Annotated in this window: 52 protein-coding genes, 1 pseudogene and 1 riboswitch (1 of these 54 only partly in view); of the genes and pseudogenes, 19 read left to right on the forward strand and 34 right to left on the reverse strand. The window is 64.3% G+C overall.

The features are described from left to right. The first annotated feature begins 2 nt into the window (after positions 1-2). Positions 3-740 carry a carbon-nitrogen hydrolase family protein gene (locus N430_RS17360; protein WP_110638030.1) on the forward strand — a complete coding sequence of 246 codons (738 nt, stop codon included), beginning with the start codon at positions 3-5 and terminating at the stop codon, positions 738-740. Between the two features lie 121 nt (positions 741-861). Here the strand turns inward: N430_RS17360 and N430_RS17370 are convergent, their stop codons facing one another. From N430_RS17370 to N430_RS17405, 8 genes are all read right to left on the reverse strand, one after another. After that, positions 862-1,362, reverse strand: a complete 501-nt coding sequence (locus tag N430_RS17370; RefSeq protein WP_110638032.1) for a methylated-DNA--[protein]-cysteine S-methyltransferase — start codon at positions 1,360-1,362, stop codon at positions 862-864. 78 nt (positions 1,363-1,440) lie between these two features. Further along, a complete protein-coding gene (locus N430_RS17375; RefSeq protein WP_110638033.1) occupies positions 1,441-3,087 on the reverse strand; it encodes a fatty acid--CoA ligase in 1,647 nt (548 codons plus the stop codon). An 11-nt stretch (positions 3,088-3,098) separates the two neighbouring features. Further along, complete coding sequence (locus N430_RS17380) at positions 3,099-4,868, reverse strand: acyl-CoA dehydrogenase C-terminal domain-containing protein (protein WP_110638034.1); 1,770 nt, start codon at positions 4,866-4,868, stop codon at positions 3,099-3,101. Further along, positions 4,861-7,326: an RND family transporter gene (locus N430_RS17385; protein WP_110638035.1), complete on the reverse strand. Its 2,466-nt coding sequence runs from the start codon at positions 7,324-7,326 to the stop codon at positions 4,861-4,863. The genes N430_RS17380 and N430_RS17385 overlap by 8 nt, the downstream gene beginning before the upstream one ends. Further along, the gene (locus N430_RS17390) at positions 7,326-8,303 is read right to left on the reverse strand and encodes a YCF48-related protein (protein ID WP_110638036.1); all 978 of its coding nucleotides are present in this window, start codon (positions 8,301-8,303) and stop codon (positions 7,326-7,328) included. The genes N430_RS17385 and N430_RS17390 overlap by 1 nt, the downstream gene beginning before the upstream one ends. A 22-nt stretch (positions 8,304-8,325) precedes the next feature. Next, complete coding sequence (locus N430_RS17395) at positions 8,326-9,684, reverse strand: DUF1329 domain-containing protein (protein ID WP_110638037.1); 1,359 nt, start codon at positions 9,682-9,684, stop codon at positions 8,326-8,328. Positions 9,685-9,722: 38 nt separating this feature from the next. Continuing rightward, positions 9,723-11,678, reverse strand: coding sequence for a DUF1302 domain-containing protein (locus tag N430_RS17400; protein WP_110638038.1), 1,956 nt, complete (start codon positions 11,676-11,678; stop codon positions 9,723-9,725). Between the two features lie 86 nt (positions 11,679-11,764). Further along, positions 11,765-12,331: an alpha/beta hydrolase gene (locus N430_RS17405; RefSeq protein ID WP_110638039.1), complete on the reverse strand. Its 567-nt coding sequence runs from the start codon at positions 12,329-12,331 to the stop codon at positions 11,765-11,767. 179 nt (positions 12,332-12,510) lie between these two features. Between N430_RS17405 and N430_RS17410 the strand changes: the two genes are divergently transcribed. Next, positions 12,511-13,521 (forward strand): AraC family transcriptional regulator, encoded by a 1,011-nt coding sequence (locus N430_RS17410; protein ID WP_110638040.1) that lies wholly within the window; start codon positions 12,511-12,513, stop codon positions 13,519-13,521. 7 nt (positions 13,522-13,528) lie between these two features. Here N430_RS17410 and N430_RS17415 read toward each other — a convergent pair whose 3' ends face one another. The 7 genes from N430_RS17415 to N430_RS17445 form a co-directional block, all read right to left on the reverse strand. Then, a complete protein-coding gene (locus tag N430_RS17415; protein ID WP_110638041.1) occupies positions 13,529-13,846 on the reverse strand; it encodes a Rieske 2Fe-2S domain-containing protein in 318 nt (105 codons plus the stop codon). Beyond that, positions 13,843-14,496 carry a DsbA family protein gene (locus N430_RS17420; protein WP_110638042.1) on the reverse strand — a complete coding sequence of 218 codons (654 nt, stop codon included), beginning with the start codon at positions 14,494-14,496 and terminating at the stop codon, positions 13,843-13,845. Before N430_RS17420 ends, N430_RS17415 begins: the two co-directional genes overlap by 4 nt. Then, entirely contained in the window at positions 14,493-15,797 is a 1,305-nt protein-coding gene (locus N430_RS17425) for an MFS transporter (protein ID WP_110638043.1), read from the reverse strand. The genes N430_RS17420 and N430_RS17425 overlap by 4 nt, the downstream gene beginning before the upstream one ends. Positions 15,798-16,005: 208 nt before the next feature. Then, entirely contained in the window at positions 16,006-17,058 is a 1,053-nt protein-coding gene (locus tag N430_RS17430) for a 3-keto-5-aminohexanoate cleavage protein (protein ID WP_110638044.1), read from the reverse strand. A gap of 60 nt (positions 17,059-17,118) precedes the next feature. Beyond that, the gene (locus tag N430_RS17435; protein ID WP_110638045.1) at positions 17,119-17,967 is read right to left on the reverse strand and encodes a TauD/TfdA family dioxygenase; all 849 of its coding nucleotides are present in this window, start codon (positions 17,965-17,967) and stop codon (positions 17,119-17,121) included. A gap of 13 nt (positions 17,968-17,980) precedes the next feature. After that, the gene (locus N430_RS17440; protein ID WP_110638046.1) at positions 17,981-18,961 is read right to left on the reverse strand and encodes a quinone oxidoreductase; all 981 of its coding nucleotides are present in this window, start codon (positions 18,959-18,961) and stop codon (positions 17,981-17,983) included. A gap of 105 nt (positions 18,962-19,066) precedes the next feature. Next, positions 19,067-19,366, reverse strand: a complete 300-nt coding sequence (locus N430_RS17445; RefSeq protein WP_110638047.1) for a MerR family DNA-binding protein — start codon at positions 19,364-19,366, stop codon at positions 19,067-19,069. A gap of 243 nt (positions 19,367-19,609) precedes the next feature. On the opposite strand from N430_RS17445, the gene N430_RS30010 reads away from it, so the two are divergent. Both N430_RS30010 and osmE read left to right on the forward strand, forming a co-directional pair. Continuing rightward, entirely contained in the window at positions 19,610-19,966 is a 357-nt protein-coding gene (locus N430_RS30010) for a hypothetical protein (protein ID WP_371922781.1), read from the forward strand. Between the two features lie 39 nt (positions 19,967-20,005). Continuing rightward, positions 20,006-20,371, forward strand: a complete 366-nt coding sequence (gene osmE / locus N430_RS17455; protein ID WP_110638048.1) for an osmotically-inducible lipoprotein OsmE — start codon at positions 20,006-20,008, stop codon at positions 20,369-20,371. A 16-nt stretch (positions 20,372-20,387) separates the two neighbouring features. On the opposite strand, the gene N430_RS17460 is transcribed toward osmE, so the two are convergent. Then, complete coding sequence (locus N430_RS17460; protein WP_110638049.1) at positions 20,388-20,717, reverse strand: hypothetical protein; 330 nt, start codon at positions 20,715-20,717, stop codon at positions 20,388-20,390. A gap of 221 nt (positions 20,718-20,938) precedes the next feature. After that, entirely contained in the window at positions 20,939-21,307 is a 369-nt protein-coding gene (locus N430_RS17465; RefSeq protein ID WP_110638050.1) for a hypothetical protein, read from the reverse strand. Between the two features lie 248 nt (positions 21,308-21,555). Between N430_RS17465 and N430_RS17470 the strand changes: the two genes are divergently transcribed. Then, complete coding sequence (locus N430_RS17470; RefSeq protein WP_110638051.1) at positions 21,556-21,870, forward strand: hypothetical protein; 315 nt, start codon at positions 21,556-21,558, stop codon at positions 21,868-21,870. A 63-nt stretch (positions 21,871-21,933) separates the two neighbouring features. Here N430_RS17470 and N430_RS29470 read toward each other — a convergent pair whose 3' ends face one another. Continuing rightward, entirely contained in the window at positions 21,934-22,089 is a 156-nt protein-coding gene (locus N430_RS29470; protein WP_165837362.1) for a hypothetical protein, read from the reverse strand. 445 nt (positions 22,090-22,534) lie between these two features. Continuing rightward, positions 22,535-22,759: riboswitch (cobalamin riboswitch) on the forward strand. Positions 22,760-22,855: 96 nt separating this feature from the next. On the opposite strand from N430_RS29470, the gene N430_RS17475 reads away from it, so the two are divergent. From N430_RS17475 to N430_RS17505, 7 genes are all read left to right on the forward strand, one after another. After that, positions 22,856-23,041, forward strand: a complete 186-nt coding sequence (locus tag N430_RS17475; protein WP_110638052.1) for a CbtB domain-containing protein — start codon at positions 22,856-22,858, stop codon at positions 23,039-23,041. Positions 23,042-23,048: 7 nt separating this feature from the next. Further along, the gene (locus tag N430_RS17480) at positions 23,049-23,741 is read left to right on the forward strand and encodes a CbtA family protein (RefSeq protein WP_110638053.1); all 693 of its coding nucleotides are present in this window, start codon (positions 23,049-23,051) and stop codon (positions 23,739-23,741) included. Between the two features lie 17 nt (positions 23,742-23,758). Next, positions 23,759-24,151 carry a cobalamin biosynthesis protein gene (locus tag N430_RS17485; RefSeq protein ID WP_110638135.1) on the forward strand — a complete coding sequence of 131 codons (393 nt, stop codon included), beginning with the start codon at positions 23,759-23,761 and terminating at the stop codon, positions 24,149-24,151. Between the two features lie 30 nt (positions 24,152-24,181). Continuing rightward, positions 24,182-24,934 (forward strand): precorrin-4 C(11)-methyltransferase, encoded by a 753-nt coding sequence (gene cobM, locus N430_RS17490; RefSeq protein WP_110638054.1) that lies wholly within the window; start codon positions 24,182-24,184, stop codon positions 24,932-24,934. Between the two features lie 61 nt (positions 24,935-24,995). Beyond that, positions 24,996-25,238, forward strand: a complete 243-nt coding sequence (locus N430_RS17495) for a DUF1272 domain-containing protein (protein WP_110638055.1) — start codon at positions 24,996-24,998, stop codon at positions 25,236-25,238. Positions 25,239-25,453: 215 nt separating this feature from the next. Continuing rightward, a complete protein-coding gene (locus tag N430_RS17500; protein WP_110638056.1) occupies positions 25,454-26,068 on the forward strand; it encodes a response regulator transcription factor in 615 nt (204 codons plus the stop codon). Positions 26,069-26,081: 13 nt separating this feature from the next. After that, positions 26,082-29,357: a transporter substrate-binding domain-containing protein gene (locus N430_RS17505; RefSeq protein WP_110638057.1), complete on the forward strand. Its 3,276-nt coding sequence runs from the start codon at positions 26,082-26,084 to the stop codon at positions 29,355-29,357. Here N430_RS17505 and N430_RS30015 read toward each other — a convergent pair. From N430_RS30015 to N430_RS17515, 3 genes and pseudogenes are all read right to left on the reverse strand, one after another. Beyond that, positions 29,332-29,826, reverse strand: a complete 495-nt coding sequence (locus N430_RS30015) for a methyl-accepting chemotaxis protein (protein ID WP_256592145.1) — start codon at positions 29,824-29,826, stop codon at positions 29,332-29,334. The two genes, N430_RS17505 and N430_RS30015, sit on opposite strands and share 26 nt — an antisense overlap. 42 nt (positions 29,827-29,868) lie before the next feature. Further along, positions 29,869-30,651 (reverse strand): annotated as a pseudogene (locus N430_RS30020) (PAS domain-containing protein); the annotation flags it as partial. 114 nt (positions 30,652-30,765) lie between these two features. Next, positions 30,766-31,785 (reverse strand): LacI family DNA-binding transcriptional regulator, encoded by a 1,020-nt coding sequence (locus N430_RS17515; RefSeq protein ID WP_110638059.1) that lies wholly within the window; start codon positions 31,783-31,785, stop codon positions 30,766-30,768. 206 nt (positions 31,786-31,991) lie between these two features. Here N430_RS17515 and N430_RS17520 point away from each other — a divergent pair, with 206 nt between their 5' ends. The 3 genes from N430_RS17520 (at position 31,992) to N430_RS17530 (ending at position 34,377) form a co-directional block, all read left to right on the forward strand. Next, a complete protein-coding gene (locus N430_RS17520; protein ID WP_110638060.1) occupies positions 31,992-32,531 on the forward strand; it encodes a gluconokinase in 540 nt (179 codons plus the stop codon). 112 nt (positions 32,532-32,643) lie between these two features. After that, the gene (locus N430_RS17525) at positions 32,644-33,996 is read left to right on the forward strand and encodes a GntP family permease (RefSeq protein WP_110638061.1); all 1,353 of its coding nucleotides are present in this window, start codon (positions 32,644-32,646) and stop codon (positions 33,994-33,996) included. 84 nt (positions 33,997-34,080) lie between these two features. Beyond that, the gene (locus N430_RS17530; protein WP_110638062.1) at positions 34,081-34,377 is read left to right on the forward strand and encodes a hypothetical protein; all 297 of its coding nucleotides are present in this window, start codon (positions 34,081-34,083) and stop codon (positions 34,375-34,377) included. Between the two features lie 29 nt (positions 34,378-34,406). Here N430_RS17530 and N430_RS17535 read toward each other — a convergent pair whose 3' ends face one another. The 4 genes from N430_RS17535 to N430_RS17550 form a co-directional block, all read right to left on the reverse strand. Beyond that, a complete protein-coding gene (locus N430_RS17535; RefSeq protein ID WP_110638063.1) occupies positions 34,407-35,834 on the reverse strand; it encodes a sigma-54 dependent transcriptional regulator in 1,428 nt (475 codons plus the stop codon). Further along, positions 35,809-37,302, reverse strand: a complete 1,494-nt coding sequence (locus tag N430_RS17540; RefSeq protein WP_110638064.1) for a sensor histidine kinase — start codon at positions 37,300-37,302, stop codon at positions 35,809-35,811. Before N430_RS17540 ends, N430_RS17535 begins: the two co-directional genes overlap by 26 nt. 302 nt (positions 37,303-37,604) lie before the next feature. Beyond that, complete coding sequence (locus tag N430_RS17545; protein ID WP_110638065.1) at positions 37,605-39,062, reverse strand: HAMP domain-containing sensor histidine kinase; 1,458 nt, start codon at positions 39,060-39,062, stop codon at positions 37,605-37,607. Between the two features lie 106 nt (positions 39,063-39,168). Next, entirely contained in the window at positions 39,169-39,762 is a 594-nt protein-coding gene (locus N430_RS17550) for a lytic transglycosylase domain-containing protein (protein WP_110638066.1), read from the reverse strand. Positions 39,763-39,948: 186 nt separating this feature from the next. On the opposite strand from N430_RS17550, the gene gspG reads away from it, so the two are divergent. Both gspG and N430_RS17560 read left to right on the forward strand, forming a co-directional pair. Beyond that, a complete protein-coding gene (gene gspG / locus N430_RS17555) occupies positions 39,949-40,374 on the forward strand; it encodes a type II secretion system major pseudopilin GspG (RefSeq protein WP_110638067.1) in 426 nt (141 codons plus the stop codon). Between the two features lie 11 nt (positions 40,375-40,385). Further along, entirely contained in the window at positions 40,386-41,576 is a 1,191-nt protein-coding gene (locus N430_RS17560; RefSeq protein ID WP_110638068.1) for a type II secretion system F family protein, read from the forward strand. Positions 41,577-41,602: 26 nt separating this feature from the next. Here the strand turns inward: N430_RS17560 and xerC are convergent, their stop codons facing one another. After that, positions 41,603-42,517: a tyrosine recombinase XerC gene (gene xerC, locus N430_RS17565; RefSeq protein WP_110638069.1), complete on the reverse strand. Its 915-nt coding sequence runs from the start codon at positions 42,515-42,517 to the stop codon at positions 41,603-41,605. A gap of 132 nt (positions 42,518-42,649) precedes the next feature. Here xerC and N430_RS17570 point away from each other — a divergent pair, with 132 nt between their 5' ends. Next, entirely contained in the window at positions 42,650-43,297 is a 648-nt protein-coding gene (locus N430_RS17570; protein WP_110638070.1) for a DUF1345 domain-containing protein, read from the forward strand. On the opposite strand, the gene N430_RS17575 is transcribed toward N430_RS17570, so the two are convergent. Further along, entirely contained in the window at positions 43,223-44,452 is a 1,230-nt protein-coding gene (locus N430_RS17575) for a pyridoxal phosphate-dependent aminotransferase (RefSeq protein ID WP_110638071.1), read from the reverse strand. The genes N430_RS17570 and N430_RS17575 overlap by 75 nt on opposite strands. 295 nt (positions 44,453-44,747) lie before the next feature. Here N430_RS17575 and N430_RS17580 point away from each other — a divergent pair, with 295 nt between their 5' ends. Beyond that, complete coding sequence (locus N430_RS17580; protein WP_110638072.1) at positions 44,748-45,008, forward strand: DUF1652 domain-containing protein; 261 nt, start codon at positions 44,748-44,750, stop codon at positions 45,006-45,008. Here the strand turns inward: N430_RS17580 and N430_RS17585 are convergent. The 7 genes from N430_RS17585 to N430_RS17620 all read right to left on the reverse strand — a co-directional run. Further along, positions 45,005-47,092, reverse strand: coding sequence for a bifunctional diguanylate cyclase/phosphodiesterase (locus N430_RS17585; protein WP_110638073.1), 2,088 nt, complete (start codon positions 47,090-47,092; stop codon positions 45,005-45,007). The two genes, N430_RS17580 and N430_RS17585, sit on opposite strands and share 4 nt — an antisense overlap. Before the next feature lie 334 nt (positions 47,093-47,426). Further along, a complete protein-coding gene (locus N430_RS17595; protein ID WP_110638075.1) occupies positions 47,427-48,914 on the reverse strand; it encodes an efflux transporter outer membrane subunit in 1,488 nt (495 codons plus the stop codon). After that, complete coding sequence (locus N430_RS17600; RefSeq protein ID WP_110638076.1) at positions 48,911-52,018, reverse strand: efflux RND transporter permease subunit; 3,108 nt, start codon at positions 52,016-52,018, stop codon at positions 48,911-48,913. Before N430_RS17600 ends, N430_RS17595 begins: the two co-directional genes overlap by 4 nt. After that, positions 52,015-55,113: an MdtB/MuxB family multidrug efflux RND transporter permease subunit gene (locus N430_RS17605; RefSeq protein ID WP_110638077.1), complete on the reverse strand. Its 3,099-nt coding sequence runs from the start codon at positions 55,111-55,113 to the stop codon at positions 52,015-52,017. Before N430_RS17605 ends, N430_RS17600 begins: the two co-directional genes overlap by 4 nt. After that, complete coding sequence (locus N430_RS17610) at positions 55,110-56,417, reverse strand: MdtA/MuxA family multidrug efflux RND transporter periplasmic adaptor subunit (protein ID WP_110638078.1); 1,308 nt, start codon at positions 56,415-56,417, stop codon at positions 55,110-55,112. Before N430_RS17610 ends, N430_RS17605 begins: the two co-directional genes overlap by 4 nt. Before the next feature lie 224 nt (positions 56,418-56,641). Then, entirely contained in the window at positions 56,642-57,142 is a 501-nt protein-coding gene (gene tpx / locus N430_RS17615) for a thiol peroxidase (RefSeq protein WP_110638079.1), read from the reverse strand. Positions 57,143-57,309: 167 nt separating this feature from the next. Next, on the reverse strand, positions 57,310-57,671 hold the 3' end of the coding sequence (locus tag N430_RS17620) for a serine/threonine transporter (protein WP_110638080.1). 919 nt of this gene lie beyond the right edge of the window; only the last 362 of its 1,281 coding nucleotides appear in the window; its start codon lies off the right edge, out of view — the gene reads right to left on this strand; it ends in the stop codon at positions 57,310-57,312.

The raw sequence follows: 57,671 nt of genomic DNA on the forward strand, positions 1-57,671 counted from the left end.
CCATGAAACTCTGTGCCGTACAACTGGCGTCGCGCAAAGGCGACCTGGCCGGCAACCTCGCCCGCCATCTGCGCTGCATCGAGCAGGCCGCGGCACTGGGCGCCGAACTGGTGGTGTTCCCGGAACTGTCGCTGACCGGTTACGAACCGACCCTGGCGCGCCAGGTGGCCCTGCCGGTGACCTCTGCCCGCCTCGAGCCCTTGCAGGCGCTTTGTGACCAGCTGGCAGTCAGCGTGGCCGTGGGGCTGCCGCTGCCGACCGCAGAAGGCATTCGCATCGGCATGCCCATCCTGCGCCCGGGCCTGCCGCCCCTGGGGTATGCCAAGCAGCGCCTGCATGACGATGAGCTGCCGTTCTTCACGCGTGGTGACCAACCCCTGGTGTTCGAATCGGGGGCGCTGCAGATTGCCCCGGCCATCTGCTATGAATCGATGTTCATCGAACATGCCGCCCAGGCCCATGGGATGGGGGCCGAGCTTTATCTGGTCAGCGTGGCCAAGACCGCCAAAGGCATACGTGAAGGCAACGAGCATTACCCGGAGGTGGCGCGCACCTTGGGCATTCCGGTGCTGCTGGCCAACTGCGTCGGGCCGGCCGACAAATTCATCGGTGCCGGCGGCTCGGCAGCCTGGGACAGCCAGGGCAACCTGCTGGCGGCGCTGGATGACAAGGCTGAAGGCCTGATCCTGCTGGATACCGTCAGCAACCTCGCAATCGGAGTGCCGCTAACTGCTGCATGAAGTGATTGCCTGTACTGGCCTCTTCGCGGGCACGCCCGCTCCCACAGGATCTCCACAGATCTGAGGCTTGCACAATACCTGTGGGAGCGGGCGTGCCCGCGAAGAGGCCAGTACAGGTTGTTCAGAGATCCAGGGCCAGGCTCTGCCGCCCTTCCAATGCCAGCAGATACTGCTTGGCGGGCAAGCCCCCGGCAAACCCGGTCAGGCTCCCGGACGCGCCGATCACCCGGTGGCAAGGAGCAATGATCGAGATCGGATTGCGCCCGTTGGCTGCGCCCACCGCCCGCACCGCACTGGGGTTGCCGATCTGCCGGGCGATGTCGCTGTAGCTGCGGGTCTCGCCAAAGGGAATGGTCAGCAAGGCCGCCCACACCTGGCGCTGGAATTCGGTGCCGGCAAAGTCCAGCGCCAGCTCGAAGCGCTGGCGCGTGCCGGCGAAGTACTCGCCCAGCTGGCGCGCCGTTTCGCGCAGCGTCGGGTGAAGATCATCGCGGTGCAGCGGGCCAAGCCGCACGCGGTTCTCGCGCTCCTCCTCCCACAGCACGGCGGCGAGTTGCTCGCCGCGCGCCACCAGGGTCAGGGTGCCGACCGGAGACGGCATCAACGTAAAGGCGCTGGACATGTGAGTTTCCTACGGCAAACCAGTTTCAGCGCACTTTAACGTCGCCCGCCCTGCGCTGCATCCGCTTTCTTGCGCAGGTTATCCGGTAAGCAGCGACTGGCGGATCAGCTTCTTGTCGAGCTTGCCCACGCTGGTTTTCGGGATTTGCTCGACACACCGTATTTGCCGCGGAATCGCCCATTTGTTCAGCTGGCCACTGGCGACAAAAGGCTGCAGATGCTCGGCCAATACAGCCGCATCCAGCTGCCGACCCTCGCGGCAAACCAGCAGTGCCAGCGGCTGCTCGCCCCATTGCGGGTCCGGCACGCCGATCACCGCCACCGCCTCGACGGCCGGGTGCTGGCTGATCAGGCTTTCCAGTTCAACTGAGCTGATCCACTCGCCACCGGTCTTGATCACATCCTTGATCCGGTCGCGAATACGCACCACACCCCCTGCATCGACGCAGGCCAGGTCACCGGTGTGCAGCCAGCCACCGCGCCACAATGCGGCGCCCTGCTCCAGCTCCTTCAGGTAGCCCTGGGTCAACCAGGGCGCGCGTACCACCACTTCACCCAGGTGTTCGCCGTCGTGAGGCACGTCATTGCCTGCGTCATCGACGATACGCAAGTCCACCAGCACGATCGGCACGCCGGCATTGATGCGCAGCGGCACCTGCTCGGCCATGGGCAGCGCCAGGTCCTGCGCACTCAGGCGGGTGACACTGAGCAGCGGGCAGCTTTCCGACATGCCATAGCCGCAGTGCACGCGAATGCCGCGGTGGCTGGCGCGCTGTGCCAGCCCCACGGTCAGCGCACTGCCGCCGAGCAGCATCTTCCAGCCGACCAGGTCGGTGCGCCGGCCCTCGTCGCAGTCGAGCATCATCTGCAGCACGGTCGGCACGCAGTGCGAGAAGGTCACGCCCTCCTCGCGGTACAGCCGCACCAGGCGGTTGGGCTCGTAGCGCCCCGGATACACCTGCTTGATGCCCAGCGCCGTGGCCACATAGGGCACGCCCCAGGCATGCACATGGAACATCGGCGTGATCGGCATGTACACATCGCCTTCACGCAACAACGGCTCGCCGCCGCAGGCCGCCAGGGTGGCCTGCTCGGCCAGGGTGTGCAGCACCAGCTGGCGATGGCTGAAATACACCCCCTTGGGCAGGCCGGTGGTACCGGTGGTGTAGAACAGCGTGGCCAGCGAGTGTTCGTCGAAGTCGGGGAAGTCGAAGCGGGTACCCGCCGCGCCGAGCAGCGCTTCGTACTCGCCCAGCGTGGGCAGGGCCGGCTGGTCGCAGGCGCCATCGCTGAGGCGGATGAAGCCTTGCACGGTCGGCAGCGCCTCGCGCAGCTGCTCCATCAGCGGCAGAAAGTCATCATGCACCAGCACCAGCCGGTCTTCGGCATGGTTCATGGTGTAGCGGACCTGCTCGGCGGATAACCGCACGTTGACGGTGTGCAGCACCGCACCGAGCATCGGCACGGCGAAGAAGCACTCCAGGGCGCGGTGGCTGTCCCAATCAAGCAAGGCGACGGTGTCGCCAGGCCTGACCCCGGCCTCGCTGAGCACATTGGCCAGGCGCTGGATGCGCTCGACCAGCGTCGTGTAGCTGTAGCGCAACTTGTCGGCGTAGACGATTTCCTGGTTCGGCTGGTAGCGCACGCCCGACAACAGCAGGCGCTTGATCAGCAGCGGGTAGCCATAGGCCTGTTCGGCGGCCGGCATGATACGGGTGGTGGTCATCGCGGCATCCTTCACAGCAGGTCGGCATCGAGCAGGTACAGGCTGTGGCTACCGGCCTTGACGCTGGCACTCAGCGAGAGGGTGCGCGGCAGCAGGCGCGCGAAGTAGAAGCGCGCGGTGGCCAGCTTGCTCTGGTGGAACGGCTCGGGTTGTTCGGTGTTCAGGGCGACGTCGGCCATGCGTGCCCACAGGTAGGCATACAGCGTGTAGCCGAACGCGTGCAGGTATTCCACCGACGCTGCGCCAATCTCCTGGGGGTTGCCCTGGCCGCGGTCGAGGACCCAGGCCGTCAGGTCATCAAGTTCGTTCACGGCCGCCAGCAGCGGCGTACCGAACTCGGCGGTCAGCGCCTCGGCGAAGGTGCGGATCTCCGTCGACAGCAGGCGGTATGCCTGGCCGCCATCGCCCAGCAGCTTGCGCCCCACCAGGTCGAGGGCCTGGATGCCGTTGGCGCCTTCGTAGATCTGGGTGATGCGGCAATCGCGAATCAGCTGTTCCTGGCCCCATTCACGGATGTAACCGTGGCCACCGAACACCTGCTGGCCATGCACCGTGGTCTCCAGGCCCATGTCGGTGAGGAAGGCCTTGGCCACCGGGGTCAGCAAGGCCACCTTGGCCTCGGCCAGGCGGCGTGCGTCGGCACTTTCGCTGTACTTGGCCAGGTCCAGCTGCAGCGCCACGTAGGTGGAGAACGCCCGCCCGCCTTCGTTCAGCGCTTTCATGGTCAACAGCATGCGCCGCACATCCGGGTGCACGACGATCGGGTCGGCAGCCTGCCCGGGCGCCTCGGCGCCGGTCGGGGCACGGCCCTGCTGGCGGTCGCGGGCATAGGCGATGGCGTTCTGGTAGGAACGCTCGCCCAGGGCCAGGCCCTGGATACCCACGCCCAGGCGCTCGTAGTTCATCATGGTGAACATGGCGTTGAGGCCTTTGTTCGGTTCGCCGACCAGGTAACCGATGGCGCCGTCGAAGTTCATCACGCAGGTGGCCGAGGCCTTGATGCCCATCTTGTGCTCGATCGAGCCGCAACTGACGGCGTTGGCCTCGCCCAGCAAACCATCGTCGTCGACCAGCACTTTTGGCACCAGGAACAGGGAAATGCCCTTCGCACCAGCAGGTGCGTCGGGCAAACGGGCCAGCACCAGATGGATGATGTTCTCGGTCAGGTCCTGCTCACCGCCGGTGATGAAAATCTTGGTGCCGCTGACCCGGTAACGGCCATCGGCCGACGGTTCGGCACGTGTGCGCAGCAGGCCCAGGTCAGTACCGCAGTGCGGCTCGGTCAGGCACATCGAGCCCGTCCAGCGGCCTTCATACATCGGTGGCAGGTAACGGGACTTGAGTGGCTCGCTGGCGTGATTGAGCAGTGACAGGCAGGCCCCTGCGGTGAGCATCGGGTACAGGCCGAACGACAGGTTGGCCGCGTTGAGCATCTCTTCGAGCTGGGCGCCGATCACTTTCGGCATGCCCATGCCGCCATATTCTGGCGCCCCGGCCACACCCACCCAGCCATCTTCGGCGAACGCCCGGTAGGCGTCGGCAAAACCGTCCGGGGTGATTACGCGGCCGTTATCCCAACGGCAACCCTGTTCGTCACCACTGCGGTTGAGCGGCGCCACCACGCCGGCAATCAGCCTGCCGGCCTGTTCGAGCACGGCCCGGGCGGTATCGGCGTCGACCTGCTCTACCAGCGCCGGGGTCTGCGCCCACCAGGCCGGGATATCGAACACTTCGTTAAACAGGAAATCCATGTCGCGCAGTGGCGGAAGGTAATCAGACATGAGGCGAACACTCGGTTGCTTGGGTTGACGAACGTGGCGCGACACGGGCCCGGCGTGCCGCCGGGGCGCCATGGCCACGCAGGAGGAAGTGCGACAGCGCCGGGATCAGCACCAGCGCGCCGAGCATGTTCCAGAGGAACATGAAGGTCAGCAGCAGGCCCATGTCGGCCTGGAACTTGATCGGCGACCAGGCCCAACCGACCACGCCGGCGGCCAGGGTGATGCCCACCAGCCCGACCACGCGCCCGGTAAAGGCCACGGCCCGCTTGTAGGCCTCGGCCAGCGGCAGGCCGGCACGCTGGTGATGCAGCTGCACGCTGAGCAGGTACAACGCATAGTCGACGCCAATGCCCACGCCGAGGGCGATCACCGGCAAGGTGGCGACCTTGACGCCGATGCCCAGGGCCACCATCAGCGCCTCGCACAGCAGCGAAGTGAGCATCAATGGCAGGACGGCCACCACGGTGGCGCGCCAGCTGCGGAAGGTGAACAGGCAGAACAGGGTGACGGCCAGGTACACCAGCAACAGCATGCGGTGGTTGGCCTCGCGCACGACGATATTGGTGGCGGCCTCGATACCGGCACTGCCAGCTGCCAGCAGGAACTGGTGATCCTCGCTACCGTTGGCCTGGGCGAAGCGCTCGGCGCTGGCGGCAACCTGCGCCAAGGTATCGGCGCGGTGGTCCTTGAGGTAGGCGATCACTGGCATCAGTGAGCAATCGTTGTTGAACAGCTCCGGGGTGTTGACCGAGGCCTGTTGGGCCGCGTAGTTGAGCACATCCTGGTTGCGTTGCAGGCTGTTCAGGCGCGGGTTGCCCTCGTAGGTACCGGCGGTGATCTGGCGCACCGCATTGGCCAGCGACAGCGTGGTCTGCACCCCGGGCAACTGTTGCAGCTCCCAGGCCAGGCGGTCGGCCAGCACCAGCGTCTGGTAGCGCAGGCAGCCTTCAGGGGGTGTCTTGACCATCACCGCGAAGGTGTCGCTGCTCAGCGCGTAGTGGCTGGTGATAAAGGCGTTGTCGCGGTTGTAGCGCGAGTCGGCGCGCAGCTCCGGGGCACCGCTGTCGAGGTCGCCGATCTTCAGCTGCAGGCTGCCCCACACGCCGACGACGGCCAGCACCGCTGCCACCAGCAAGGCGCCCGTGGCCCACTTGCGTTCGGTGAAGCGGTCGAGCAGGTCCCACAAGCGGCCAAAGCCACGGTGCTGCGCCGCACGGGCATCGATGTACAAGGCGCGCTCGGCCGCCTTGCGGCCCACGCCGACATACGACAGCGCCACCGGCATCAGCAGCAGCGAGGTGAAGATCAGCACCGCCACGCCGATGCTGGCGGTGATGGCCAGGTCCTGGATCACCGGGATATCGATCAGCATCAGCACGGCAAAGCCTACCGCGTCCGCCAGCAGTGCGGTGACCCCGGCCACGAACAGGCGGCGGAAGGTGTAGCGTGCGGCGATCTGCCGGTGGGTGCCGCGGCCGATGTCCTGGAGGATGCCGTTCATCTTCTGCGCGGCGTGGGACACACCGATGGCGAAGATCAGGAACGGCACCAGGATCGAGTACGGGTCGATGGCATAGCCCAGCCAGGCGACGATGCCCAGCTGCCAGACCACCGCGGTCAGCGAACACAGCACCACCAGCAAGGTGCTGCGCACGCAGCGGGTGTACAGGTAGATGATCACCAGGCTGGTGAGCACGGCCAGGGCAAAGAACGCCATCACCTGGATCAACCCGTCGATCAGGTCGCCCATCAGCTTGGCGAAACCGATCACGTGGATCTGGTACTGGCCGCTGGCCTGGTACTGGTGACGCAGGTGTTCGAGCTTTTGCGAGAAGGCGTGGTAGTCGATGCCTTTGCCGGTGGCCGAGTCCTGGTCCAGCAGCGGCACGATCAGCATGCTCGACTTGAAGTCGCGGGCCACCAGGCTGCCGACGATGTTGGCACGTTCGATGTTCTGCCGCAGCTGCTCGATGTCGGCGGCCGCGCCCTGGTATCCGTCGGGCATCACCGGGCCGCCCTGGAAGCCTTCTTCGGTGACCTCGGTCCAGCGCACAGCCGGGCTCCACAGCGATTTCATCCAGGCACGATCGACACCGTCACTGAGGAACAGCTCGTCGTTGATCTGGCGCAGGGTCTGCAGGTAGTCGGGGTCGAAGATGTCGCCGCGGGTGTTCTCCACCACCACCCGTACCGAGTTGCCCAGGCCGCGCAGTGACTGGCGGTTTGCCAGGTAGTTCTGGATGTAGGGGTGGCTCTGCGGCAGCATTTTCTCGAAGCTGGGGCGCAGCTCCAGGCGGGTCAGTGCCATGTAGCCGAGCACCAGGGTGGTCAGCAGCATGCACAGCACAAAGGCCAGGCGGTGGTTGAACACCAGGCGCTCCAGGCAGTTGCCCGAACGCGGGTCGAAGTCGGCGAGGTTGTGGATCACCGGCAGGGGGTCTTGGCGGATATCGGCCATCAGGGTCTTCTCTCGTCGAAGGTGCGCACGCCCCGCTCGCCCACCAGGACCAGGCCGCTACCGGCGTCGTCGGCAAGCGCGGTCACCGGGCCGCGGGTGGCTTGTGGCTGCAGGCTGAAGCTGGCGCCGCCGTCGCGGCTGAGCAGCAGGTCGCCGGCCTGGCTGGCCAGCCAGACATCGCCACCTGGGCCAAGGCTGGCGGCCGTGAGGCTGGTCTTGACCCCACTGCTGACCGGTTGCCATTGCTGGCCGCCGTCGCTGCTGCGGTAGGCATTGCCGCGCAAGCCATAGATCAACAGCAGCCCGGGTTTGCCGACGGCACCGAACAGGGTGCCGGCATACGGTGTCGGCACCTGGATGAAGCGCTCGCCTGCGGCATCCAGCTTGAGCAACAGGCCCTGCTCGCCGGTGATGTACAGCGCGTCACCCACCGGCGCCAGGCTGGTCAGGTGGAGGCCTTGCGGGTTGTCGCTGTGGTCCTGCCAGGGCAACCAGTGCTGGCCACCGTCCTTGGTGCGCAGCAGCAAGTTGAACAGGCCCACGGCATAGCCATGCTGGTCATCGCTGAACCAGACATCGAGCAAGGTGCTGTCGGTGCCATCGGCCAGCTCACGGCCATCGAGCTGCTTTTGCCAGTGTTGGCCGCCGTCGCGGCTGTGCAACACCACACCGTCGTTGCCCACTGCCCAGCCGTGCTCGGCCGTGGGGAAGCTGACGGCATTGAGGTCGGCGCTCACCGGCACCTGGGCTTGCTGCCAGTGCGCGCCATGGTCGTCGGAGTACAGAATGTGGCCACGCGGGCCCACCGCCACCAGGCGCTCACCGGCCCGGGTCACATCACGCAGCGCGCTGCTGGCGGCCAGTGCACTGGGCACGGCCGGCAAGTCCAGCACATCGGTGAAGGGCGCAGCCTGAGCCGCGCCTTGCAGCGCAACCCAGACCAGCATCGCCACGCTGCATCGTTTGAAAACAGACATTGCGAACCTCTGCGCCATGCGCTCAGCGGATGCCGTTGCCGGCCAGCGATTCAGGCGACCACTGGGCCTTGGACAGCGGGTCGATGTAGCGGATGCCGCCGTAGGCACCGACCACGCCGTTGAGGTTGTAGGTGCCGCCGACCAGGTCGTAGATCATGAACGGCGTGGCATCCGGGGTCTGCTTGTCGTAGCTCTGGGTGAGGAAGGCGAACGAGCCACGGTACAGCTGGCCGCGGGCGTCATACTGGTCGGAGGCCAGGGCAACCCAGCTGTCTTCGTCGAGGTAGAAGCGGCGCTTGTGGTAGATGTGCCGCGCACCGTCCTTGAGCTTGCCTTCCACTACCCACACGCGGTGCTTCTCCCAGCGCACGAACTGCGGGGCCAGGTGGTTGGGGGTAATCAGCTGCTTGACGTCGGTGTTGTAGGTCAGCTGGTAGGTGTTATACGGCACGTACATTTCCTGCTTGCCGACCAGGGTCCAGTCGTAGCGGTCTAGGGCGCCGTTGAAGACGAACACGTCATCGTAGGTGCCAGACCCCGAGGTCCCCGGGTTGGGCGTGTCGTAGGCCAGGTTCGGCGCCAGCTTGACCCGGCGCTGGCCAGGCAGGTACTGCCAGGCGCTGCGTGGCTGCACCAGCGGGTTGGCAGCATCGCGCAGCATCATCGCTTCGCCGGCGCGGCGGGCGGGGCCGGTGTACACCAGTTTCATCTGGTAGTAGGTGTCCTTGGCGCCGATCGGCTTGTTCATGTCTTCGTAGATCGGGTAGCTGATGTTGGCCTGGCCGGTGGTCGACAGCGACGGCTTGCCGGCAGCGTCGACGTTCCACGAATCGTACTTGGCGGTCATGCTCACGCCTTGGTAGCGCAGCAGGAAGTTCCACATTGCCTCGGCGCCGTTCTGCGGGATCGGGAACGGGATGCCCGGCAGCACGTTGTCCACCGCGGTGCCGCCCTCCTGGCTCTTGGCGCCGGTGGCGTTCTTCAGGGTGTTGTCCAGCACCGCCTGGGGCAGTGCCACGCTGCGGTGGGTCGGGTAGACATCGACGCGCATGGTCGGGAAGCGCTTGAGCAGTTCAAGGGTGGTGGCCGTCAGCTGGCCCTTGTACTGCTCGGCGTTCTTGCCATCGATGACCAGCAGCGGTTTCTCGCTGGCGAACGGGTCGGGGCGCATGCTGGCGCCGCTCTGGAAGCTGGCCGGCGGCGTCTGCAGGCCGCCCTGGTAGGCCGGGATCGAGCCATCGGCATTGGCGGCCTTTTCCGCGCCCAGGGTGGTCAGGCTCTTGCCCAGCCTGGCAGCCTGGTCAGGGGATACGGCGGCATGGGCGGCGTTGAGGGCAGCCAGCGACAGGCAGGTGGCCAACAGGGTTTTCACGTAGTTCATGATTGTTGTTTTCCTGTGAAGTCTGTGGGGGACAGGTCTCAGAACGTGGTCTTGAGGGTCAGGTACAGGGCGCCACGGTCTTCGGTGGTGGCACCACCGCCGGAGAAGGAGGCATAGCCGCCGCCGTAGCAGGTGTAGTCCTGTTCGCCGTCGAGGGCGTTCGGCGTGCTGCCGTCGGTCTGGCCATCCTTGCAGGACTGGGTCTTGCCGAAGCTGTCGACGTACTTGAAGTCGACGAAGTACTGGTTGTAGATGGCGGCGCTGACGCCGACCGCATAGTTGCCCGTGTCCTTGGCGCCGCCGCCCTGCACCGGCGACACACCGTCGATGCCGACGTTGACCGACAGCGGCATGCTCAGGTCGATACCGGGCATCACCTGGAACCAGGTGGGGGTGAAGTTGACGGCGATGCCCCAGTTGTCGCGGGTCGGCTGGTCGATGCCGCGGTAGCTGCTCTTGCCCTTGTACAAGGCCTCGTTGTGGCCATCGAGCTTGAGCAGGTTGCTGTAAAACAGCTCGCCAAGCAGGGTTGCCGAATCGAACAGCGGCGTGTCGCCGATGGTCATCAGGCCGTTGAGGGTCCAGTGCAGGGTTTCACCGGTGGCGCTCAGGCTGTCGCCGTCCTTGGGCACGTCGTAGATCACCCCGCTGCTGGCCAGGCGTGGCGGCAGCAGGCCGAAGCCACCACCCAGGCCGGCGGTGCCGGGGGCACTGACGATGGCCGGGATGCTCGCCAGGGGCATGTGGTGGCGAATGTTGAGGTCGCTGCCGACGCTGATGCCGCCGATGTCCTTGGACAGGCTCAGGCCATAGATGTCGATGTCGTCGGAATAGGCGAACTGGTAGGTGGTGCTCTGCAGCGAGTTGTACAGGTTGCCGACCGCGCCCTGGCGGCTGGCCGGCGGCGCGCCGAACGGGCCACGGGCCACGGTCATGCCGCGTGCGTCGAGCCAGGCCTGGGGCAGGATCTCGGAGGTCTTGCGGTAGTAGAAGCCCAGGGTGCCGCCGAGCCATTCGGGCGACCACTTGGCCATGACGCCCCAGTCGCCGCTGTTGCGCGGGGTCAGGTCGTCGCCACGGCGAATGGTGGTGAGCGCACCGCGCACCGGGATCAACCCCGGGGTGCCGGTGTGGCCGAGCAGGAAGCTCTGGGCGCCCTCGCCCACCACGTCGGAACCGCCATAGAAGGTGCCGGCTTCCGGCAAGCGCGCGGCATCCCAGTCGAAGAAGTACTGTGCCCCCAGGGTCAGCTCAGGGTTGACCATGAACGACGTGGACAGCTGGTTGCGCGGCACGAACAGTTCCTTGGCCTCGGTGCCTGGCGAGGCCGCCAGTTTGGCCAGGTCCAGACCGGACTGGCCATAGCTCAGCGAGTGCACCGGGTTAAGCAGGGTTTCACCCCAGAACAGGTTGTGCTGGCCGACTTTGGCGCTGATCTGCGACTCCTCGCCGACGTCGCGGCTGAAGAACACGAAGGCATCCAGCACTTCGCCAGAGGGGCCGCTGTAGTAGCGCTGGGCATAGTTGCTCAGGTGCGGGCTGCCCAGCGGTACGCCTGTACCCGGCAGGCCGTTGAGGCTGGGGTTGATACCGGACTGGTCACCGTTGCCGTTGACGAACGGGTTGCTGTTGGAGCCGGTGTTGTCATAAGCCTTGTCGTACCAGCTGGCGGTGCTGACCCGGAAACCGGTGTTGCCTTGGTAGACCACATCCAGCTCGGTCAACAGGTCGACCCGGTTGGTGACCGTGGTGCCGGCCTTGCGGAAGTTGTAGTCACCGTCGTTGCTGTTGGGGGTGCCGAGCATGCGTTTGTCGGCGCTTTCGGTGCGCACGCCGTAGTTGTACTTGACGGTGTTGTCGAAGCGTACGGCCCAGTCTTCGCTGCCGGTAGTGACTTCGAAGGCTTGCGCGCCGGGCAGGCTGAGCAGGCTGATGGCGCAGGCGAGCAGGCAGCGCTGTGGTTTCACAGCACGGTGAATGCGGTGTTCTGGCATTGCGATGACTCCACTTATTGTTCTTGTTGTTTTGGGCCGCCCGTCATCTGCGGGCTTGGCCTGGGCATCCGTGCGCGGTTGGCAGATCAGTGGTCCAGGCGACGAATCAGGTGTTCCGCCAGCGGCCAGGGGCCGAAGCCGGCTGCCGGGTTGAGGTGGCCGACTGGCCCAAGGGCGACCAGCTCGCTGCCCCAGGCCTGGGCCATGACGCCGGCGGCTTCGAAGCTGGCCAGGTGGTCGTTGCTGCTGGCGGCGACGATGCTGGGGAACGGCAACGGCGCCATCGGCAAGGGCGACCAACCCTGCTCGGCCAGGCTTTGCGGGCTGGGGTAGTGAGCCGGCCACTGGGCGTGCAGGTCTGGTGGAGCTGCCAGCAAGGCGCCTTTGATCGGCCGCTGATAGCGCGCCGCCCAGTGGGCCACCATCAGCACGCCAGCGCTGTGCGCCACCAGCACCACTTCGCCGTCGATCTGCTCAAGTTCACGCTGGATCGCTTCGACACGGGTGTTGCAGGCAAGCCCGTCGACCTGCAACGGCGGCACGCTGCGGACCTTGGCCAGGCGCGCTTCGAGCAGGGTTTGCCAGTGCTCGCTGACATGCTCGCGCAGGCCAGGGATGATCAGCACGGTGGCGGTGGTTTGCAGTCTTTCCACGTCAGAACCTCGGCTTGGATCGGGTACGAGGTTCACAGTAAAGAGGGGGCTCGGCGGGTGCTTCACATTGCGCGTCAGCGACTTTTCATTTGATGACAATCGGGCGTTTCGGACTTGTGCTTCTCAATAGGTGACACTCACGCTATAACTCACAGACCGCCTGACGGAAAACAATAACAATGCCCGCCCTAGTCCGTGCCGCCAGCCTGACCAATTACCTCGAAGTGTCCCGCCACGTGGGCCTGAATCCCAACGCCCTGCTCGCCCAGGTCGGCCTCAGTGCCGCCCTCCTCGAAGACCCCAACCGGCGTATACCGGCCGCCAACGTGATTACCCTGCTGGAAGATTCGGCCCGTATCAGCGGCTGCGAAACCTTTGGCCTGCGCATGGCCGAATCGCGCCAGCTCTCTGATTTTGGCGAAATCAGCCTGCTGCTCAGCCACCAGCGCAACCTGCGCGATGCCCTGGAAGTGATCGTGCAGTATCGCCACCTGCTCAACGACGCCCTGGCCATCCATGTCGAGGAAGCCGGCAAGACGGTCATCATTCGTGAGGAAGTGATCAACGACCGGGCGCCGTGCAGCCGCCAGGCCACGGAGCTGGCCATCGGCGTGATGTTGCGCCTGTGCGCGGCGCTGCTGGGAGCCCAGTGGCACCCGATCAGCGCCAACTTCACCCATGCCGCACCCGCCGACCTGGCCATCCACCGGCGCATCTTCGGCTGCAAGCTGGTGTTCGGCAGCGAGTTCAACGGCATTGTCTGCCCCGCTGCCGACCTCGACAGCGCCAGCCCCCAGGCCAACGAGGCCATGGCGCGCCTGGCGCGGCGCTACCTGGACACCCTGCCGGCCGGCGGCACGCCATCACTGGAGCTGGAGTTGCGCAAGACCATCTACCTGCTGCTGCCCATGGGCCGCGCCACCATCGAGCAGGTGGCGCAAACCCAGGGCATGAATGTGCGCACGCTGCAACGGCGCCTGGAAGAAGACGGGCTGACGTTCAAGGACATGATCAACAACGTGCGCCGCGACCTGGTGATGCGCTATCTGGAAAACCCCGGCTATTCGCTGGGGCGCATCGCCGACATGCTCGGTTACTCGATGCCCAGTTCGTTCACCCGTTGGTTCATCGCCCAGTTCGGCATGCCGCCCGCCACCTGGCGGGCCAGGCTAGCCGAGCAGGCACCTTGAAGCGCGATCAGGCTTGGCAAGCGATCACGATGAACACTTCACCCTCCTGGTGTTCGACCGGGTAGGTCTGAACCTTGAGCGCTGTCGAGTTCAGCAAGTAGCCGCTGGCCAGGTCGAAGCGCAGGCCATGGGCGCAGCACTGGATGACCCGGCCCTCCAGGCGCCCGCCGCACAGCGAGGCGCCCTGGTGCGGGCAGCTGTCGTCAATCGCGTAAAGGGTATCGGCCACATTGAACACGGCCAGGCTCTTGCCGTGGATCTCCACCAGCACGCGTTCGTTGCGCTCAGGCACCTGGTTCGCCGCCAGGGCGATCCGCCGGCTCATGCCGGCACCTGTACTTGCAGGGCTTCAAGCATGGCCGCGAGCAGCACATCGGCAGGTTGTGCGCCGGGGAGCAGGCGGCCCTCATTGACGCGGAAACACGGCACCGCGCTGCCCGCGCGCCCGGCACCGTCGAGGAACGGGCTGCCATCTTCACGCAGGCAATCGACCACTTGCGCCGCCTCCAGCCCGCAAGACTGGGCAATGGCGAGCAATACCCGGCTGTCGCCCAGGTCGCGGCCCTGATGGAAGTAGGCAATGAACAGCTGAGTCAGCAGGGTTTCAAGGCGCCTGGCGCCGAGCAGGCCGGACGCACGTTGCAGCAAGCGGTGGGCATTGGCGGTATTGGGCATGCGGCGGATACGCGTGAAGTCGATGTCTTCACCGACCACTCTGGCCGCCGCTCGCACCTGCGCCTGGCGCTCGCGCACGGCCTGCTCGCTGCCCAGTCGCTCTACATAGAAGGCGTGGAATGGCAGGCCATTGGCAGGCAGGCCGGGCAGTAGCTGCACGCCCCGCCACTGCAAGGTCACCTCTACCTGTGGCTGCTCGCGCTGCAGCAGCAACAGGGCAGCCTGCAATTGCCGCTGACCGATCAGGCACCACGGGCATATGAAATCGAAGAACACTTCGACGGACAACGTCTGTTTCACGAACTCAACTCCTCGGTACGGCTGACCGATGCTTGCAGACGCTCCATGTCGCGGTGGTAATGGCGTTTGGCGATGAAAAACACCGCGGCGGCGGCGATGCTCATCAGCGGCACCAACTGGAACGCAGCGTGCAGGCCGATCAGGTCGGAAACACGGCCGGTGATCAGCGGGCCGGTCGCCAGGCCCAGCAAGTTGTTGGCCAGGGTCAGGGTGGCGAATGCCGTGCCGTGCACAGCGGCGTGGGTCAGGTTGGCAACCATGGCGCTGGACGGGCCATTGGTGCCAACAGCGATCATCATGCCCAGGCAGATCAGCACCAGTTGCGCGGTACCTGCCGGCAGCGCGAAGGCCAGCGACAGCAGCAGGCAGCTGCCCAGGCAATAGCCGATGGCCAGGCTGATCTTGCGGTCCGGGCGCTGACGGCCCAGGCGGTCACAGAACATCGCGCAGAGGATCGTGCCAATACCGCTGCACAGCACGATCACGGCGGCAATCGCCCCGGCGCGGTCGGTGCCCATGGCGTAGTAACGGTTCAGGTAGCTGGGCATCCAGACGATGACCGTGCCGCCGACGAACAGTTGCAGGCCACTGCCGATATACGCGGCGATCACCGAGCGCGACCCATACAGGGTGCGCAGCGGGCGACTCGCCGGGCCCCGGCCTTGTTCGACGCATTTGGCGGTGATGCGGGCTTCCTTGACGATCAGTGGGTACAGCAGCGCCAGCACCAGGCCGAACAGGGCCATGCCGGCGAACGCCCAGCGCCAGCCCAGGTGCTGGGCCAGCACACCGCCCAGGGCCATGCCCAGCACCGAGCCGAACATGCCGCCGGCCATGAAGGCGCCGGCCAGGGTCGAACGCATGTCACGGGGGAACACCGCCACCACCACGGCGATGCCGACGCTGCCATAGGCGGCCTCGCCGACACCCACCAGGAAGCGGGCAATGAACATCTGCGGGTAGTTTTCCGCCAGGGCGCAGCCCAGGGTCGCCAGGCTCCACAGCACGGCCATCAGCACCAGGCTGCGCACGCGGCCGAAGCGGTCAGCGAGCAATGACAGGGGGAAGGTCAGCAGGCCGACCATCAGCGCGACGATGCCACTGAGCAGGCCAAGCTGGCTATCGCTCAGGGCCCACTCGCCCTTGAGCAGGGGGAATACGGCATTGAGCACCTGGCGTGACATGTAGTCGGAGATCAACAGGCCGAAGGTCAGCGCAAAGACAACCCAGGCGTAACGCCGGGGGACGCTGTGCGCGGTGTCGGAGCCAGGTGCTTCGGCACTGGCGAGATAGGTGGCCATGGTGCCTCCTCGGGGTATCTGGCGTGGGTGGTGTTCTTGTTGTTATGGAGCAATGCCAAATTAGCGCCGCTTTTGTGGGAGCGGCCTTGTGTCGCGATAGGGCTGCAGAGCAGCCCCGGCAATCGTTGCGGCGACGCAGGTATCCTGGGGCCGCTCTGCGGCCCTTTCGCGACACAAGGCCGCTCCCACAAGGGCTTTGAATGCTTTGTCAGGCCCGCTGCGGCACGCCCTTCTGCCCCGGCTGGCGATTCGGCGCCATGCCGTTGGCCTTGAGGGTCTGCTCGATGCTGGTGTACTGCTCGCCAATGCGGTAGATGGCCCGGGCCTCTTTGCCGTTGGCCACTTCGCGGCCCAGTTCATGGGCTACGCGCACGGTCTGCTGAATCTGCTGCACCGAGCCGAAGCGCTTGCCGTGCTGATCGATGATGGTGTCTTCGTTGCCGCAGCGTGGATGCAGGCCCATGGCCAGGGCCATGGTGTTGAACGGCAGTACGTTCTTCAGCAGCGATTCGGCGGTCAGCGTGCAGCCATCCGGCGCGCGGTGGATGAAGTTGAAGAAGTTGAACGGATTGGGGCCGTCGAAACCGCCACCGATACCGATCCAGGTCAGGTTCAGCGGGCCCATGTAGTCGCCACGGCGAACCATGCGCTCGAGGGTTTCCAGGGCATGCATGCCGGTCAGCTGGAAGTGCGGCTGGATGCCACTGGCCTGCAAACGGCGCAGGTGTTCGCGGACCCAGGCCGGGCCGGCAGGCACGGTCATTTCGCTGTAGGCAGCGTGGATCGCCGGGTGGGCCAGGGAGGTGCCTTCCAGGTATTCCGGATACAGCAGCTCCATGATGTTCATCTGCGTGGTGTTGATCGCCACGGTTACCTGGTCGGGGCGTGGGGTCAGCTCGGCGAGCATGTGCCGGGTGTCGTCGGACAGCCACTTGGCTGCTTCGCCTTCGCCCTCGGGGGCAAAGGAAATCGAGCCACCGACCTGGATGATCATGTCCGGTACCGCTTCACGCACCCCGGCGATCAGCTCGTTGAACTTGGACAGGCGCTTGGAGCCCTTGCCGTCCAGTTCCCGTACATGCAGGTGCAGCACGGTGGCGCCGGCTTCATAGCAATCGACTGCCTTCTGCACCTGCTCGTCCATGGTCAGCGGGATGTCTTCGGGGAAGTCCTCGGGCATCCACTCCGGGCCATACGGGGCGACGGTGATCACCACCTTTTCCATGTTTTCCGGGTGCAACGAATCGTCGAAGAATTGCATGCAGTAGTCCTCGCTATTGTTATTGTGCTGTGCGCCGCGGTCGTATGTGCGGCGGCTGACTCAGAAGGTGCGGCTGCCCTTGATCCCCGCTCGCTCCATCTTGCGATGGCATGGCGGGTAGTCCATGACCGCGTAATGCTGGGTGCTGCGGTTGTCCCAGATGGCCACGCTGTTGGGCTTCCAGCGCCAGCGCACCTGGTACTCGGGCAAGTAGGCCTGGCTGACCAGGTAGCGCAGCAGGTCGGCTGCGCCGGGGTTGGCGTCCTGGCCGAAACGCACACGCTGGGGCGTGTGGTAGTTGCTGAAGTGGGTGGTGAAGGCGTTGACGAACAGCACCTGTTCACCGGTGTCCGGGTGCGTGCGCACCACCGGGTGCTCGGCATCCGGGAACTGCGCCTTGAGCGCCAGGCGCTTTTCGATCGGCATGGCGGCGCCGAAGCTGGCTTCGATGCTGTGGCGTGCGCGCAGGCCTTCGATTTTCGCCTTCACATCAGCGGGCAGGTTCTCGTAGGCCAGCACCATGTTCGCCCACATCGTGTCACCACCTACCGGTGGGCACTCGACGCAGCGCAGCACGCAGCCCATGGGCGGTGCCTCACGCCAGGTGGCGTCGGTGTGCCAGGCGTTTTCATAACGGTCGTTGGGCTGGTCGGGGCGCTTGTAGATCTGCACCAGGCCTGGGTGCTCCGGGTCGCTGCCGGCCACCGGGTGGTCTTCGAGGTCGCCGAAGCGCCGGGCAAAGGCCACGTGCTCGGCACGGCTGAAGTGCTGGTCACGCAGGAACAGCACACGGTGCTTGAGCAACTGCGCGCGCAGTTGCTCGAACAGGTCGTCATCGTTGATCGCGTCAGCCAGGTTGACGCCGCTGATCTCGGCGCCGATCGCACAGGTCAGTTGTTCGATGTGCATGTGGTTGCCCTCTTCAGATGACGAAGATCGACGAGCCGGTGGTCTTGCGCGCTTCCAGGTCGCGATGGGCCTGGACGGCGTCCTGCAGGGCATAGTGCTGGTTGATTTCGATGCGGATGCGGCCGCTGCTGACATGGTCGAACAGCTCGCCGGCCAGGTCGGCTTTTTCCGCAGGGTCGGCAATGAAGTCGGCCAGTGCCGGGCGGGTCAGTTGTAGCGAACCTTTGATCGCCAGCAACTGTGGGTCGAACGGCGGGATGGTGCCGGAGGCGGTACCGACGCAGACCATCAGGCCACGGCGCTTGAGCGAATCGAGTGAGCCCATGAAAGTGTTCTTGCCGACGCTGTCGAACACCACGTTGACGCCAACGCCATCGGTGAGCTCACGCACGCTGCTGGCCACGTCCTCGACGCTGTAGTTGATGATCTGGTTGCAGCCATGGGCGCGGGCGACCTCGGCCTTGGCCTCGGTGGACACCGTGCCGATCACGTTCAGCCCCAGCAGACGCGCCCACTGCGCGACGATCAGGCCGACGCCACCCGCCGCGGCATGCAGCAGCACGGTGTCGCCGGGCTTGAAGTCGTACAGCCGGCGCATCAGGTAGGCTGCGGTGAGGCCGCGCATGGTCATGGCGGCGGCGGTCTCGAAGGCGATGGTTTCCGGCAGTTTGATCAGCGCTGCGGCGGGGATCAGCCGCTCGGTGCAATAGGCGCCGAGGGTGTTGAGGAAACCGGTGTAGGTCACCCGGTCCCCCACCGCCACCTGGGTCACGCCCTCACCTACCGCCTGCACCACCCCGGAGGCTTCCACGCCAATGCCATTGGGCAGCGGGATCGGGTAAGTGCCATTGCGGAAATAGGTATCGGCATAGTTCAGCCCCACTGCCACCTGACGCAGGCGCACCTGGCCCGGGCCTGGCTCACCGACCTCGGCATCCTCGTAGCGCAGTACCTCGGGGCCACCGGTCTGATGGAAACGTACGACTTTGGACATGCTTGTCTCTCCAATCATCGATCTGGACGCAGGGCGTCAGTTCTGGGTAATTGGAATGTAAGCGCTCGGGGGACGGGGTGCTTCGCATCGGGCGACAGCGGGTTTTCATTTGATGACAGTCGGCAGCTCCCCTTCCTGCCACCCGGCAATCAGGCGCTGGGCATTCTCGTCGCAATCCATGCCCTGTGGCTTGCCCTGCATGCCGGCGATCACCGCCAGCAATTGCGCGCGGTTCTGCGCCAGGCGCAGTTGCATGGCTTCAATTTCGGCCACCTTGCGCTTGAGGCTGGCGAGCAGCAGATCATGCCGTGCTGCGCCGTCACCCGATGCGCTGGTCAGTTTGCGCATTTCCTCCAGGCTGAACCCCGCCTGCTGGCCACAGGTGATGATCTCCAGCGACCTCAGCCCGGCGCTACCTTGGAGAACACCGCATGACCCCTTTCCAGCCCCTGCGCCTGCCCAATGGCAGTGTCATCCCCAACCGCATCGCCAAGGCGGCCATGGAAGAAAACCTCGCCAACCAGGACCAGACCCCCTCCGATCAGTTGTTGCGCCTGTATCAGGCCTGGGCCGAAGGCGGTGCCCAAGGCGCGCAGTTCTGGATGCAGATTCCTCGAGTTCGCCCGCGAAATTGCCGCGATTGCCCGCATGCCCGTGATGGTCACCGGTGGCATTCGCCGCCTGCCAGTGATCGAGCAAGTACTCGCCAGCGGTGTGGCCATGGCAGGCATTGCCACCGCCCTGGCGGTCGACCCCACCCTGCCCCGGCGCTGGCAAGCCGGCGAGACCAAGGCCCTGGCCGAACTGCCGCCGATTCGCTGGAAGCGCAAGGCGTTCGCCGCCTTGGCTTACATGGCACTGGTGAAGCTGCAGATGCGCCGGCTAGCCATGGGCAGCAAACCGAAGGCCAAGGCCTCGCCCCTGCGCGCCCTGCTGCTGGAGCAGTGGTGCACGCTGCGCCGAGTGAAGCAATACAAGCGTATGATGAATAGCCGACTGGATTGATGCTGTTCCGTTACGGCGTTCTCTGACGGGAGCACTGCCATGAACCAATCAACTTGTGCGCTGATGCTGGCAATGGCAGCGCTCACGGGCTGTTCGAGTCACTCATCCCTCTACCATGATCAGCCGTTGGTAGCCAAAGTCGACACCGGCATGAGCAAGGCGCAAGTCCTGCAAATTGGCGGCAAACCGAGCGCCCAGTCCGACCGCACGGTAGTACCGGGTACTTGCTTCGACTACATGCTGAGCAAGCCGGGGCAACAGCAGCAGCCTTACATGGTCAGCTTCGATCAGGCCGATAAGGTCGACAAGACCAGTTTCATCACCTGTGCCGAATGGAGCAATGCGCAGCAGAAGTCCCGGCAGGCATTACCCAGCATGGGCGGCATGGGCGGGGCGGGCTACTGATGCAACCGGCAGCCGGTCACTCAAGGCACTCTCTGGCGGCCAGGCGCAGCTTGTCGCTCGACAGGAAGCTGCCTTTGTAGAAAGTTGCCCGGCTGCCATCGTGATATTCGACGACTTCCAGCACTTCGTCTGAAGTCACCGCGCTCGGTGCGGTCAAGCGGTAACCATGGCTGATGGACTTTTGCGTGGTCTGCGGCGACAGCGCCTGCCACTTTGGCAATACGCAAGCGGCGTACACGTCCGGGGATTTCGAAGTCAGCTTACTGGCAGTAGGCTTGCCTGGGTTTGCGCAAGCAGCAAGGCTTGCAGCGAGTGCGGCACAGAACAGGATGCGAAAGGTTGGCATTTGCAATTAACCAGACTGGAACGTGCGCCATTCTAACCAGATTCGTGCCAATGGAGTAATCCACCAAGGTCGCGAACAGGCTTGATTGCCATGGCGCAAGACTTCCGTCGAATGGGCAGGACCGCTCCATCCCTTAGAATGAAACACGCTGATGGATCAGCACCCATCGCAAAAAGCCCGCTCTCATGTGCGCGGGCTTTTTGCTCTTGCAGATCAACGGTTCAGGCTTTCTTGCACATCAATGCAGCGTCTAGCAATCTGCCATGGTCGTACCAGGCGTCGCGCTGGTAGGCCGTGAACTGACGCTGGGTTCCGGTGCCGCGCAGTTCCACCAAACCTTCGGCCTGGGTGGGGTCGGTACTTTCGACATACAGCTTGACCGAGTTGTCGCCATCGACCTCATAGGTTTTCACGTTACCTTGAAGTTCACCTTTGACACACCCCAGATAAGCGGGCGTGCTTCTGTCGGTAGTGCCGGACGTATAATCATGGCCATCCCGCACATCCCGGTTCTGTGCGCACCCGGCCATGAACAACGTGGTAAGAGTGGTTAACAGTATTGCGCCTGTGACCGATCTTGAACGCTTCACGCGACACGCTCCTGCTGCCCCATCGAGAACTTACGAAAGAGTGGCCAAGCCGAACGCCCTTTTTTGGTTTTCGTGTGCCTATGTTACTGCGCAAAGTGCGCAGCACATTAGGCTTGTTTGCTATATGGGCAAAGTCCCATTACTGGCAACGCCCCCTCTTTCGCACTATTTCTTTAGCCGAACGGAACGATTTCAATCAGCCATGATTCTCATGCGTATCGACCCGGCACATCGTTCAGGAGAAACCCATGGTGTGGTGGCTGGAAGTACTCGCCCAGTTCGTGACCTCTGCGGGTCTCGCCGTGTTCAGCATCTTTGTGTTCTGGGCCTGTACCCTGGCATTCGGCAAGGCGCACAACGTGCTGCTGTCAGCCGCGTTGGCGCTGGCCCTGCTGGGCATTGCCGCCTTTCCCCATGGGGTGAGCTTCGCCATCAGCCAGCAGGCGCTTCTGGGGGATGGCAGCGAATTCCTGTTGCTGGTCGCGGACGCATTGGGAGTGATCTGCGCCGTAATGATTGCATCGTTCTTCTTCAACCCTGGGCGGTTACTCGACGCGTCATGATTGCAATCGGGCTATCCGCTCAGCCCTGGGTCGGCGAGCGAACAGCCGTCTGTATCACTACTGTCAGCGTGGGCCGCCACCGTGCCCGCCGCCCATCATGCCTGGGCCGCCATGCCCCCCACCACCACCGCCTCCTGGCGGCATGAACATCCAGCAACCTGCCAGCGTGGATACCAGTGCAGCCACCACGGCGGCACGCAATACATGCTTCAACTTCATTACAGCGCTCCAAAAGGCGAAAACCGGTGCCCTGCCTTATGGAAGGCAGGGCAGCGCTGCCAGTGTAAATTCCAAACCGGCCAGCCCGGGCGAGCTTTTACATAACTTTACTGTTGCGTGGCACAGGGCTGGTCGCAAGCGCAAGGCATGAAGTCAATGCTGCCTTGCGTCAGTAGCGACGATAGTCCTGGTGCCCCCCACGGTCTCCATCGTAGTAATGCCGATGGTGGTGATCCCCGTCGTGCCAGTAAGGCCAGCAGCCACTGAGCAACAACAACCCTGACAACACGACAACCCATGCAGTCTTGCGTTTCATGTGCGTACCTCCGGCCAGGCGAAGCGAGGCCTTGCTTACGTTGGACTGCGCAAAAAAGGGAGGTTCGGGCCGGTCGCCAGCCGCTGATCGTGTTTCATCTGTATTTGACGCCACCCTCGCCGCGTGCTCTCCTTACGCCTTGCGTCAGGTGCCCCCATCGGGGGTGAAACGGGAAATCGGTGCGTCGCAGGCCCTTGCCAGGGCCGGGCAAATCCGGTGCTGCCCCCGCAACGGTAAGCGAGCGAAGCGTCCAGACCACTGTGCCACGCAGTCCGGCATGGGAAGGTGATGCTTTTCAAGGAGCCCTGCTCCTCCTCGCAAGCCCGGAGACCGGCCTGGCGTTCATGAACACCCCGCGGTGGGCGGGCGCTGTCGCATTCCCTCGGGCGCCTTGCGCCCGGGATTGCCGCGCCTGTCCGTTGCCCTTACAAAAAAGCAGAGGATCGCGTCATGCCCATCACCAGCGCCAAACACAGCATCGCCACTCCCGTCACCCTCAGCCAGCGGGTGGTCATCGCCGTCGGTGCCAGCCTGCTCGGCCTGTGCCTGGTCTACTTTGCCGGGTTCTCGCACATCGAAGCCGTGCACAACGCCGCACACGACACCCGCCATAGCGCCGCCTTCCCTTGCCACTGAGGCTGCCATGATCAAGCGTATTGCCCGCACAGCCGGGTTCAGCGGCCTGCTCGCCGCGCTGTTGCTGACCCTGCTGCAAAGCTTCTGGGTCGCACCGCTGATCCTCGAAGCGGAAACCTATGAGTCGGCCGCCCCCGCTGCCGAGCACCACAGCCACGGCGAACAAGCCGACGCTGGCCACAGCCACAGCGAAGAAGCCTGGTCGCCTGAAGATGGCTGGCAGCGCATCCTGTCGACCACTGGCGGCAACCTGGTGGTAGCCGTCGGCTTCGCCCTGATCCTCGCCGCCCTGTACAGCCTGCGTGAGCCGGGCCGTACCAGCACGGGTGCGCTGTGGGGGTTGGCCGGTTTTGCCGTGTTCTGCCTGGCCCCGACCCTGGGCTTGCCACCGGAACTGCCAGGCACTGCTGCCGCCGACCTCGGTCAGCGCCAGAGCTGGTGGGTCGGCACCGCCGCCGCGACCGCACTGGGCCTGGCGCTGTTGGTGTTCGCGCGTCATGGCTTGCTCAAGGCACTGGGCGCCGTCTTGCTGGTGGTACCCCACGTGATCGGCGCGCCGCAGCCGGAAGTCCACGAAAGCCTGGCCCCGCAAGCCCTGGAGGCTCAGTTCAAGATCGCCTCCTGGCTGACCAACGCGGCCTTCTGGGTAGCGCTGGGCCTGCTCAGCGCCTGGCTGTATCGCCGCTCCAGCCACGCCTGATGGCCATCGAGCAGCCAATGCCGGCGCTGTATGCCGGCTTGGGTTGCCGGCGGGGCTGCCCGGTGGACGTTCTCGAGGCCTTGCTGCAAGACGTGCTGCAGGTTCACGGCCTTGACGCCACGGCACTTCGCGGCTTTGCCAGCATCGCTGGCAAGGCCGACGAGCCAGGCTTGCAACAACTCGCCGCACGTCACGCCCTGCCGCTGGTGGTTTTCACCGCCGAGCAACTGCAGGCATACGCGCCGCAACTCAGCCACCGCTCTGCAGTCGCCTACGCCCACAGCGGCTGCTGGGGCGTTGCCGAGAGCACGGCACTGGCTTTGGCCAGCCTCAGTCACGCCAGCGCCATACTCAAGGTGACCCGCCAGGTGCGCGGCCCCGCTACCCTGGCACTGGCCTGCGTCAGATAATCGCTTCTTTCATCTATTCAAGGATTTGCCATGACGGTCTACTTCATCGGCGCCGGCCCCGGCGACCCGGAACTGATCACGGTCAAGGGCCAACGCCTGATCCGTGAGTGCCCGGTGATCATCTATGCCGGGTCGCTGGTACCTGCGGCGGTGCTCGAAGGGCATCAGGCCGAGACGGTCATCAACAGTGCCGAACTGCACCTCGAGCAAATCATCGACGCCATCGGCGCCGCACATGCCAAAGGCCAGGACGTGGCCCGGGTGCACAGTGGCGACCCCAGCCTGTACGGTGCCATCGGCGAGCAGATCCGCCACCTGCGCGAACTGGGCATCGATTACCAGATTATTCCCGGCGTCACCGCCACCGCCGCCAGCGCGGCGCTGCTCGGCTGTGAACTGACCCTGCCGCAAGTGGCGCAGACGGTCATCCTCACCCGCTACGGCGACAGCTCACCGATGCCCGCAGGCGAACAGCTCGGTGATCTGGCCCGGCATGGCAGCACCTTGGCCATTCACCTCGGGGTCAAGCACCTGCCACGCATCGTCGAAGAATTGCTGCCCCACTACGGCCCCGACTGCCCGGTTGCGGTGGTTCATCGTGCTACCTGGCCGGACCAGGACTGGGTGCGTGGCACGCTGGCCGGTATCGTCGATCAGGTTGCCAGCAAGGGCTTCCGCCGCACCGCGCTGATCCTTGTCGGCCATGTGCTCGGCGATGCGCCGTTCGCCGAGTCGGCGCTGTACCGCGCCGGCCACGCCCACCTGTACCGCCCCGGCGACTAGCATTGCCAAGCTGACGAGGGGCGGAGCAGACTGCGCACTCCACCAGACCGGAGGGATAACCATGCTGGAGCTGCGCCCGAATTGTGAATGCTGCGATGCCGACCTGCCGGGCGATAGCCCTGACGCCTTGATCTGCTCGTTCGAATGTACCTTCTGTCGCGACTGCGCTGACCACCGCCTGCAGGGCCGTTGCCCGAATTGCGGCGGCCAGTTGCTGGCCCGCCCGACGCGGGTGGGCCAGGCCTTGCGCAACAACCCCGCCTCGACCCAGCGTGTCCTCAAGCCTCACCCGACCTGCGCCTGACCCTCCGCCGACACAGGCATCGTCGCTTGCGAGGGTGCCTGTGACGGCCACCTTGTAGGAAATTTCTACAATACCGGCTCGCTTGTTCAACACATCTATACTCGCCATTACCAGGGATCCGGAATGGTCGTATCGTGCCGCACAGCAGAAAAAGCTTGCAGACGTATTCCTGATTGCTTCGGGAAACCGACCACATTCCGACAGGAGTTAGTGACATGACAACCGTGCTGATCGTTGATGATCATGCCATCGTCCGTTTTTCCTTGCGCATACTGCTCGAGCGAGAGCGCTTCCGTATCGTCGGCGAACTCGACAATGGCAGTGAAGTGGCGCAGAAAGTGCGCGAATTACGCCCCGACGTGGTACTGCTGGACATCGGGCTCCCCGGCCTGGATGGCATGGAAGTCATCAAGCGCCTGCAACAACAAGAGCCAGCCCCCAAGATCATGGTGCTGACCGGGCAGGCCACCGATCTTTACGTACGCCGCTGCCTGGATGCCGGCATCGGTGCATTCGTCACCAAAGGCGAAGACCTTGAGGCCGTGGTGTTCGCCCTCAAGGCCCTGATCAAGGGCTACTCGACCTTCCCCCAGATGGCGGTGAACAGCAATACCCTGGAGAGCGAACCAGAGCGCCTGGGCAGCCTGTCCAACCGCGAGATGGAAGTGCTGCGGCGCCTGACTCGTGGCGAAAACAACAAGAACATCGGCGCTTGCATGAACCTGAGTGCCAAGACCATCAGCACCTACCGCGGCCGCATCATGGAAAAGCTCAAGACCGAGTCACTGGTGGAAATGGTCGACCTGGCCAAGCGCAACCACGTCAATTGAGCGTGCGGGTAGCATGAAACCTGTCCTGGCTGGCCTGACCCTGCTCATCGCCCTGCTCTGCTGCCCACTCATGGCGCTCGCCGACGGTGAGCCACGGCATTTGCTGGCACGCGCCACCAGCGCCGCAAAACCTTTGCAACTGGATGACGCTGACCGACAGTGGCTACAACGGCGCGGCGTGTTGCTAATGGGGACTTCACAGCCAGATTATCCACCCTTCGAGATCAACGTCAGCCTGGCCGATTACGAAGGCCTCAGCGCCGACTACGCCGGGCTGATAGCAGAGCAACTTGGCGTGCCGATCGAGGTCAGGCGCTTCGCCAGCCGCCATGAAGCGATCGCCGCGTTGCGTGCTGGCACCATCGACCTGCTGGGCAGCTCCAATGGCTTCGAAGCTGCCGATGCCCAGCTCAGCCTCAGCCTGCCCTATGCCGACGACCTGCCCGTAATCGTTACGCGCGAGGACGCCTCCCTGAAACAGGCCAAGGACCTGGCTGGCTTGCGCCTGGCGATGGTCGACCACTACTTGCCAGGCGAGACCGTCCGCGCCCTCTACCCCAAGGCGCAACTGAGTCTTTATCGCTCGACCCTGGCAGGCCTGGCAGCGGTCGAAATGGGTGAGGCCGACGCCTATCTGGGCGATGCCATCAGTACCGATTTCCTGATTGGCAAGAGTTACCAGGGCACGGTGAAGATCGATCACTTCTGCCAGGTGGCGCCCGGTACCTTTGCTTTCGCTTTCGCCAATGACAACCCGCGGCTGCGCCGCCTGGTCGACGCAGCCATGGCCAGGATCACCGAAAGCGAGCGCCTGAACATTCTGCGGCGCTGGAGCAGCGGCAATACCAGCCTGTTGCTGGAGCGTCACCTGTCAGTTCTGACGGAAGAAGAAAAGGACTGGATAGCCCGGAATCCGACGGTCAGCGTGCTGGTCGACACGGCCTTGGCCCCATTGACGTTCAACGACGCCCAGCAGCATCTCAGCGGTATCACCGTCGACCTGCTCAAGCAGATCACCTTGCGTACCGGCTTGCAGTTCAGGTTCATCGAGCAAGGCACCGTGCAGCAGATGGTTGAAAAGGTCGCACACGGCGAAGCACAGATGATCGGGGCGCTGGGCTATGGCACGGAACGCGCCGCGCAACTGCGCTACACCCGTCCCTATCTGGTCAGCCCCAGGGTGCTGGTGACTCGCAGCCAGGCACCGACGCCGCTGCACGCCAGGAACCTGGATGGGCAGCGCATTGCCCTGTTGCAGGGCTCGCACCTTCGCGCCGAAGTACTGCGCCGCTTTCCGCAGGCGAAACTGGTCATGGTCAACAACCCGCTTGGCCTGATGGAGACGGTGGCCAACGGCGATGCTGATGCCGCCTACAGCAGCTATATCAATGCCTCGTACTACATCAACCAGGTCTTCAAGGGTCGCCTGCGTATCGCCGGTATCCTGGGAGACGAACTGGCCGTCGCCGCCTTTGCCGTGGCGCCTGACCTGCCGCAACTGCAGGCCATCCTCGACAAGGCGCTGATGAGCATCCCTCCGGAAGAGCTGGAGCAGCTGATAAACCGTTGGCGCACCAGCACCTTGGTCAGCGACAGCCCTTGGCGCAACTACCGCACCCTGGCCCTGCAAGTGTTGGTGCTATCAGCCTTGCTGCTGGCGGGCGTGGTGTTCTGGAACAGCTACTTGCGCAAACTGATCCACCAGCGCACCGAAGCCCAGCGCGCACTGCAGGCGCAGCTGGCCTTCAGTCGCGGGCTGCTGGAGCAACTGCGCCAGGCCAAGGACGAAGCGGAGCAAGCCAGCAAGACCAAAAGTGCATTCCTGGCGACCATGAGTCACGAGATCCGCACCCCCATGAACGCGGTCATAGGCCTGCTGGAACTGGCGCTGCAAGACAACCGCTCAGGCCACTGCGATACCCAGACCTTGCAGACCGCTCACGACTCTGCCATCGGCCTGCTCGGGTTGATCGGCGATATCCTGGACATTTCCCGCATCGAGTCCGGGCACATGACCTTGCAGCCAGTTGCCACCGACCTGGTCGAACTGCTGCGCAGCACCCTGCGCGTGTTCGAAGGCAATGCTCGGATAAAGGGCTTGCACCTGCAAGGCGAGCTGCCAGACACTCCGCTCTGGGTGCTGGCTGACCCGTTGCGAGTCAAGCAAATCCTCTCCAATCTGTTGAGCAATGCCATCAAGTTCAGCGATCGTGGCGACGTGCAGGCCCGCCTCACGTTCAAACCCTCGAGCGCAGGCGACACGGCGTGGGTCGAACTGGGTGTGACCGACACCGGTATCGGCATTTCCGCCCAGGATCAGGCCCGGCTGTTCAATACCTTCACCCAGGCCTCAGGGCCACGGGCGAGCCAAGGCGCGGGGCTGGGGCTGGTCATCAGCCGGACCCTGACCGAACTGATGGGAGGCACACTGGACCTGCAAAGCGTAGAAGGCGTCGGCACGCGTGTGCGCGTCCAGTTGCCGCTGCAACTGAGTGCGCCACCTGCACCAGGGGAACAAAACGCGGTCGCCGACAACGAAGACCGCGGGCCGCTGAATGTCCTGGTGGTCGATGACTACCCCGCCAACCTGCTGCTGCTGGAAAAACAGCTGCACAGCCTCGGCCATCAGGTGACGCTGGCCGAGAATGGTGAAGCGGCGCTGGCCTTGTGGCAAGCACAGGCTTTCGACCTGGTCATCACTGACTGCAGCATGCCGGTGATGGACGGCCATGAACTGGCCCGCAGGGTTCGGCAACTCGAACAACAACGCGGGCAGCCCGCCTGCAGCATCCTGGGGGTGACCGCCAATGCCCAGGCCGAAGAGCGTCAACGCTGCCTGGAGAGCGGCATGGACGACTGCCTGTTCAAGCCCATCGGGCTGCAGACACTGAAGGCTCACCTGCCACAGGCACGCTCCGCACCTGCTGCACCCGCGCCAAGCGAAAGTGGGTTCGACCTCAACGAGCTGCAGCACCTGACCCAGAATGACCAGCAGCTGACCAGCCGCCTGCTCGAACAACTGACGCAAAGTGCCCGCGAAGACCTGGCCGCCCTGCAGGCCCTTGATGCGGTGAGCGACCGCGAAGCATTGCGCGCGCTCGCTCACCGCATCAAAGGGGGCGCCAAGATGCTGCGGGTACGCGGGGTGGTCAAGGATTGCGAAGCCATCGAACAGGCCCATGCCCAGGGGCTGCCGACGAGCGCGCTGCACCTGCAGCTGGAAACGAGCCTGCAGGCCTTGCTGCGGGAACTGGGCGATGCCCTCAATGCAATTGCAGCGTCGAGTTGATCTGGCTGATGGCGTCGACCACGTGACGCGAACCCTGCTGGATCTCCATGATCACCGTCCCTGCCTCGTTGGCCAGGGCAACGCCATGCCCGGTGCGTAACAGGCTCGACTGCATGCTGGCCACGGCGGTCAGCGACAGGTCGTGGTTCTGGCGCACCACATCGACGATTTCCAGCGTCGCCTTGCTGGTGCGCGCCGCCAGGCTGCGTACCTCGTCGGCCACCACGGCAAAGCCACGGCCATGCTCACCGGCCCGGGCCGCCTCGATGGCCGCGTTCAAGGCCAGCAGGTTGGTCTGGTCGGCGATGCCGCGAATGGTCAGCACGATCTGCCCGATCACATCCGACTGCTTGCTCACCGCATCGATGCTGCGCGCGGCATCATTGAGCTCCTGGGATATCTGCTCGATGACCGCTACGGTCTGCTGGACGACCTCGGTGCCCTTGCGCGCGCAGGCATCGGTCTGCACCGAACTGGCGTGAGCCGCATCGGCAGCGCTTTGCTGGGTGCTGACCTGCGCAGTGATGTCGCTGGCGAACTTGACCACTTTGTACAAGCGGCCCTTGTTGTCGAAGATCGGGTTGTACGAGGCCTCCAGATACACCGTCTGGCCCTGCTTGTTGATCCGCTCGAAGCGGTGCGAGTGATATTCGCCGCGGTTGAGCGAAGCCCAGAATTCGCGGTATGCGCCGGATTCGCGTTCATGGGGCAGGCAGAACAGCCCATGGTGGCGCCCCACGACTTCCTCCAGGCGATAACCCATGGTCGCCAGGAAGTTCTGGTTGGCCTTGATCACCCGCCCTTGCGGGGTGAACTCGACTACGGCCATGGACCGGCCAATGGCCTTGAGCAGGCTTTCGCTCTCATGTTCGTCCTTGACCCGCTGGCTGATATCGGCCGCCACCTTGATCACGCTGGTAACTTGCTGTTGCGCGTCGAGCACCGGCATGTAGCTGGCCTCCAGCCAGACCTCGCGGCCAGCCTTGTCGACGCGCTCGAACGTGCCGCTGATGGCCTTGCCCTGCCCCAGTTCATGCCACAGTTGCTGGTATTCGGCGCTCTTGGCGTAGCCTGGGTCACAGAACAGCCGGTGGTGCTTGCCGCGCAGCTCGTCGACGCTGTAGCCCATGGCCTGGCAAAACTGGGCATTGGCATCAAGAATGGTACCGTCTGGGGCGAACTCGATCATGGCCATGCAGCGGCTGATCGCGGCAAGCTTGGCCTGGCTCTCGGCCAGGGCCTCACGGGTACGCTGAATCTCGATCAAATCAGACTTACGGTGGAAGTCGAACATGGCGCCAGGATCCTTGATGCCCAGGGTTTTCTGAGCATAGATCGGCTTTGTTGCCGTGCAAGCCAAGTGATATCACTTGGTGATTAACCCGTTAGCGACGTTTCCTGCAAAACCTCATGAACTCTCGCGCACCATCAGCTCAAAGCCCAGATCCTGCTGCTCGGTCGCTACCCGCTTGCCATCGAGCAACGCCAGCAATGCCTGGGCGGCCCCCCGACCAACAGCCGCCCGCGGGGTGCGAATGGAAGTCAGCCGCGGCACCATGTGCGCCGATGCGGGCAGGTCATTGAAGCCGACCATGGCCACCTGGCGTGGCACCTCGATGCCTTGACGCAACGCTTGCAACACCGCGCCCTGGGCAAGGTCGTCGTTGCAGAAGAAGATGCCGTCCACATCAGGCGCCTGCGCCAACAGCTGGCTGAACAGTTCGCTGCCCAGCGCAATGGATGACGGTTGTGGCGCCAGGATCTCCAGCTCGGTGGCCTGCATGCCGGCGTCAGCAAGGGCCTGGCGGAAGCCTTCGGCGCGCTGCATCACCCGTGGGTCGAGCTGCGCGGCAATGAACGCCAGGCGCCGCCGGCCACGCTCGATCAGGTGCGTCGCTGCGGCCCGCCCGGCCTGCTGCTGGGAAAAGCCCACCGACAACGCGCCCGCCTCACCGCCCAGCTCCATCATGTGCACGCAAGGCACGCCGCTGGCGGCCAGCATCTGCCGCGCCGCATCGCTGCGATCGAAGCCGGTGAGCAGCATGCCGCAGGGCTGATAGGCCAGGTAATTGCGGATCAGGTTTTCTTCTTCGTCGAGATCGTAGTGATAGTTGCCAATCAACACTTCGAGCCCACGCGGGCGCATGACCTCGTGGATAGCCTCCAGGGTGTCGATGAACAGCTGGTTGGACAACGACGGAATCAGCACCACCACCGACTGGCTGCGCGCCGACGCCAGCGCCCGGGCCGCCGGGTTGGCGACGTAGCCCAGAGAAGCAGCGGCAGCCACGACCTTTTCCACCAGTTCCGGCGCAACCGTGCTGACCCCGCGCAGCGCGCGCGAAGCGGTAATCGGGGAAACCCCGGAAAGCCTGGCGACTTCAGCCAGCGTGGGACGACCTGTGGTGCGGGAGCCTGTGCGCGACATGGATGTTGTAATTTTACTACTTGCAGGAATGGGGAACGGCCACTAAGGTAGCGCTGTCTCAGGACGCAGGCAATGTAATCTTTGGTAGTGGCCACTGCAGCATGCTGCCAAGCGTCCATACTGCGTAAGGACAAGATCAATAACACCGGGGAGGTGGCGTTTCGTTTGCGACGAGACAGCGCTATCTCACCCCGCAGGAGGTACTGATGAATTCTCCCCTGTCCGCCATCGTGGTGATGGGCGTGGCCGGCTGCGGCAAAAGCTGCGTCGGTGATGCCATTGCCAAGCGAAGCGGCGGTCGCCTGATCGAAGGCGACGCATTCCACCCTGCCGAAAACATCCGCAAGATGAGCGCCGGCATCCCCCTGGACGACGATGACCGTGCCGGCTGGCTGGTGCGCCTGGGCCAGGAGCTGCAAGCAACGGTGCAGGCTGGCGAACGGCCGATCCTCACTTGCTCGGCGCTCAAGCGCCGTTACCGCGACACCCTGCGCGCGGCGATGCCGGAGTTGGTGTTCGTGTTCCTCGAACTCACCCCTGCCGAGGCCGAAAAGCGCGTGCTCGCCCGCCCCGGCCACTTCATGCCGGCGAGCCTGATCGACAGCCAGTTCGCCGCACTCGAATCCCCCCGCGGCGAGCCGCTGACCCTGCCGCTGGACGCCACGCAACCGATTGCGGTGCTCGCCGAAACGGTCGACGCCTGGCTAAAGCCCTGCGGTGAGCGGAACCTGGCGCGGACTGCCTGAACCGGCGGTTTTTCCGGCTCACCAAAGATAGCGCTGTCTCGACGCCGGAAGGCGGCGAAAGTTCAATAAAAAGCTACGCCAAAAACAACGATAAGACCGAGGCATCACAACCATGTTCGGACTGGCTACAGATACCTACCTGCTGCTCGACGCGCTGGTCACCATCGTCGGGCTGATCCTGCTGATCACCCATTTCAAGGTCCACCCCTTCGTCGCCCTGACCCTGGCCGCCGGCTTCCTCGGCCTGACCTCCGGCATGCCGGTGGCCAAGGTGATGAAGTCGTTCCAGGACGGTTTCGGTGGCGTGCTCGGCTTCGTCGGCATCGTCCTCGCCCTGGGCACGATGCTAGGCAAGCTGATGGCCGACTCCGGCGGCGCCGACCAGATCGCGCAAACCCTGATCCGCGCCTTCGGCAAGAAGAACGTGCATTGGGCAATGATGTTCGCTGCCTTCCTGGTCGGCATTCCGCTGTTCTTCGAGATCGGCTTCGTGCTGCTGATTCCGCTGGTGTTCATCGTCGCCCGGCGCTCGGGCGTGTCGCTGGTCAAGATCGGCATCCCGCTGCTGGCCGGCCTTTCGGTGGTGCATGGCCTGGTCCCGCCACACCCGGGCCCGCTGCTGGCGATCGGGATCTTCCACGCCGACATCGGCAAGACCATCTTCTATGGCCTGCTGGTGGCGTTGCCCACGGCGATCATCGCCGGCCCGCTGTTCGGTAACTTCATTTCCCGCTACATCCCCGGCAACCCATCGCAGGAGCTGATGGACCAGATTGCCAAGGAATCGGACCAGAGCAACCTGCCCAGCTTCACCATCACCCTGATCACCGTGCTGCTACCCGTGGCGCTGATGCTGCTCAAGACCTTCGCCGATGTGGTACTGCCGGCCGAGCACATCATCCGCCAGTGGATGGACCTGATCGGCCACCCGATCACCGCGCTGCTCGCCGCCCTGTTGCTGGCCTTCTATACCTTCGGCTCGGCCCGTGGCTTCAGCCGCCAGCAGATCATGAAGATGCTCGACCAGAGCCTGGCACCGACTGCGGCCATCGTACTGATCGTCGGTGCCGGTGGCGGCTTCAAGCAGATGCTGGTGGATACCGGCGTGGGTAACGTGATCGGGCAGATGGCCGTGCAGGCGGAAATTTCACCCATTATGCTGGCCTGGCTGGTAGCGGCGGTGATCCGCATCGCCACAGGTTCGGCGACCGTGGCGACCATTACCGGTGCCGGCATCGTCGCCCCGGTGATCGACCTGGTGCCAGGGGTCAACCGCGAACTGCTGGTGCTGGCCACCGGCGCCGGCTCGCTGATCCTGTCCCACGTCAACGATGCTGGCTTCTGGCTGGTGAAGCAGTACTTCAACATGACCGTGGCCGAAACCTTCAAGACCTGGAGCATGATGGAGACGATCCTGTCGATCGTCGGCATCATCTTCATCATGGCGCTGTCGACGGTAGTGTGACCGCTGATCGGGGTGATGGCACCTGAGCATCGCGGGTAGGGCCCAACGCAAGTATGTGCCCTACCCAATGCAAAGGAGCCTGCCATGCCCCGTTCAACCTTGCTGTTGCTTGCCCTGCTCAGCTCGCCGCTGGCCCTGGCGGTCGGCACCGGGCCCACCTACCCCGATGACCCGCACAACCCGGCGCCGCAGCCGGGTGTCGACAGCACCCTGAACCCCATCGAAAAGCCCATGCCCAGGGATACCGACCCGCGCATCCAGGGCAATGACCCGGAAAGCCCACCGGCCAAGCAGAATGACAACCGCGACCTGCCGGGGATGGATGGCAGCGGCTCGGAAAGGACTGGGCGGCAAGGCGGAAACAGCTCAGAAGGTCAATAAAGCTCAAGGGGCGCTATGCGCCCCCTGCCTCACCACTGACGCTTGTCGGGCCGGGTAAGCCCCAGCTTCTCGATGCGGTAACGCAGCATGTCCCGCGACAGGCCGAGCATCCGCGCCGACTTGGTGACGTTCCAGTCGGTACGGTCCAGGGTCTTGCACACCAGGTCGCGCTCCATGTCCGGCAGGCTGGTGCCCGCCTCCGGCTCATGACGCGGCAGTTCGTACACGGTCGCCGTAGGCTGAGCCACCATCGGCTCGTCGATCAAGGTCATGCACAGGTTCAACTGATGCGCCTGCACCACCTCATTGGGCGCAAGCAACACGGTCTGCTCCAGCATGTTGCGCAGCTCACGCACATTGCCCGGCCAGCTGTAGCTCAACATCAAGGCTTCGGCCTCGGCGCTGAAGCGCAGGTTCGGCTTGCCGTAGCGGCGCCCGTGGTGTGCCAGGAAATGCCGGGCCAGCAGCAGCACATCCTGGCCTCGGGCGTACAGCCGCGGCACTTTCAGGGCAATGATGCGCAGGCGGAAGAACAGGTCACGGCGGAACTTGCCCTGCTGCACCATCTGCTCGAGGTTACAGTTGGTGGCACTGATCACCCGCAGGTCGACCTTGCGCTCCTTGACCGCACCGATACGGCGAATGCTGCGGTCTTCCAGCAGCTTGAGCAGCTTGGCCTGCAGCACCAGGTCCATCTCACCGATCTCGTCAAGGAACAGCGTGCCACCATCGGCCGCCTCCACCAGGCCCACGCGGCGCTCCTTGGCGTCGGTGAACGCGCCCTTCTCATGTCCGAACAGTTCGGCTTCCAGCAAATTGGCCGGGATCGAGGCGCAGTTGAACTCGATGAACGGCCCCTTGCTGCGCGAGCCATCGAAATGCAACGCGCGGGCAACCAGCTCCTTGCCGGTACCGGTCTCGCCTTCGACCAACACCGGCGGCAGGTCGTCCATCGCCATGCGCCGCTCGGCGTCGAGCACCTGCTGCAACGTGTGCTTGAGGGTGAGCATCGCCGGCGACTCGCCGATCAGCGCCTGCAACCCGGACTTCTGCGCCTCGCGCTCCTGGTAGAACGACAAGGTGCGCTCCATGCGTTCGGCCGCGAGGGCCTTTTCCAGGGTCAGCTTGAGCTCGGCCAGTACCACCGGTTTGGTCAGGTAGTGGAACGCGCCCTCCTTCATGGCCTGCACGGCGTCTTCGACATTGCCGTAACCGGTCATCATGATCACCTTGAGGTCAGGCGCCTGCTGCACCAGGGTGCGCAGCAGGTCATGCCCGCTCATGCCGGGGAGCGAGTTGTCGGTCAGTACCGCATCGGGCTGGGCCCGCTTGATCTGTTCCAGCGCCAGCTCCGCACTGTGGCAGAGCGTTACCTCGAAGCCCTTGAGGCTGAGGTAGGTGCGAATGTTGTCGCCGAGGATTTCGTCATCCTCAACTACCAGGATGCTGTGCTCCATGGTCCCCTCCCGCTGCGATATTGAAAGTGAGGCTGACGCGGGTTCCTTCCTCTTCACGGCTGCTCAGGCTGACCGAGCCACCAAACCGTTCCATGATCCGCTTGACCAGGGCCAGGCCCACGCCGAGGCCGCCCTGCTTTGTGGTGAAGAATGGCTTGAACACCATTCTTTCCTGCTGTTGGCTCATGCCCTTGCCGGTGTCACTGAGCAACAGCTGCGCGCGCTGGCCATCCTGCAGACTGACCTGTGCATGCAGGACGCCGCCCTTGGGCATGGCTTCCAGGGCATTGGAAAACAGGCTGTTGAGAATCTGCGTCAATTGCAGGGGCTGGCTGGCCACCTGCAGCGCCTGCGGCCCTTCGTAGCTGAAGTGCACGCCGTTGCGCTCGATCTGCTGGGCAAAGGCTTGATGGGTATCTTCGATGGCCGCCACCAGGTCCACCGCCTCGGCGGTATCGCTGGCTGGGCGCAGTGACACCAGCAGCTCACGCACCCAGCGCGACATGCGATCAACCTGGGTAATGATGTCATTGATGTTCTTCTGCGCCAGCGGGCTGGCGATTTCCTCGGCCAGCTCGGCGCTGGAGCGGATATTGGCCAGCGGGTTGCGCAAGCTATGGGCCACGGCGGAGGACATCTCGCCCAGGGCCACGTAGGTTTCGCTGGCCACCAGCCGGTCCTGTTGCTGCTGCAACATGTGCGCGGCGCGGCGCACGATCCAGAACAGGCCGAAGTAGATCAGCGCCCCGCCTACCAGGGTCGATGCCCAGATCAGCACGTAACCGCGCTGGATACGCCGCACCAGGTCCTGCGGCTCCTTGTAGATCTCGACCATGGCCAAGGCCTGCTCGCCCTGGCTGTCGAACAAGGGGATGTAGTTTTCGATGAACAGGTATTTGGGCTGGCGCAGGAATTTCTGCTCTTCACGGCCTTCTGCAACCTTGTGGTAGCTGGCCGACACCGCCTTGCGCGAGCTGAAAGCGCGGTTCAGGCCACCGTCGTTTTCGATGCGCTTGCCAATCAGCTCAGGGTTGGTGGACCAGACGATGGTACGGTCTCGGGCATAGACAATGGCCAGCAAGGTATCCGGCAAATGCTCGACGTGGTCGAGAAACTCGTCCCGCGTCGACTCGGCAAGCTCCGGGCTGACCTGCAGGTGCTGTTGATCCAGGCGCGGGTTGAGCAGCTCGCCCATGGTGGTGCCGGGCGGTAGCTGCGAATGACGCACTTCGGCCAAGGCCAGGGACTGGATGAACTGGGCAGTGAGCATGGCATCCCGCTGGACGCTGTCACGGACCACGAAGCGGGTCGACACGTAGCCCAGGCCACCGGCCACCGCAGTGATGATCAGCAGGCTGATCACCGAGAACCAGCGCAGCAGGTTGAACTCGTGCAGCGGCGCGGCAAGGCTACTGCTGCTGGGCAGTGCAGCGGGCTTCACGGGGACATCTTCATCCAGCATCTGCATCGCGTCGTTCCCATACAGGGAGTCCGTTCAGAGGTGGTCACCGCGTTGCTACCGATAGTAGCAAATTGATGCCACCCCACCAGGGCAACTACCGTCGCCTTTGTCGCGCGTTACCTGCTGCGAGAACCTGCAAAAACTTCGCCATGCCCATAAACCAATCATCATGTTTATATAGATCAACTAGTTACATGGTTCTCATGACTTTTGTTCGAGGATTTTCCCCCACATTTGGGTACTCCTTACCCAAAATAAACAAAATATAGATATATCAATGCGTTACATCACAATCGTAATAACGATTATCAGGTGCGTACCAACCGAAAGCTGAGCGAGACCCGCGTGCCATGGCCCTTGCTGCTACTGAGCCGAACTGAACCGCCAAAGCGTTCCATGATGCGTTTGACCAGTACCAGCCCCACACCCAACCCACCTTGCTTGGTGCTGAAAAACGGCCTGAACGCCAGACGCTGCTGCTGCTCGCTCATGCCCTTGCCAGTGTCGGCAAGGCGCAAGGTCAGGCTGCGCCGGTCACGCTTGACCACTTCGATACGCAACTGCCCGCCGTGCTCCATCGCCTCCAGGGCATTGGCGATCAGGCTGTTGAAGATCTGGGCGAGCAACGCCGGGTGGCCGAGCACCTGCACCGGCGGTACCGGTCGCAGGTCGAGGGTGACCCCACTACGGGCCAGCGGCACGGCGAAGCTCTGCAGGCTTTCCTGCAAGACTTGGGGCAAGTCCACCGGCACCGCTTCGTCATTCAGCGGCCGCAAGGATTGCAGCAACTGGCGAATCCACTGCGACATGCGGTCGACCTGGCTGATGATGTCATTGATGTTGCGTTGTGCCGGGCCGTCATCGAAGGCCTGGGCCAGTTCGGCGCTGGAGCGGATGCTGGCCAGCGGGTTGCGCAGGCTGTGGGCCACCGCCGAGGACACCTCGCCCAGGGCCACATAGGTCTCGCTGTTGATCAGCCGTTTCTGCTGCACCGCCATCACCCGCGCAGCACGGCGCATGATGCCGTACAGGCCGATGTAGACCAGCGCAGCGCCGACGGTGATGGCCAGCCAGATGAGAATCAGGCCGTGCTCGATGCGCACGATCAGGTCGTGCGGTTCCTTGTAGATTTCCACCATCGCCGTGACGGTATCGCCATCGGCATCGAACAATGGAATGTAGTTTTCGATGAACAGTTGCTCCGGTGGGACCACGAATTTCTGTTCGACGCGTGCCTGCTCGAAATTGTGGTAGCTGGCCGAGACCCGCATCTTGTACTCGAAAGCCCGGTCCAGGTCGTCGTCGCCCTGAATAAGCTTGCCCATCAGCGCCGGGTTGGTCGACCAGATCACCGTGCGGTCCGGGGCATAGATGTTGGCCAGCAGCATGTCGGGCAAGTGGGCGATATGGTCAAGGAACTCACCACGGGCCTTGCGCCGCGCTTCCGGGTCAACGTCAGGCATGGCCGTACGATCGGTGCGTGGGTCGAGCAGTTCACCCATGGTGCGCACATTGGGGATCGACACATGGCGCACTTCGGCGTCGGCGATCGAGGTGATGAACTGCGCGGTAAGCAAGGCGTCGCGCTCGATGCTCTCATCAATGACGAAACGACTGGAAATCAGCCCCAGGCCAGCGGCCACCGACAGGATGATCGCCAAGCTCACCCAGGCGTACCAGCGCAGCAGGTTGAACGGCCTGCGCGGGGCAGCGGTGTCGTTGCCAGCAGGCGCCTCGATGGCTTCGGAACGGGGGGCGATGTCCATGTCGGACTCCACTGCTGGGCACCTGTTGAAAGGTTATAGCCCAGAGTTGGGTAACCATGGCATTGATTGGGGACGAGTTGCGTCACTTTCGCGACGCAAGGCCGGTTCAGAGTGGCGAGTCATCGGCCAGCCCCTGCAATTTGCGGTATTCGCGCAACACGCTTGGCACATAACGGCGGGTCTCGGCGTATGGCGGTACCGTGCCGCGCCGCCGCACGGCATCGGGGCCGGCGTTGTAGGCGGCCACGGCCAGGGTGATGTCATTGTCGAACAGCGTCAGCATGCGCTTGAGGTAGCGCGCCCCACCCTGCACGTTGTCCTCAGGGTCAAGGATGTCTTCCACGCCCATCTCCTTGGCCGTATCGGGCATCAGTTGCATCAGCCCTACTGCCCCGGCCGCCGATCGGGCCTTGGGGTTGTAGCCTGACTCGGCCTTGATCAGCGCATGCAGCAGCGCCAGCGGCACATCGTAGTCGCGGGCCGCCGCCGCCACCAGTTCGGCATAGGGCCGCCCGGTAATCATCTGCGCGTCAGCCGGGCCCGCCTGGGCAAGCGGTTCACTGATCACCCGTTCGTAATGGCGTCCTGGCCGATGGACGTTGCTCAGTACATAACCACCCTTGGCATCGATGGAAATGTACATGTCGGCCTGGGCGCTTGCCGCCACCAGCCAGGTCACTACCAGGATCACCACACGCATGTCGGTCGCCTCCCCGCCGTGCTCCCCCGATGTGGGGGAAATGCCCCGGAAAACCCGGGCTTTTCTGCTACGACGCAAGCACCGTGCCGCTTGCCATGGCGCATGGCGCAAGGCCCCGAGGCAGACGTGCACGGCTGTTGCATGGGGCTTGGAAAAGCGTGTCCCCATGCAGCGGAGGGCTTCACCATGCAGCGCAGATCCAACCCCCAACGTGGCTTCACCCTGCTTGAACTCCTGGTGGTCCTGGTGGTGCTCGGTTTGTTGGCCGGTATCGTCGCGCCCAAGTACTTCAGCCAACTCGGTCGCTCGGAAGCCAAGGTGGCAAAGGCGCAGATCGAAGGCCTGGGCAAGGCCCTGGACTTGTACCGCCTGGAAGTCGGCCATTACCCCACCAGTGAGCAGGGCCTGCAGGCGCTGGTCACCGCCCCCAGTGGCGAGGTGCGCTGGTCGGGGCCCTACCTGCAGAAGGCGGTGCCGCAGGACCCCTGGGGCCGCGCCTACATCTACCGCCAACCCGGCGAGAACGGCGGTGAGTACGACCTGCTGTCGATGGGCAAGGATGGCCAGCCCGGCGGCGATGGCGAAAACGCTGAAATCACCAGCTGGCAATGAGGAGAATAGACATGCGCTATAGCCTCAAGGCCCTCGGCAGACAGGGCATCGTGCAGTTGCAGATCGACGCCGAGGATGCCGAGCACGCGCGTCGCCAGGCCGAGAACCAGGGGCTGCGGGTGGTCAGCGTGCGCGGCCAGGGCAAAGCCCTGGGCGGTCTGGCCTGGCGCCGTGCGGCGACTTTCGACCTGGTGCTGTTCAGCCAGGAGCTGACCACCTTGCTGCACGCCGGCCTGCCACTGATCGATGCGCTGGAAAGCCTGGCGGAAAAGTCCCCCGTCGGGGCCACGCGCAAGGTCCTGACCGAGCTGGTGCGTCAACTCTATGAAGGCCATTCGCTGTCCCAGTCGTTGGCCAAGCAGCCACGGGTATTCCCGCCGCTGTACGTGGCGCTGGTCCAATCCAGCGAGCGCACCGGCGCGCTGGGCGATGCCCTGGCCCGCTACATCGGCTATCGCCAACGCCTGGACCTGGTCCGGCAAAAACTGGTGGGGGCTTCGGTCTACCCCTTGCTGCTGTTGCTGGTGGGCGGCGGTGTGGTGTTGTTCCTGCTCGGCTATGTGGTGCCGCGCTTCAGCCTGGTGTTCGAGGGCATGGGCAGCGAACTGCCCTGGTTGTCCCGGGTACTGATGGATGTCGGCCTGTTCCTGCATGCACAGCAACTGCCGCTGGCACTGGCGGTTGCAGGCGGTATTGGCACGCTGGTGTTACTGCGCCGCAACCCGCTGGTGCGACGCTGCGCGTCACGACAACTGCGGCGCTTGCCAGCCTTGCATCAGCGCCTGGTGATGTATGAACTGGCGCGCTTCTACCGCTCGCTGGGTATTCTGCTGCAGGGCGGCATCCCGATCCTCACCGCCATGGGTATGGCCCACGGGCTGCTCGGCAGCGCTTCGGCGCAAGGCCTTGAGCAGGCCAGCCGGCGTGTCGGTGAAGGGCTACCGTTGTCGGATGCACTGGAGGCTGGCCAGCTGGTGACGCCCGTGTCGTTGCGCTTGCTGCGGGCAGGGGAACAATCGGGGAATCTTGGGGAAATGCTCGAACGCTGCGCCGATTTCCACGATCAGGAAATCGGCCGCTGGGTGGAGTGGTTCGTGAAACTGTTCGAACCGCTGCTGATGACCTTCATCGGGCTGCTGATTGGCGGGATCGTGATCCTCATGTACATGCCGATCTTTGACCTGGCTTCAAGTATTCACTAGCCCGCGAAGAGGCCGGTGCAGGCGAATCAGTAGTCGAAGCGATCCACCGCACGCCGCCGTTCGTTGTCATCACGCCGGTCATAACTGGCTGTGGTCTGGATGTTGGCATGGTGCGCGAGCTTCTGCGCGATCGACAGGTCATGCTCTTCGATCACCCGGGTGATGAACGCCCGGCGAAAATCGTGGGGCATGATCTTCACCCCCACCTGGGCACCGCGCTGGCGGGCGATGTAGTAGATCGCATGCTTGGTGATACGGGCACGGGTGATGTGATTGCCCCGGCGGATGCGGTTGAACAGGAACGGGTCATCGGACGCCCCTTCAGGCAACGCTTGCCGGCGCAGGTCCAGCCAGGCCTGCAGCTTCTCGAAGGCCCAGGCCGGGGCGTACTTGATCAGTTGCCGGTTGCCCTTGCCGGTAACCTGCAGGCTGCGCGCCTCGAAATCGACCTGGCTGAGATCGATGTCCACCGATTCCGACTTGCGCATGCCGGTGCCATACAACAAGGCAATGATCGCCGCATCGCGCACGCCTTGAGGCCGTGGGTCGGCCTCGCACAGGTCCATCAGTTCGCGGATCAGGCTGCGCCGCAGGTTGCGCCCGGGTGGCAAGCGGCTGCCGGACGCCGGCTTCACCTCACGGATGCGCAACAGCTGTTCATGGTCGATCAGGCCTTGGCGCCACGCCTCGTTCATCACCCCGCGCACTGCGTTGACGTAGAGCGAGGAACTGTTCGGCGCATAGCCATCGGCGCGCAATGCCGCCACCAGCCCAATCACATGGCCAGGATCGAGCCGGTGCCACGGCACATCGACGAGGTTGCAGTCGACGAAACCGAGCCGGTCGGCGGCATCCTGAAGGATGTAACGCATGGTCTGCTGGCTGGAAGGTGCCAGCCGGGCCAGGTATTGCAGCAGTGGATTTTGCGAAAGGTCGGACAAAACGTGAATCCTGGAGCGAATCGAAGCAACGGCGCGCAATGGTAACGTAAACCAGGCGACTTGATCGAACCCATGGCTTGGCAGGTGATCTGTGGTCTAGAGTTCAGACCAAGCATCCACCTGCGAGCACCCATGGCTTTCCACCGCCTGACCCGTACCCACCCCCGCCTGAGCATCGCCGCCCTGGTCGGCATCTTCGGCGCCTGGCTGATCCCTGCCGACGATACCGTCCAGCGCATCCTCGCTGGCTGGAACCTGGGCGTCTGGCTGTACCTGCTGCTGGTCCTGTGGCTGACCTCGCGAGCCAGCCCCGACAAGGTGCGCAAGATCGCCCGGGTCGAGGACGAGAACGCCGGCCTGGTGTTGCTCACCGTGTGCATCGCCGCCATCGCCAGCCTGGCCGCAGTGACGCTGCAGCTGGTCTCCAGCCGCGGCTTGCAAGGTAGCGCGCTGGCCCTGCACTACCTGTACACCGGGCTAACCGTGGCCGGCTCATGGCTGCTGATCGGTTGCATTTTCAGCCTGCACTACGCTCGCCTGTTCTATACCAGTGATCGCAACGCACCGGCGCTGCGCTTCCCCGACGGTGAATGCAACCCGGATTACTGGGATTTCCACTACTTCTCGTTCACCATCAGCGTTGCCGTGCAGACCTCCGACATCGGCGTCGGCGGGCGCGGCATGCGCCGGGTGGTGCTGGCGCATTCACTGGTAGGCTTTGTGTTCAACACGGCGATTCTGGGTTTCACCATCAATATTGCGGCAGGCCTGCTCGGCTAATACACGCCCGGCGCAGGCGGCGATGCGCCAGCAAGCGTGTTCCAGGCGCTCGGCATCGAGCACCAGCCCCATGCGCACATGCCCCGCCGCACTGGGGCCGAACGCATCCCCGGGCAAAAGTGCTACGCCCTCCTCCAACAGCAGGCGCTGGGCGAAGGCCTGAGCATTGAGGCCGGTGGCACGGATGTCGAGCATGACGAACATGCCGCCTGCCGGGCGATGGGCGAGCACGCCCGGGCAGTCCGCCAGGGCTGCACAGACTCGATCGCGCCGCTGCCGATAGGCCTCGCGCATCTCCTGCACCGCCGGCAAGCCCTGCTCCAGCGCCGCGCAAACAGCCGCCATGACAAACTCTGGCAGGCCGAACAGCATCACCATGGCCAAGGTAGCCAGGTGGGCAATCAACGGTTGCGGGCCCACCACCCAGCCCACGCGCCAGCCGCTCATGGCATGGGACTTGGACACGCTGTCGATCAGCACGCAGCGCTCGGCCATGCCTGGCAGGCTGAGCGGGTCTGCCGGCTCGCCGTCGAACAGCAAACCGCTATACACCTGATCGCAAACGAGCCACAGGTCATGTTCACGGCACAGTTGCGCCAACAGCGCCATGTCCTGCGGCGAAATGGCGGCGCCGGTCGGGTTATGCGGAGTGTTCAACAGCAGGCCACGGGTACGCGGGGTGATCGCCCGGGCCACCGCCATCGGGTCCAGACGAAAGCCCTGTTCAGGGCTGACAGGCACCTGCACGGGCTGCGCCCCGCAGGCACCAAACACGCCCTGATAGGTGACATACATGGGCTCGGCAACGATCACCTCGTCACCGTGTTCGAACAGGCACTGGCAAACCGCATACAGCGCACACTGGGCACCGGCGAGGACCATCACCTGGTCGACCGAGACCTGCGCGCCCGTACGCCGGGCAATCGCCTGACGCAGCGCCAGGCTGCCATGCACATCGCTGTAATGGGTTTCGCCGCGCTTAAGGCTGGCGATCGCCGCATCGACCACCGGCGCGGGCGTATCGAAGTCCGGGTCCCCCACCGACAGCAGGAAGATCTCGCGCCCCTCGCGGCGCAATGCCTGGGCCTGGTAGTGAATGTCCCACGCCGCCACGGCTTCGCCGGCGATGCGTTGGGTGAGCGTGGAATAGCGCATGACTGTCTCCCTGTCTGCCCAGCTCGCACCGCTCGTCCGAAAACGCCGTGCGCCGAATGTGGATAAAAATAGCAGAGCAAACCGGCAACCATGCTGGCATCGTGCGGTGAAAACGTTTGCGTGGCCATTTGCCGCCAAACGGCTGGCATGACAGCGGTGTGACCCTTGTCATGCATTCATACATTTGTCTTGTATTGCGCCGAGCATGGGCTGTGGCAGGTGCTATGGTTAGGTTCCCGGCGGCCGAGCGAACGGCTGCCGATCACCGCGTCCAGGCAAGGACAAGGAGGCTGGCTTGAACAAGTTGACGTTCCCCAACGCCTGCCAGGTGATGCGCTGGCATTTCCATCCGCTGGGCTTCGAGGCCAGCATGGATGCGCCGCGCAGCATGGTTGCACGGCTGTTCGACCGGGCCACGGGCGAGACCCTGCTGGCCATCGCCGGCATCCCCTGCACGGCGATCATGGCCGCGGCCGATGTCGAGCGCATCATCGAGGCCGTGGAGGCCGAGATGGACGCCTTCGCACCGGCCTTCACCCTGCTTGACGCGGGCTAGACAACCGCCTCGCTTTCTTCGCGCAACGTCTGCAACCTGCCCATGAACTGCTCGGCCGGCACCGGCTGCCCGAGCAGATAACCCTGCAGCGAATCGCAACCCAGGCGGGTCAGAAAGTCCTGCTGGCGGTCGGTTTCCACCCCTTCGGCAACGATGCGCAGGCCCAATGCCTGGCCCAGGGCAACGATTGCCGAGACAATTGCCGCGTCGTCGCTGTCCTGCTCCAGGTCACGCACGAAACCCCGGTCGATTTTCAGCTCATTGGCCGGCAGGCGCTTGAGGTACATCAGGCTCGAATAGCCGGTGCCGAAGTCGTCGATGGACAGGTCCACCCCCATGTCGGAAAGACGCTGCAGCACGGTCAGGCTGGCATCGGCGTCGTGCATGGCGGTGGTTTCGGTGATCTCCAGGGTCAGGCGGTTGGCCGGCAGGCCGTTCTCCTGCAGGGCACGGGCAACGCTGTCGACCAGCCCGGAATGGCAGAACTGGATGGCCGACAGGTTGACCGCCATGCGCCAATCGCTGTGCCCTTGCTCGAGCCACTGGCGCATCTGCCGGCAGGCCTCATCCAGCACCCACTCGCCGATCGGGATGATCAGGCCGGTCTTTTCCGCCAGCCCAATGAAACGGTCAGGCAGCATCAGGCCGTGCTGTGGGTGCTCCCAGCGCAGCAAGGCTTCGGCACCGATCGGCCGGCAGGCCTGGGCGTCGAACTTGGGCTGGTAGTGCAGGCGGAACTGACCCTGTTCAAGGGCCGTGCGCAGGTCCTGCAACAGCTGCAACTGTTGCCGGGCGTTGCTGTTCATCGAGGCGTCGAAGAAGCTGTAGCCGTTCTTGCCGGCGCTCTTGGCGTGGTACATCGCAGCGTCGGCATTGCGCAGCAGTTCAAGTTGGTCCTGGCCGTTACCGGGGTACAGCACGATCCCCAGGCTGGCGGTCAGTTGCAGGTCATGCTCGGCAACGCGGAAAGTGCGCGACACCAGGTTGACCTGCTTGGCCGCCACGTCCATGGCGTCCTCCGGCTCCTCCAGTTCTACCAGCAGCACGAACTCGTCACCGCCGATCCGCGCCAGGGTGTCCTGGCTGTGCAGATGGCCGCGCAGGCGGGCCGCCACGGCCTTGAGCAGCAGGTCGCCAACATGGTGGCCAAAGGCGTCGTTGACCGGTTTGAAACCATCCAGGTCGATGAACATCAGCGCAAAGCAGCCGCCCTGCTCCGCCACCTTGCCAATGGCTTGCTCGATGCGGTCGGACAACAGCGTGCGGTTGGGCAGCGCGGTCAAGGTGTCGTGCAAAGCCAGCTGGGTCAGTTCCTGGTTGGCCAGGGTCAACGAGTGGGCCAGTGCTGCCGTGCGTGCCTCAAGGCGCGCATCCAGCACCGAGGTGAGCAGTGCCACGGCCAGCACTGCCAAGGTGGTGATCAGCACCAGGTAGACCAGGCCATCGCCCTGCAGGCCGTCGGTCAACGCGCCGCAGAAGCTGCCCTCGGGAAAGTTCGCCGCCGCCATGCCGGTGTAGTGCATGCCGACGATGGCAACGCCCATCACCATGGCCGCCAGGCCGCGGATCTGGCGCACGTAGGGGGTGTGTTGACGCAGGCGGAAGGCAATCCACAACGCGGCCGCCGAAGCACCTACCGCTATGGCCAGCGAGGCGCCGAACAAGGTCGGGTCATAATCGATGCCGGGCAGCATGCGCATCGCGGCCATGCCGGTGTAGTGCATGCAGGCGATCCCGGAGCCCATGATCAGGGCGCCGAAGGCCAGCTGCAGCCGGGGCAAGCTGGGCTGGCTCACCAGCCACAGGGCGAAGCCGGAAGACAGTACGGCGATTACCAGTGAGAAGACGGTCAGGCCGATGTCGTAGCCCAGGGCGATGGGCAGGCTGAAGGCGAGCATGCCGATGAAGTGCATCGACCACACGCCGATGCCCATGGCCAGCGCTCCCCCGCCCATCCACAAATACATGGCACGGCCCTTGGCCGTGGCGATGCGGCCAGTCAGGTCAAGGGCTGTGTAGGAAGCAAGGATGGCTACGCAAAGTGAAATCAGCACCAGCGCGGAGGAATAACTACCGGTCAGCATCGGAAAATCCAGCTCGGAACAGGGGGCCCGGAAAAACTGGCGATTGTACTCAAGCTTTGGCGAAACGCACGGAGTTTGTGCGAATGGGAATGGATCGAACGAATGACAAGAGGTTTCGAAATGCTTGAACTAGACCGCTTTCATCACCGAATGAAGGCACATTGCCATTTGTCGGGCCGCCGCGTTTTTTGTGGGAGCGGCCTTGTGTCGCGAAAGGGCTGCGAAGCAGCCCCATGATATTGGCGTTTGCACACTAATTGCTGGGGCTGCTTCGCAGCCCTTTCGCGACACAAGGCCGCTCCCACAGTAGACCGAGTCGGCCTGCAGGGGTGCCTTAATCCTGTTGGGCAAACGCCTGTTCGGCATCCCAGCCGCCACCCAGCGCAGCAATCAGCTGTACGCTGGCCACCAGCCGGCCTTGCAGCAGCGTCAGCGCACTGCGCTCATTGCTCAGTGCTGTGGTCTGCACGTTGACCACATCGAGGTAACCGATCAGGCCTGCCCGGTACTGGTTCTCGGTCAGGCGCAACGATTCGCGGGCTGCCTCCAGCGCTTCCTGACGCACCACGGCTTCGTCGGCATACACCTTCAACTGCACCAGGAAGTTCTCCACCTCCTTGAAACCGTCAAGTACGGTCTGGCGGTATTGCGCCACGGTCTGGTCATACACCGCCCGGGTGCGGTCGACTTCGGCGCTGCGCTTGCCGGCGTCGAACAGGGTCATCGCCAGTTGCGGCCCCACCGACCAGTAACGGTTGGGCAGTTCGATCCAGTTGCTGAAGCTGCTGCTGGAGTAACCGCCGCTCATGCTCAGGCTCAAGTCCGGGAAGTAAGCGGCGCGGGCCACGCCGATATTGGCGTTGGCGGCCATCACGTTGCGCTCGGCCGAGGCGATGTCGGGGCGGCGTTCGAGCAGTTGCGACGGCAGCGTCACAGGGATCTGCGGCAATGCCGGAATGCGCTTGCTGTCAGCCAGGGAGAATTCCGCCGGGGCCTTGCCCAGCAGCACGGCAATGGCGTTCTCGAACTGCGCGCGCTGCCATATCAGGTCGATCAGGTCAGCCTGGGTGGACTTCAACTGGGTACGCGCCTGGGCCACCGCATCGGGGCCGGCAACACCGGCGCGGTACTGGTTTTCGTTCATCCGCAGCGAGCGCTCGTAAGTCGCCACGGTCGCTTCGAGCAAGCGCTTCTGTTCGTCGATCACACGCAATTGCAGGTAGTTCTGCACCAGCTCCGACTGCTGGCTGAGGCGGATCGCGGCCAGGTCGGCGAAGCTGGCTTCGGCACTGGCCTCGTTGGCATTCATGGTTTCGCGCAGCTTGCCCCAGAGGTCGATTTCCCAGCTGACGCCGAGCTGCGCGTTGTAGGTGTTGCGAATGCCGCTGCTGTTGTTGGACAGGCTCGAACTGGAGCTGCCGGTGCCTTGTGCCGAACGGTTCTTGGTTGCTGTCAGGTCCAGGCTGGGGAACAGCGACGCCCGGCTGCTGCGCACCAAGGCCTGGGCCTGGCGGTACTGGGCTTCCGATTGCGCGACGGTCTGGTTGCTGCGGTTGAGCTCCTCGACCAGCGCATTCAGCCCGGCATCGCCGTAGATCTCCCACCAGGCGCCACGGGCGATGGCGTCGGACGGGTTGGCCTGGGTCCAGCCTTCGGCCTGCTTGTACTGCGCCGGGGTGCTCAGTTCCGGGCGGTGGTAGTCCGGGCTCAGGGTACAGGCGCTGAGCATGGCCACGCACAGCCCGGCGCCGGCCAGGCGTGAGCCCCGCCCACGGGTCAGCAGCTGCAAGGCATGGTGAAGTCGGGTCTGGGCGAAGTTCATAGCGGTGTGTCCAGGGCGGCGTCGGTGCGGATACCGCGCCAATGGTTGAATCGGTGACGCAGGCGGTCCAGGTACAGGTACACCACCGGCGTCGTGTAGAGGGTCAGCAGCTGGCTGACGACCAGGCCGCCGATGATGGTCAGGCCCAGCGGCTGGCGCATCTCGGCACCTTCGGCGCGGCTGATCAGCAGCGGCAAGGCGCCGAGGATGGCCGCCAGGGTGGTCATCAGGATCGGCCGCAGGCGCAGCAGGCAGGCGCGGCGGATCGACTCTTCCGGGCTCAGGCCCTGGTGGCGCTCCAGTTGCAGCGCCAGGTCGATCATCAGGATGGCGTTCTTCTTCACCACACCGATCAGCAGGAACAGGCCCAGCAGCGAGATCAGGCTGAACTCGCCGCCCGTGGCATAAAGTGCGAGCAAGGCACCGACGCCGGCCGAGGGCAAGGTCGACAGGATGGTCAGCGGGTGGATGTAGCTTTCGTAGAGGATGCCCAGCACCAGGTACACCAGCACCAGGGCACCGAGGATCATGAACGGCTGGCCTTCCTGGGTCTTGGCGAAGGCACTGGCCGTGCCGCCGAGCTTGGCGATCACTTCCTCGGGCAGGCCGAGCTTGGCCACTTCCCGCTCCACTGCGGCCATGGCCTGGTCGGGGCTGTAGCCTTCAGCAACGTCGAAGGCGATGTCTTCGGAGGCGAACTGGCCTTCGTGGCTGACCCGGTCGTTGGCCAGGCTGTTCTCGTAGTGGGCAATGGTCGACAACGGCACCCGCGCGCCGTCGCTGGTGATCACCTGCACCTGTTCCAGGGTACTCGGGTCCCAGGCGTATTTCGGGTTGATCTCCAGGACCACCTGATACTGGTTGAGGCTGTCGTAGATGGTCGAGATCTGCCGCTGGCTGTAGGCGTTGTTCAGCACCGCAGTGACCATGTCCATGTCGATGCCCAGGCGCTTGGCCTGGTCACGGTCGACCACCAGGGTCACCTGCTGGGTACCGGAGCCGTCACGGGCGTCGATGGCGGTCAGCTCGGGCAATGCGCGCAGCGCCGCGACCACCTTGGGGAACCACTGGCGCAAGGCAGCCAAGTCGCCGCTCTGCAAGGTATACAGGTACTGCGAAGAGGTCTGGTCACGGCCACCGCCGCCCAGCTGCAGGTCCTGGTCGGCCATCAGGAACAGCCGCCCACCCGGTACCTTGGGCATTTCCTTGCGCAGGCGCTCGATGATTTTTTGTGCATCGAGCTTGCGCTCGTTGATCGGCTTCAGCCGCACCAGCACCATGGCGTTGTTGGTGCCGCTGTTACCGCCAATGAAGCCGGCCACGCTTTCCACCGCCGGGTCGGCGAGCAAGGCGCGGCGGTAGATCTCCATCTTCGGCTGCATCACGTTGAACGACAGGCCGTCGTCGCCGCGGATGAAGCCCATCAGCTGGCCGGTGTCCTGTTGCGGCATCAGGGTCTTGGGCACCACTACGTACAGGGCGATGTTCAGGCCGATGGTCGCCAGCAGGCTGAACAAGGTCAGGCGCTTGTGGCGCAGGGCCCAGCCGAGGCTGCGGTCGTAGACATCGACCATGCGCTGGTGCGCCTTGTCGCTCCAGCGTTGCAGGCGTGTCGGCTCGGCGCGGTGAGGCTTGAGCCAACGGGCACAGAGCATCGGCGTGAGGGTCAACGACACCACCAGCGAGACGATGATCGCCGCCGCCAGGGTGATCGAGAACTCCTGGAACAGGTTGCGCACGATGCCGCCCATGAACAGGATCGAGACGAACACCGCCACCAGCGAGACGTTCATCGACAGCAAGGTGAAACCGACTTCCTTGGCGCCGAGGAACGCCGCACGCATCGGCGGCTGGCCGTCCTCGATATGCCGGGAAATGTTCTCCAGCACCACGATCGCATCGTCCACCACCAGGCCGGTGGCGAGGATCAGCGCCATCAGCGACAGGTTGTTCAGCGAAAAGCCGCACAGGTACATCACCGCGAAGGTGCCCACCAGCGACACCGGCACCGCCAGGCTTGGGATCAGCGAGGCGCGCAGGCTGCCGAGGAACAGGTAGACCACCAGGATCACCAGCACCACAGCGATCAGCAGGGTGTGTTCGGCCTCCTTGAGGGTGGCCTTGATCACCGGCGAGCGGTCCATCGCCACGTTCAGTTGCACGTTGGCCGGCAGCAGTGATTGCAGGGCCGGCAGCTGTGCCTTGATCTGGTCGACGGTCTCGATGATGTTGGCGCCGGTCTGGCGGTTGACCACCAGCAGCACCGCACTCTGGTCGTTGAAGAAGCCGCTGTTGTAGCGGTTCTCGACGCTATCGGTGACAGTGGCCACGTCGGACAGGCGCAAGATGGTGCCGTTCGACTGGCGGATCACGATCGGCTCGTAGTCCTTGGCGGTTTCCAACTGGTCGTTGGCGCGCACCTGCCAGTTGCGCTCGGCATCCTCGACAAAGCCCATGGGCCGGCGCTGGTTGGCGTTCGACACCGCCGTGCGCACTTCGTCCAGCGACAGGCTGTACTGGTTGAGCAGCTGCGGCTCCACGGCAATGCGCACCGCCGGCAACGAGCTGCCACCGATCTGCACTTCCCCTACCCCGCTGACCTGGGCCAGGCTCTGCGACAGGATGGTGTCGGCCAGGTCATACAGCTGGCCCTTCTGCAGCACGCTGGAGGTCAGCGAGAGCACCATGATCGGCGCCTGCGACGGGTTGATCTTCTTGTAGGTGGGCATGCTGCGCATGCCGCTGGGCAGCAGGTTGCGCGTGGCATTGATCGCTGCCTGCACCTCACGTGCGGCGCCGTCGATGTCACGGCCCATCTCGAAGCCGATGATCACCCGGGTCGAGCCCTGGTTCGAGCTGCTGGTCAGGGTGGTGACGCCGGCGATACTGCCGAGCTTGCGTTCCAGCGGCGTGGCCACGGTGGCGGCCATGACCTCGGGGCTGGCCCCGGACAGGTTGGCCGAGACCACGATCACCGGGAAGTCCATCTGCGGCAGCGGCGCCACCGGCAGCAGGCCGAAGCTGACACCGCCGAGCAACATGATCGCCAGGCTCAGCAGCATGGTCGCCACAGGCCGGCGGATGAAAGGTCCGGACAGGTTCATGCCTCGGCCTGCTGTGCGTCAGCGGCCGGGCGCCAGCGACGGGCCAGGCGGTCGAAGTACAGGTAGATGACCGGGGTGGTGAACAGCGTCAGCACCTGGCTGACCAGCAGGCCGCCGACCATCACCAGGCCCAGCGGCTGGCGCAATTCGGCACCGGAGCCGGTGGCGAGCATCAGCGGCACGGCGCCGAACAGCGCGGCCAGGGTGGTCATCAGGATCGGCCGGAAGCGCAGCAGCGCCGCCTGGTAGATCGCATCCTGCGGGCTCATGCCCTGGTTGCGCTCGGCCTCCAGGGCGAAGTCGATCATCATGATCGCGTTCTTCTTGACGATGCCGATCAGCAGGATGATGCCGATGATGGCGATCATGCCCAGGTCGTTGCCGCTGAGGATCAGCGCCAGCAAGGCGCCGACCGCCGCCGACGGCAAGGTCGAAAGGATGGTCACCGGGTGGATGTAGCTCTCGTAGAGCACGCCCAGCACGATGTACATGGTCACCACGGCCGCCAGGATCAGCAGCAAGGTGCTCGACAGCGAGGCCTGGAAGGCTTCGGCGGCGCCCTGGAAGCGGGTCTGCACGCCGAGCGGCATGCCGATGTCCTGCTGCACCTGCTCGATCACCTTGACCGCCTCGCCCAGCGACGCACCATGGGCCAGGTTGAACGACAGGGTCACCGCCGGGAACTGGCCGATGTGCGAAATGGCCAGTTGCGCCTGGCGCTGCTCGATGCGCGCCAGCGCCGACAGCCGCACCTGGCCGCCATCGGTGGCCTTGACGTGAATCGACTCCAGCGCCTGCGGGCCGATGACCGCCGCGTCCTGGGCCTGCAGCACCACGCGGTACTGGCTGGCCTGGGTGTAGATGGTAGAAATCTGCCGCTGGCCGAAGGCGTCGTACAAGGCGTTGGTGATCTGCGCCACGGTGATGCCCAGGCGGCTGGCCATGTCACGGTCGATCACCAGGTACACCTGCAAGCCTTTGTCCTGCAGGTCACTGGCGACGTCCTGCAGCTCCGGGCGCTCCTGCAGGGCCTGCACCAGCTTGCCGCTCCACTGCGCCAGCAACTCGGCATCGGGCGACGACAGGCTGAACTGATACTGGGTACGGCTGACCCGGTCCTCGATGCTCAAGTCTTGCACCGGCTGCATGAACAGGCGGATACCGACCAGTTTGTCGAGCTGCGGTTGCAGGCGGCTGATCACTTCCCCGGCAGTCACATCACGTTCGCCGTGGGGCTTGAGGTTGATCAGCAGGCGGCCGCTGTTGAGCGTGGCGTTGTCGCCGTCGACACCGATGTAGGACGACAGGCTCTGCACCGCCGGGTCCTGCAGGATGACCTTGCTCAGGGCCTGCTGGCGCTCGCTCATGGCGGCGAACGAGGTCGATTGCGGTGCTTCGGAAATACCCTGGATCACACCGGTGTCCTGCACCGGGAAGAAGCCCTTGGGCACCACCATGTACAGCAGCACGGTGAGTGCCAGGGTGGCCACGGCCACCAGCAGGGTCAGCGGCTGGTGCTTGAGCACCCACTGCAGGCCACGGCCGTAGTGTTCGATCATCCAGTCGATCCAGGCACCGCTGGCGCGGTAGAAGCGGCCCTGCTCTTGCTCTTTGGGCTCACGCTTGAGCAGGCGCGCGCACATCATCGGGGTCAGGGTCAGCGACACCACCAGGGAAATCAGGATGGCCACCGCCAGGGTGATGGCGAATTCGCGGAACAGCCGGCCAACCACGTCGGCCATGAACAACAGCGGGATCAATACGGCAATCAGCGAGAAGGTCAGCGAGATCAGGGTGAAGCCGATCTGCTTGGCGCCCTTGAGCGCCGCCTGCAGTGGCGTTTCGCCTTCCTCGATGTGGCGCGAGATGTTCTCGAGCATGACGATGGCGTCGTCGACCACGAAGCCGGTGGCGATGGTCAGGGCCATCAGCGTCAGGTTGTTGACCGAGAAGCCGGCCAGGTACATCACGCCGAAGGTGCCGATCAGCGACAGCGGTACGGCGATCGAGGGAATGATCGTGGCACTGAAACGGCGCAGGAACACGAAGGTGACCATCACCACCAGCACGATGGCGATCAGCAGCTCATGCTGCACGTCCTTGACTGCAGCGCGGATGGTCTGGGTACGGTCGGTGAGCACCGACACATCGAGGCCGGCCGGCAGGTTGTCGGTGATCGAGGGCAACAGCGCCTTGATGCGGTCGACCACCTCGATGACATTGGCACCCGGCTGGCGCTGGATGTTCAGCAGCACGGCCTGGTTCTGGTTGGCCCAGGCGGCCAGGCGTTCGTTCTCGGCGCCGTCGACGATCTCGGCGACATCCTTCAGGCGCAGCGGCGCGCCATTGTTGTAGGCGAGGATGAGGTTGGCGTATTCCTCGGGCGAGCGCAGCTGGTCGTTGGCGTCGAGCATCGACACCCGGGTCGGGCCATCGAAGTTGCCCTTCGGCTGGTTGACGTTGGACGCGCCGATCAGGGTGCGCACGTCGTCGAGGTTGAGGCCGTTGGCCGCCAGCGCATCCACGTTGACCTTGATCCGCACCGCCTGGCGCTGGCCGCCGGCGATGCTGACCATGCCTACGCCGCTGATCTGCGCGAGCTTCTGCGCCACGCGGGTGTCGACCAGGTCGTTGAGCTTGGGCAGCGGCATGGTCTTGCTGGAGATGGCCAGGGTCAGCACCGGGGTATCGGCCGGGTTGACCTTGTTGTAGACCGGCGGCGCCGGCAGGTCGCTGGGCAGCAGGTTGCTGGCGGCGTTGATCGCGGCCTGCACCTGCTGCTCCGCAACATCCATGTTCATGTCCAGGCTGAAGCGCAGGGTCAGCACCGAGGCACCACCGGAACTGGTCGACGCCATCTGCTCAAGGCCCGGCATCTGGCCGAACTGGCGCTCCAGCGGTGCGGTGACCGCGCTGGTCATGACTTGCGGGCTGGCGCCTGGGTACAGGGTCATGACCCGGATGGTCGGGTAATCGACCTGGGGCAAGGCCGACACCGGCAGCAGCTTGTAGGCGATCAGGCCGGCCAGGACGATGGCCAGCATGGTCAGCGTGGTAGCGACCGGGCGGAGGATGAACAGGCGTGACAGGTTCATGCGCCCGCCTTGGCTGCCGCTTTGCCGGAAGGCGCTTCATCGGCCTGGGCCGAGCCCTTGGCGTCCTGGCCTTGCAAGTGCTGGCCGGGGGTGGTCGGCACTTGCGAGCTGTCTTCGACCACTTCGACCTTGGTACCTTCGCGCAGGCGGTCGGTGCCTTCCAGCACCAGGCGGTCGCCGGCCTTGAGGCCCTCAAGGATGACGCTGTTCTGGCCATCGCTGGCGCCGACCTTGAGCTTGCGGATATTGACCGTGCTCTGGTCATTGACCACGTAGGCGAAGGTGCCGTCGTTGCCGAACTGCACGGCCGCGGCCGGCGCCATCACCACCTGCTTGAGGGTGTCGGCCAGCAGGCGCACGTTGACGAACTGGTTGGGGAACAGGGCCAGGTCCTTGTTCTCGAAGCGGCCCTTGAACTTGAGGGTGCCGGTGGTGGTGTCAATCTGGTTGTCGATGCTGCCCAGCACGCCGGTCGACTGCAGTTTGCTGTCGGAACGGTCCCAGGCCTCGACCGGCAGGCTGGCGCCGCTGCGATAACGGTCGAGCACGGTGCTCAGCTCGGTTTCCGGCAAGGTGAAGGCGACGCTGATTGGCTCGGTCTGGGTGATCACCACCAGTGCGGTGGTGTCGTTGGCCGCCACCAGGTTGCCCAGGTCGAGCTGGCGCAGGCCCACGCGGCCGTTGATAGGTGCGCGGATCTGGGTGAAATCGAGGTTCAGGCGGGCATCATTGACCTGGGCCTGGTTAGTCTTGACCAGCCCCTGGAACTGCGCGACCTGGGCTTCGGCAGTGTCGAGGGTCTGCTTGGCGATGCTGTCCTGGGCGTACAGGCCTTTGTAACGCGCCAGGTCGACCTGGGCGTTCTTCAGTTGCGCCTGGTTCTGGGCCAGGGTGCCTTCGGCCTGCTGCAGGGCGATGCGGTAAGGGCGCGGATCGATTTCAGCGAGCAGGTCGCCGGCCTTGACCTGCTGGCCCTCCTTGAACAGGATCTTGACCAGCTCGCCGGCCACACGACTGCGTACATTCACCGTGTTGGTCGCGGTGACCGTGCCCAGGGCCTTGTAGTAGAGGGGGAAGTCACCCACCCGCACCGGTTCGACGCGCACCGGCACCGGGTCGGTGGAGCCGCCGAAGCCCGGCCGGCCCATGCCCATCCCCATGCCTTTGCCGCCGCGCCCGCCCCCGGCCGCTTTGTGGGCAGGCGTTGCCGCAGGCCACAGCCACCAGGCCAGCAAGGCCACCAGCAGCAGGATCAGCAGGCCGACGAGCCAGCGACGAGGGGATCGGGAATTGGACACTTGCATGGGTTGAACGAACCTTGTTCAGAAATGGCGGCTTGGGGAGGATGAACGATAAGCACTGGCATCGTTATAGCAAAGGCTCTTTACCAGAGGTTTACCTTTGCCTGACGTTGCCAAAAGGTTGAACTTTAAATGAAAACGGCCCGGAAAGGGTTCCGGGCCGTTACAGGGTGTTGCTTGGAGAGGGGCCAGGCAGAAGAGTTCCTTTACCCTCCCCCAGGCAATCCTTACTTCAGCACAGCCAGGGCTGCGTCGTAGTTCGGCTCGTCGGCGATCTCGCCAACCAGCTCGCTGTGCAGCACCTTGTCGTTCTCGTCCAGTACCACCACGGCACGGGCAGCCAGGCCGGCCAGCGGGCCGTCGGCGATGGCAACGCCGTAGTTCTGCAGGAACTCGGCACCGCGCAGGGTGGACAGGTTCTTCACGTTGTCCAGGCCTTCAGCGCCGCAGAAGCGCGCCTGGGCGAACGGCAGGTCAGCCGAGATGCACAGCACCACGGTGTTGGCCACGTCGTTGGCCTGGGCGTTGAACTTGCGAACCGAAGTGGCGCAGGTCGGGGTGTCGACGCTCGGGAAGATGTTCAGCACCTTGCGCTTGCCGGCGAAGTCCTTCAGCGACTTGTCAGCCAGGCCTTCACCTACCAGGGAGAAAGCCGGAGCCTGGGCGCCGGCCTGTGGCAGGTTGCCGTTGACCTGAACCGGGTTGCCTTTGAGGGTCACTTGAGCCATGACGAAATCCTTATGCGGGGTTTGAAAAGGACACTGAGTTAATCATGAAGGCGGCCGGGTGCCTATGGGTACATTGAAATTGTTCTATTGCCAGACAATTTCTGTGGACAAAAAAAAGCCCGGATGGCGACAAACGCTCCGGGCTTTTTTCTATTTCAGGCAGTAAGTCAGCCGATCAGGCCGTACACCACCGAGGTCAGCGCCACCACGCCGATCACCACCACGAACACGTTCGACAGCGCGCCGCTGTACTTGCGCATCGACGGCACGCGACGGATGGCGTACATCGGCATCAGGAACAGCAGCACGGCGAGGATCGGGCCGCCGAGCGATTCGATCATGCCGAGGATGCTCGGGTTGAGGGTGGCGACGATCCAGCACACCACCAACATAAGTGCAGCGACCACACGGTCCAGGGTCTTGGCACCCGGGCGAGCGCCGGTCTTGACGATGATGCCCTTCAGGCCTTCACTGGCACCGATGTAGTGGCCCAGGAACGACTTGGCAATCGCGACAAAGGCGATCAGCG

The sequence above is a fragment of the Pseudomonas sp. CC120222-01a genome (assembly GCF_003097235.1).
Taxonomy (GTDB): Bacteria; Pseudomonadota; Gammaproteobacteria; order Pseudomonadales; family Pseudomonadaceae; genus Aquipseudomonas.

Coding starts and splice junctions, on each gene's coding strand:
- N430_RS17360 (WP_110638030.1), top strand. CDS start 3: ATGAAACTCTGTGCCGTACAACTGGCGTCGCGCAAAGGCGACCTGGCC.
- N430_RS17370 (WP_110638032.1), bottom strand. CDS start 1,362: ATGTCCAGCGCCTTTACGTTGATGCCGTCTCCGGTCGGCACCCTGACC.
- N430_RS17375 (WP_110638033.1), bottom strand. CDS start 3,087: ATGACCACCACCCGTATCATGCCGGCCGCCGAACAGGCCTATGGCTAC.
- N430_RS17380 (WP_110638034.1), bottom strand. CDS start 4,868: ATGTCTGATTACCTTCCGCCACTGCGCGACATGGATTTCCTGTTTAAC.
- N430_RS17385 (WP_110638035.1), bottom strand. CDS start 7,326: ATGGCCGATATCCGCCAAGACCCCCTGCCGGTGATCCACAACCTCGCC.
- N430_RS17390 (WP_110638036.1), bottom strand. CDS start 8,303: ATGTCTGTTTTCAAACGATGCAGCGTGGCGATGCTGGTCTGGGTTGCG.
- N430_RS17395 (WP_110638037.1), bottom strand. CDS start 9,684: ATGAACTACGTGAAAACCCTGTTGGCCACCTGCCTGTCGCTGGCTGCC.
- N430_RS17400 (WP_110638038.1), bottom strand. CDS start 11,678: ATGCCAGAACACCGCATTCACCGTGCTGTGAAACCACAGCGCTGCCTG.
- N430_RS17410 (WP_110638040.1), top strand. CDS start 12,511: ATGCCCGCCCTAGTCCGTGCCGCCAGCCTGACCAATTACCTCGAAGTG.
- N430_RS17415 (WP_110638041.1), bottom strand. CDS start 13,846: ATGAGCCGGCGGATCGCCCTGGCGGCGAACCAGGTGCCTGAGCGCAAC.
- N430_RS17425 (WP_110638043.1), bottom strand. CDS start 15,797: ATGGCCACCTATCTCGCCAGTGCCGAAGCACCTGGCTCCGACACCGCG.
- N430_RS17430 (WP_110638044.1), bottom strand. CDS start 17,058: ATGCAATTCTTCGACGATTCGTTGCACCCGGAAAACATGGAAAAGGTG.
- N430_RS17435 (WP_110638045.1), bottom strand. CDS start 17,967: ATGCACATCGAACAACTGACCTGTGCGATCGGCGCCGAGATCAGCGGC.
- N430_RS17440 (WP_110638046.1), bottom strand. CDS start 18,961: ATGTCCAAAGTCGTACGTTTCCATCAGACCGGTGGCCCCGAGGTACTG.
- N430_RS30010 (WP_371922781.1), top strand. CDS start 19,610: ATGCCCGTGATGGTCACCGGTGGCATTCGCCGCCTGCCAGTGATCGAG.
- osmE (WP_110638048.1), top strand. CDS start 20,006: ATGAACCAATCAACTTGTGCGCTGATGCTGGCAATGGCAGCGCTCACG.
- N430_RS17460 (WP_110638049.1), bottom strand. CDS start 20,717: ATGCCAACCTTTCGCATCCTGTTCTGTGCCGCACTCGCTGCAAGCCTT.
- N430_RS17470 (WP_110638051.1), top strand. CDS start 21,556: ATGGTGTGGTGGCTGGAAGTACTCGCCCAGTTCGTGACCTCTGCGGGT.
- N430_RS29470 (WP_165837362.1), bottom strand. CDS start 22,089: ATGAAGTTGAAGCATGTATTGCGTGCCGCCGTGGTGGCTGCACTGGTA.
- N430_RS17475 (WP_110638052.1), top strand. CDS start 22,856: ATGCCCATCACCAGCGCCAAACACAGCATCGCCACTCCCGTCACCCTC.
- N430_RS17480 (WP_110638053.1), top strand. CDS start 23,049: ATGATCAAGCGTATTGCCCGCACAGCCGGGTTCAGCGGCCTGCTCGCC.
- N430_RS17485 (WP_110638135.1), top strand. CDS start 23,759: ATGCCGGCGCTGTATGCCGGCTTGGGTTGCCGGCGGGGCTGCCCGGTG.
- cobM (WP_110638054.1), top strand. CDS start 24,182: ATGACGGTCTACTTCATCGGCGCCGGCCCCGGCGACCCGGAACTGATC.
- N430_RS17495 (WP_110638055.1), top strand. CDS start 24,996: ATGCTGGAGCTGCGCCCGAATTGTGAATGCTGCGATGCCGACCTGCCG.
- N430_RS17500 (WP_110638056.1), top strand. CDS start 25,454: ATGACAACCGTGCTGATCGTTGATGATCATGCCATCGTCCGTTTTTCC.
- N430_RS17505 (WP_110638057.1), top strand. CDS start 26,082: ATGAAACCTGTCCTGGCTGGCCTGACCCTGCTCATCGCCCTGCTCTGC.
- N430_RS17515 (WP_110638059.1), bottom strand. CDS start 31,785: ATGTCGCGCACAGGCTCCCGCACCACAGGTCGTCCCACGCTGGCTGAA.
- N430_RS17520 (WP_110638060.1), top strand. CDS start 31,992: ATGAATTCTCCCCTGTCCGCCATCGTGGTGATGGGCGTGGCCGGCTGC.
- N430_RS17525 (WP_110638061.1), top strand. CDS start 32,644: ATGTTCGGACTGGCTACAGATACCTACCTGCTGCTCGACGCGCTGGTC.
- N430_RS17530 (WP_110638062.1), top strand. CDS start 34,081: ATGCCCCGTTCAACCTTGCTGTTGCTTGCCCTGCTCAGCTCGCCGCTG.
- N430_RS17535 (WP_110638063.1), bottom strand. CDS start 35,834: ATGGAGCACAGCATCCTGGTAGTTGAGGATGACGAAATCCTCGGCGAC.
- N430_RS17540 (WP_110638064.1), bottom strand. CDS start 37,302: ATGCAGATGCTGGATGAAGATGTCCCCGTGAAGCCCGCTGCACTGCCC.
- N430_RS17545 (WP_110638065.1), bottom strand. CDS start 39,062: ATGGACATCGCCCCCCGTTCCGAAGCCATCGAGGCGCCTGCTGGCAAC.
- N430_RS17550 (WP_110638066.1), bottom strand. CDS start 39,762: ATGCGTGTGGTGATCCTGGTAGTGACCTGGCTGGTGGCGGCAAGCGCC.
- gspG (WP_110638067.1), top strand. CDS start 39,949: ATGCAGCGCAGATCCAACCCCCAACGTGGCTTCACCCTGCTTGAACTC.
- N430_RS17560 (WP_110638068.1), top strand. CDS start 40,386: ATGCGCTATAGCCTCAAGGCCCTCGGCAGACAGGGCATCGTGCAGTTG.
- N430_RS17570 (WP_110638070.1), top strand. CDS start 42,650: ATGGCTTTCCACCGCCTGACCCGTACCCACCCCCGCCTGAGCATCGCC.
- N430_RS17575 (WP_110638071.1), bottom strand. CDS start 44,452: ATGCGCTATTCCACGCTCACCCAACGCATCGCCGGCGAAGCCGTGGCG.
- N430_RS17585 (WP_110638073.1), bottom strand. CDS start 47,092: ATGCTGACCGGTAGTTATTCCTCCGCGCTGGTGCTGATTTCACTTTGC.
- N430_RS17595 (WP_110638075.1), bottom strand. CDS start 48,914: ATGAACTTCGCCCAGACCCGACTTCACCATGCCTTGCAGCTGCTGACC.
- N430_RS17600 (WP_110638076.1), bottom strand. CDS start 52,018: ATGAACCTGTCCGGACCTTTCATCCGCCGGCCTGTGGCGACCATGCTG.
- N430_RS17605 (WP_110638077.1), bottom strand. CDS start 55,113: ATGAACCTGTCACGCCTGTTCATCCTCCGCCCGGTCGCTACCACGCTG.
- N430_RS17610 (WP_110638078.1), bottom strand. CDS start 56,417: ATGCAAGTGTCCAATTCCCGATCCCCTCGTCGCTGGCTCGTCGGCCTG.
- tpx (WP_110638079.1), bottom strand. CDS start 57,142: ATGGCTCAAGTGACCCTCAAAGGCAACCCGGTTCAGGTCAACGGCAAC.